Annotated in this window: 47 protein-coding genes and 1 tRNA gene; 29 read left to right on the top strand and 19 right to left on the bottom strand. The window is 72.8% G+C overall.

What is annotated here, in order from left to right:
• Positions 1 to 194 precede the first annotated feature (194 nt).
• The gene (locus tag ABLM29_RS14440; RefSeq protein ID WP_349714819.1) at positions 195 to 1,211 is read right to left on the bottom strand and encodes a LacI family DNA-binding transcriptional regulator; all 1,017 of its coding nucleotides are present in this window, start codon (positions 1,209 to 1,211) and stop codon (positions 195 to 197) included.
• A gap of 204 nt (positions 1,212 to 1,415) precedes the next feature.
• Between ABLM29_RS14440 and ABLM29_RS14435 the strand changes: the two genes are divergently transcribed.
• From ABLM29_RS14435 to ABLM29_RS14380, 12 genes are all read left to right on the top strand, one after another.
• Positions 1,416 to 2,990, top strand: a complete 1,575-nt coding sequence (locus ABLM29_RS14435; RefSeq protein ID WP_349714818.1) for a sugar ABC transporter ATP-binding protein — start codon at positions 1,416 to 1,418, stop codon at positions 2,988 to 2,990.
• Positions 2,987 to 4,081, top strand: a complete 1,095-nt coding sequence (locus ABLM29_RS14430; protein ID WP_349714817.1) for an ABC transporter permease — start codon at positions 2,987 to 2,989, stop codon at positions 4,079 to 4,081. Before ABLM29_RS14435 ends, ABLM29_RS14430 begins: the two co-directional genes overlap by 4 nt.
• Complete coding sequence (locus ABLM29_RS14425; RefSeq protein ID WP_349714816.1) at positions 4,078 to 5,199, top strand: ABC transporter permease; 1,122 nt, start codon at positions 4,078 to 4,080, stop codon at positions 5,197 to 5,199. Before ABLM29_RS14430 ends, ABLM29_RS14425 begins: the two co-directional genes overlap by 4 nt.
• On the top strand, positions 5,196 to 6,224 hold the full coding sequence (gene rhaS / locus ABLM29_RS14420; protein WP_349714815.1) for a rhamnose ABC transporter substrate-binding protein: 1,029 nt from the start codon (positions 5,196 to 5,198) through the stop codon (positions 6,222 to 6,224). Before ABLM29_RS14425 ends, rhaS begins: the two co-directional genes overlap by 4 nt.
• A 118-nt stretch (positions 6,225 to 6,342) precedes the next feature.
• A complete protein-coding gene (locus ABLM29_RS14415) occupies positions 6,343 to 6,711 on the top strand; it encodes an L-rhamnose mutarotase (protein ID WP_349714814.1) in 369 nt (122 codons plus the stop codon).
• Entirely contained in the window at positions 6,708 to 7,871 is a 1,164-nt protein-coding gene (rhaI, locus tag ABLM29_RS14410) for an L-rhamnose isomerase (RefSeq protein WP_349714813.1), read from the top strand. The genes ABLM29_RS14415 and rhaI overlap by 4 nt, the downstream gene beginning before the upstream one ends.
• A 148-nt stretch (positions 7,872 to 8,019) precedes the next feature.
• Entirely contained in the window at positions 8,020 to 10,056 is a 2,037-nt protein-coding gene (locus tag ABLM29_RS14405; protein ID WP_349714812.1) for a bifunctional aldolase/short-chain dehydrogenase, read from the top strand.
• Between the two features lie 25 nt (positions 10,057 to 10,081).
• Positions 10,082 to 11,599, top strand: a complete 1,518-nt coding sequence (locus tag ABLM29_RS14400; protein ID WP_349714811.1) for a rhamnulokinase — start codon at positions 10,082 to 10,084, stop codon at positions 11,597 to 11,599.
• 5 nt (positions 11,600 to 11,604) lie between these two features.
• Positions 11,605 to 12,378: a (Fe-S)-binding protein gene (locus ABLM29_RS14395; protein WP_349714810.1), complete on the top strand. Its 774-nt coding sequence runs from the start codon at positions 11,605 to 11,607 to the stop codon at positions 12,376 to 12,378.
• On the top strand, positions 12,375 to 13,844 hold the full coding sequence (locus ABLM29_RS14390; protein ID WP_349714809.1) for a lactate utilization protein B: 1,470 nt from the start codon (positions 12,375 to 12,377) through the stop codon (positions 13,842 to 13,844). The genes ABLM29_RS14395 and ABLM29_RS14390 overlap by 4 nt, the downstream gene beginning before the upstream one ends.
• A gap of 78 nt (positions 13,845 to 13,922) precedes the next feature.
• Positions 13,923 to 14,558, top strand: a complete 636-nt coding sequence (locus ABLM29_RS14385; protein ID WP_349714808.1) for a LutC/YkgG family protein — start codon at positions 13,923 to 13,925, stop codon at positions 14,556 to 14,558.
• A complete protein-coding gene (locus tag ABLM29_RS14380; protein WP_349714807.1) occupies positions 14,555 to 14,788 on the top strand; it encodes a LuxR C-terminal-related transcriptional regulator in 234 nt (77 codons plus the stop codon). Before ABLM29_RS14385 ends, ABLM29_RS14380 begins: the two co-directional genes overlap by 4 nt.
• A 38-nt stretch (positions 14,789 to 14,826) precedes the next feature.
• Here ABLM29_RS14380 and ABLM29_RS14375 read toward each other — a convergent pair whose 3' ends face one another.
• The 5 genes from ABLM29_RS14375 to ABLM29_RS14355 all read right to left on the bottom strand — a co-directional run bounded on the left by ABLM29_RS14375 (position 14,827) and on the right by ABLM29_RS14355 (position 19,812).
• Positions 14,827 to 15,042: a DUF8691 family protein gene (locus ABLM29_RS14375; protein WP_349714806.1), complete on the bottom strand. Its 216-nt coding sequence runs from the start codon at positions 15,040 to 15,042 to the stop codon at positions 14,827 to 14,829.
• The gene (locus ABLM29_RS14370) at positions 15,039 to 15,707 is read right to left on the bottom strand and encodes a DUF2306 domain-containing protein (RefSeq protein ID WP_349714805.1); all 669 of its coding nucleotides are present in this window, start codon (positions 15,705 to 15,707) and stop codon (positions 15,039 to 15,041) included. The genes ABLM29_RS14375 and ABLM29_RS14370 overlap by 4 nt, the downstream gene beginning before the upstream one ends.
• Complete coding sequence (locus tag ABLM29_RS14365) at positions 15,704 to 16,378, bottom strand: hypothetical protein (RefSeq protein ID WP_349714804.1); 675 nt, start codon at positions 16,376 to 16,378, stop codon at positions 15,704 to 15,706. Before ABLM29_RS14365 ends, ABLM29_RS14370 begins: the two co-directional genes overlap by 4 nt.
• A gap of 124 nt (positions 16,379 to 16,502) precedes the next feature.
• On the bottom strand, positions 16,503 to 19,208 hold the full coding sequence (locus ABLM29_RS14360; RefSeq protein ID WP_349714803.1) for a winged helix-turn-helix domain-containing protein: 2,706 nt from the start codon (positions 19,206 to 19,208) through the stop codon (positions 16,503 to 16,505).
• A gap of 4 nt (positions 19,209 to 19,212) precedes the next feature.
• Positions 19,213 to 19,812: a helix-turn-helix domain-containing protein gene (locus ABLM29_RS14355; RefSeq protein WP_349714802.1), complete on the bottom strand. Its 600-nt coding sequence runs from the start codon at positions 19,810 to 19,812 to the stop codon at positions 19,213 to 19,215.
• A gap of 77 nt (positions 19,813 to 19,889) precedes the next feature.
• Between ABLM29_RS14355 and ABLM29_RS14350 the strand changes: the two genes are divergently transcribed.
• The 4 genes from ABLM29_RS14350 (at position 19,890) to thpR (ending at position 25,094) form a co-directional block, all read left to right on the top strand.
• Positions 19,890 to 20,876, top strand: coding sequence for an NAD(P)/FAD-dependent oxidoreductase (locus ABLM29_RS14350; RefSeq protein ID WP_349714801.1), 987 nt, complete (start codon positions 19,890 to 19,892; stop codon positions 20,874 to 20,876).
• A 2-nt stretch (positions 20,877 to 20,878) separates the two neighbouring features.
• Positions 20,879 to 21,112 carry a putative antibiotic biosynthesis monooxygenase gene (locus ABLM29_RS14345; RefSeq protein ID WP_349714800.1) on the top strand — a complete coding sequence of 78 codons (234 nt, stop codon included), beginning with the start codon at positions 20,879 to 20,881 and terminating at the stop codon, positions 21,110 to 21,112.
• A gap of 128 nt (positions 21,113 to 21,240) precedes the next feature.
• On the top strand, positions 21,241 to 24,453 hold the full coding sequence (locus tag ABLM29_RS14340; protein WP_349714799.1) for a family 78 glycoside hydrolase catalytic domain: 3,213 nt from the start codon (positions 21,241 to 21,243) through the stop codon (positions 24,451 to 24,453).
• Between the two features lie 65 nt (positions 24,454 to 24,518).
• Positions 24,519 to 25,094, top strand: coding sequence for an RNA 2',3'-cyclic phosphodiesterase (gene thpR, locus ABLM29_RS14335; RefSeq protein WP_349714798.1), 576 nt, complete (start codon positions 24,519 to 24,521; stop codon positions 25,092 to 25,094).
• Between the two features lie 167 nt (positions 25,095 to 25,261).
• Here thpR and pntB read toward each other — a convergent pair whose 3' ends face one another.
• The 3 genes from pntB to upp all read right to left on the bottom strand — a co-directional run bounded on the left by pntB (position 25,262) and on the right by upp (position 29,095).
• A complete protein-coding gene (gene pntB, locus ABLM29_RS14330) occupies positions 25,262 to 26,692 on the bottom strand; it encodes a Re/Si-specific NAD(P)(+) transhydrogenase subunit beta (RefSeq protein WP_349714797.1) in 1,431 nt (476 codons plus the stop codon).
• Positions 26,693 to 26,697: 5 nt separating this feature from the next.
• Positions 26,698 to 28,230, bottom strand: coding sequence for a Re/Si-specific NAD(P)(+) transhydrogenase subunit alpha (locus tag ABLM29_RS14325; RefSeq protein ID WP_349714796.1), 1,533 nt, complete (start codon positions 28,228 to 28,230; stop codon positions 26,698 to 26,700).
• A 220-nt stretch (positions 28,231 to 28,450) separates the two neighbouring features.
• Complete coding sequence (gene upp, locus ABLM29_RS14320; RefSeq protein WP_349714795.1) at positions 28,451 to 29,095, bottom strand: uracil phosphoribosyltransferase; 645 nt, start codon at positions 29,093 to 29,095, stop codon at positions 28,451 to 28,453.
• Between the two features lie 117 nt (positions 29,096 to 29,212).
• Between upp and ABLM29_RS14315 the strand changes: the two genes are divergently transcribed.
• The 5 genes from ABLM29_RS14315 (at position 29,213) to ABLM29_RS14295 (ending at position 32,466) form a co-directional block, all read left to right on the top strand.
• The gene (locus ABLM29_RS14315; RefSeq protein WP_349714794.1) at positions 29,213 to 29,710 is read left to right on the top strand and encodes a tRNA adenosine deaminase-associated protein; all 498 of its coding nucleotides are present in this window, start codon (positions 29,213 to 29,215) and stop codon (positions 29,708 to 29,710) included.
• A gap of 23 nt (positions 29,711 to 29,733) precedes the next feature.
• A complete protein-coding gene (locus ABLM29_RS14310) occupies positions 29,734 to 30,168 on the top strand; it encodes a nucleoside deaminase (RefSeq protein WP_349714821.1) in 435 nt (144 codons plus the stop codon).
• A gap of 193 nt (positions 30,169 to 30,361) precedes the next feature.
• Positions 30,362 to 30,913 carry a hypothetical protein gene (locus tag ABLM29_RS14305; RefSeq protein WP_349714793.1) on the top strand — a complete coding sequence of 184 codons (552 nt, stop codon included), beginning with the start codon at positions 30,362 to 30,364 and terminating at the stop codon, positions 30,911 to 30,913.
• A gap of 243 nt (positions 30,914 to 31,156) precedes the next feature.
• Positions 31,157 to 31,696: a hypothetical protein gene (locus tag ABLM29_RS14300; protein ID WP_349714792.1), complete on the top strand. Its 540-nt coding sequence runs from the start codon at positions 31,157 to 31,159 to the stop codon at positions 31,694 to 31,696.
• A 179-nt stretch (positions 31,697 to 31,875) separates the two neighbouring features.
• Positions 31,876 to 32,466 carry a hypothetical protein gene (locus ABLM29_RS14295; protein ID WP_349714791.1) on the top strand — a complete coding sequence of 197 codons (591 nt, stop codon included), beginning with the start codon at positions 31,876 to 31,878 and terminating at the stop codon, positions 32,464 to 32,466.
• A gap of 9 nt (positions 32,467 to 32,475) precedes the next feature.
• Here the strand turns inward: ABLM29_RS14295 and eda are convergent, their stop codons facing one another.
• Genes eda through zwf form a run of 3 tightly spaced genes read right to left on the bottom strand, consistent with a single transcriptional unit; the run spans position 32,476 to position 36,480 of the window.
• Positions 32,476 to 33,108: a bifunctional 4-hydroxy-2-oxoglutarate aldolase/2-dehydro-3-deoxy-phosphogluconate aldolase gene (gene eda, locus ABLM29_RS14290; RefSeq protein ID WP_349714790.1), complete on the bottom strand. Its 633-nt coding sequence runs from the start codon at positions 33,106 to 33,108 to the stop codon at positions 32,476 to 32,478.
• Positions 33,095 to 35,014 carry a phosphogluconate dehydratase gene (gene edd, locus ABLM29_RS14285; RefSeq protein ID WP_502889241.1) on the bottom strand — a complete coding sequence of 640 codons (1,920 nt, stop codon included), beginning with the start codon at positions 35,012 to 35,014 and terminating at the stop codon, positions 33,095 to 33,097. Before edd ends, eda begins: the two co-directional genes overlap by 14 nt.
• Positions 35,011 to 36,480: a glucose-6-phosphate dehydrogenase gene (gene zwf, locus ABLM29_RS14280; protein WP_349714789.1), complete on the bottom strand. Its 1,470-nt coding sequence runs from the start codon at positions 36,478 to 36,480 to the stop codon at positions 35,011 to 35,013. The genes edd and zwf overlap by 4 nt, the downstream gene beginning before the upstream one ends.
• A gap of 87 nt (positions 36,481 to 36,567) precedes the next feature.
• Here zwf and ABLM29_RS14275 point away from each other — a divergent pair, with 87 nt between their 5' ends.
• The 3 genes from ABLM29_RS14275 (at position 36,568) to ABLM29_RS14265 (ending at position 39,045) form a co-directional block, all read left to right on the top strand.
• Complete coding sequence (locus ABLM29_RS14275) at positions 36,568 to 37,857, top strand: ROK family protein (protein ID WP_349714788.1); 1,290 nt, start codon at positions 36,568 to 36,570, stop codon at positions 37,855 to 37,857.
• Between the two features lie 23 nt (positions 37,858 to 37,880).
• Positions 37,881 to 38,882 carry an aldo/keto reductase gene (locus tag ABLM29_RS14270; RefSeq protein ID WP_349714787.1) on the top strand — a complete coding sequence of 334 codons (1,002 nt, stop codon included), beginning with the start codon at positions 37,881 to 37,883 and terminating at the stop codon, positions 38,880 to 38,882.
• 73 nt (positions 38,883 to 38,955) lie between these two features.
• Positions 38,956 to 39,045 (top strand) — tRNA-Ser (locus ABLM29_RS14265).
• Between the two features lie 116 nt (positions 39,046 to 39,161).
• On the opposite strand, the gene ABLM29_RS14260 is transcribed toward ABLM29_RS14265, so the two are convergent.
• Positions 39,162 to 40,055 carry a DUF4437 domain-containing protein gene (locus ABLM29_RS14260; protein WP_349714786.1) on the bottom strand — a complete coding sequence of 298 codons (894 nt, stop codon included), beginning with the start codon at positions 40,053 to 40,055 and terminating at the stop codon, positions 39,162 to 39,164.
• A 97-nt stretch (positions 40,056 to 40,152) separates the two neighbouring features.
• Here ABLM29_RS14260 and ABLM29_RS14255 point away from each other — a divergent pair, with 97 nt between their 5' ends.
• Positions 40,153 to 40,713, top strand: a complete 561-nt coding sequence (locus tag ABLM29_RS14255) for a TetR/AcrR family transcriptional regulator (RefSeq protein ID WP_349714785.1) — start codon at positions 40,153 to 40,155, stop codon at positions 40,711 to 40,713.
• A 144-nt stretch (positions 40,714 to 40,857) separates the two neighbouring features.
• Here ABLM29_RS14255 and ABLM29_RS14250 read toward each other — a convergent pair whose 3' ends face one another.
• Both ABLM29_RS14250 and ABLM29_RS14245 read right to left on the bottom strand, forming a co-directional pair.
• Positions 40,858 to 41,412, bottom strand: coding sequence for a hypothetical protein (locus ABLM29_RS14250; RefSeq protein WP_349714784.1), 555 nt, complete (start codon positions 41,410 to 41,412; stop codon positions 40,858 to 40,860).
• 47 nt (positions 41,413 to 41,459) lie between these two features.
• Positions 41,460 to 41,819: a hypothetical protein gene (locus ABLM29_RS14245; RefSeq protein WP_349714783.1), complete on the bottom strand. Its 360-nt coding sequence runs from the start codon at positions 41,817 to 41,819 to the stop codon at positions 41,460 to 41,462.
• Between the two features lie 192 nt (positions 41,820 to 42,011).
• Between ABLM29_RS14245 and ABLM29_RS14240 the strand changes: the two genes are divergently transcribed.
• The gene (locus ABLM29_RS14240) at positions 42,012 to 43,610 is read left to right on the top strand and encodes a DHA2 family efflux MFS transporter permease subunit (protein WP_349714782.1); all 1,599 of its coding nucleotides are present in this window, start codon (positions 42,012 to 42,014) and stop codon (positions 43,608 to 43,610) included.
• A gap of 30 nt (positions 43,611 to 43,640) precedes the next feature.
• Here ABLM29_RS14240 and ABLM29_RS14235 read toward each other — a convergent pair whose 3' ends face one another.
• Both ABLM29_RS14235 and ABLM29_RS14230 read right to left on the bottom strand, forming a co-directional pair.
• Complete coding sequence (locus tag ABLM29_RS14235) at positions 43,641 to 44,252, bottom strand: RDD family protein (RefSeq protein WP_349714781.1); 612 nt, start codon at positions 44,250 to 44,252, stop codon at positions 43,641 to 43,643.
• A 58-nt stretch (positions 44,253 to 44,310) separates the two neighbouring features.
• Positions 44,311 to 44,694: a hypothetical protein gene (locus ABLM29_RS14230; RefSeq protein ID WP_349714780.1), complete on the bottom strand. Its 384-nt coding sequence runs from the start codon at positions 44,692 to 44,694 to the stop codon at positions 44,311 to 44,313.
• Between the two features lie 128 nt (positions 44,695 to 44,822).
• On the opposite strand from ABLM29_RS14230, the gene ABLM29_RS14225 reads away from it, so the two are divergent.
• Together ABLM29_RS14225 and ABLM29_RS14220 are read left to right on the top strand one after the other, a co-directional pair.
• The gene (locus tag ABLM29_RS14225) at positions 44,823 to 45,713 is read left to right on the top strand and encodes an AAA family ATPase (protein WP_349714779.1); all 891 of its coding nucleotides are present in this window, start codon (positions 44,823 to 44,825) and stop codon (positions 45,711 to 45,713) included.
• A gap of 2 nt (positions 45,714 to 45,715) precedes the next feature.
• Complete coding sequence (locus ABLM29_RS14220) at positions 45,716 to 47,155, top strand: vWA domain-containing protein (RefSeq protein ID WP_349714778.1); 1,440 nt, start codon at positions 45,716 to 45,718, stop codon at positions 47,153 to 47,155.
• An 88-nt stretch (positions 47,156 to 47,243) separates the two neighbouring features.
• On the opposite strand, the gene ABLM29_RS14215 is transcribed toward ABLM29_RS14220, so the two are convergent.
• Entirely contained in the window at positions 47,244 to 48,419 is a 1,176-nt protein-coding gene (locus ABLM29_RS14215) for a pyridoxal phosphate-dependent aminotransferase (protein WP_349714777.1), read from the bottom strand.
• A 138-nt stretch (positions 48,420 to 48,557) separates the two neighbouring features.
• The gene (locus ABLM29_RS14210; protein WP_349714776.1) at positions 48,558 to 50,042 is read right to left on the bottom strand and encodes an FAD-binding protein; all 1,485 of its coding nucleotides are present in this window, start codon (positions 50,040 to 50,042) and stop codon (positions 48,558 to 48,560) included.
• 105 nt (positions 50,043 to 50,147) lie between these two features.
• On the opposite strand from ABLM29_RS14210, the gene ABLM29_RS14205 reads away from it, so the two are divergent.
• Complete coding sequence (locus ABLM29_RS14205) at positions 50,148 to 51,641, top strand: potassium/proton antiporter (protein WP_349714775.1); 1,494 nt, start codon at positions 50,148 to 50,150, stop codon at positions 51,639 to 51,641.
• Positions 51,642 to 51,841 lie beyond the last annotated feature (200 nt).

Below are 51,841 nucleotides of genomic sequence, written 5' to 3'. Positions count from 1 at the left end.
GAGGGTGTGTGGGGCACACGACTCGGTTCACGCCGGCTGGTGCCCGTGTCTCGCCGGGGTCGTGTGCCTGAGGCCCCGCTATGCCGATGCCTGGGGCACACGACCCGCCTCCCGCCCGCCTCGTGTGCCTGACGCCCCGCCATGCCGATGCCTGGGGCACACGACCCGCCTCACGCCCCCCCCCAGCGCCGACCTCAGCCCCCCGTCGACCGCCGCACCACGAGCGTCGGCTCCAGCACCACCTCGGTGACCGGGCCGTGGGGGTCCTCGATCCGCGCCAGCAGCAGCTCGGCGGCGACGGCGCCGAGCTGCTCGCGCGGCTGCCGCACGGAGCTGAGCGGGATCGCGGCGGAGGCGGCGAAGTCGATGTCGTCGTACCCGATGATCGCGACGTCCTCGGGCACCCGGAGGCCGGCCAGCGTCAACGCCTGCAGCACGCCGAGCGCGACCAGGTCGTTGGCGGCGAAGATGGCGTCGGGCCGCTCCTCGGCGGGCAGCGCGAGCAGCTCCTCCGCACCCCGCCGCCCGGCCCCGGCGTCCATGGTGTCGGTCTCGACGAACCGCAGGGTGGCGCCGTCGACCGCGTCGACCTCCTCGCGGGCGCCGCGCAGCCGCAGCTCGACCTGGGTGATCTCGGCCGGGCCGCCGACGAAGGCGAGGCGCCGGTGGCCGCGGTCGAGCAGGTGCTGCGCCGCGAGCCGGCCGCCGCGGAGGTCGTCGACCGCGACGAAGGAGAACTCCTGGCCCTCCACGCGCCGGTCGACCACGACCACAGCGGTGCCGCGGTCGCGCAGCCGGCGCAGCCGGGGCAGCACCGAGCCGACGGGTGAGACCAGCAGCCCGCTGACGCGCTGCTCCTCGAAGAGGTCGAGGTAGGTCCGCTCGCGGTCGGGGTCCTGGCCGGAGTTGCCGAGGATCAGCGGTCGCCCGACCTCGGCGAGGCTCTCCTCGACGCCGCGGGCGACGTCGGTGAAGAAGGGGTTGGCGACGTCGAGCACGACCATGCCGACCGCGCGGTTGCTCCCCGCGCGCAGCTGCCGGGCGGCGTCGTTGCGGATGAAGCCGAGGCGGTCGATCACCGCCGTGACGTGGGCCAATGTCGTCGGCGAGACCTTCTCGGGCCGGTTGAGCACGTTGGAGACGGTGCCGACCGAGACGCCGGCCGCAGCCGCGACGTCCTTGACCGACACGCTCCGAGACGCGGATGCCACGGGTCCTCCTCGATGTGATGGCCGCCACCCGGCCCTACCCCGCGGCACAGGCTACGGGCTGATCAGCGGTGAACGGCGTGGTATTGATTCGTTTCAACAAAGTTTCGACCCGGGGTTGACTCATGTGAGTGGCGTCACCTAGCGTCAGTCCCTATCGGTGATTGAAACCTTTCAATCAAGAAATGACAAGGGACGAGGAGAGGCATGTCTGACCTCCCGGCACAGAGCGCAGCGGCGCCGACCCTGGTGTTGAGGGACGTCGCGAAGTCGTTCGGAGCGGTCGCCGCACTGAAGTCGGGCACCCTCGAGGTCGCCCCGGGCTCCATCCACGCACTGGTGGGGGAGAACGGCGCGGGCAAGTCGACGCTGGTCAAGATCGTCGCCGGCGTGCACCGCCGCGACGCCGGCGTCTTCGAGCTGCTCGGCGAGCCCGTCGACTTCCACACGACGGCGGAGTCCAAGGGTGCCGGTGTCGCCGTCATCTACCAGGAGCCCACGCTCTTCCCCGACCTCTCGGTCGCCGAGAACATCTTCATGGGCCGCCAGCCCCTGGGGCGCGGTCGTGCCATCGACCGGGCCGCGATGTACGCCGAGTCCGAGGCGCTCTTCACCCGGCTCGGCGTCGTCATCGACCCCCGCCGCCCGGCCCGCGGCCTGTCGATCGCGGACCAGCAGATCATCGAGATCGCCAAGGCGATCTCGCTCGACGCGGCGCTGCTGGTGATGGACGAGCCGACCGCCGCGCTCAGCGGCGTCGAGGTCGACCGCCTCTTCGCGGTCGCCCGCAGCCTGCGCGACGAGGGTCGCGCCCTGGTCTTCATCTCCCACCGGTTCGAGGAGGTCTTCGACCTCTGCGACACGGTCACGGTGATGCGCGACGGCGAGTACGTCTCCACCGAGGCGATCGCCGACACCACCGTCGACGAGATCGTCGCCCGGATGGTCGGGCGCGAGGTCGCCGACCTGTTCCCGAAGGTCCCCGCCGAGCTCGGCGACGTCGTGCTGGAGGTCGAGGGGCTCAACCGCCGCGGCACCTTCCACGACGTCAGCTTCTCGGTGCGCGCCGGCGAGATCGTGGCCCTCGCGGGCCTGGTCGGCGCCGGGCGCAGCGAGATCGCCCGCGCCATCTACGGCGTCGACGCGTACGACGCGGGCTCGGTCCGCATCGCCGGCCGGCCGCTGCCGAAGCACAACCCGAAGGCGGCGATCAAGGCGGGCATCGCCTTCGTCCCCGAGGACCGCCGGCAGCAGGGCCTGGTCATCGACGGGTCGATCGCCCGCAACATCGCCTCGGTGATCCGCGGCAAGCTGGCCACGGCCGGCCTGCTCACCAACGCCGCCGAGAACCGCGCCGCGGCGCCGTGGGCCGCCCGGCTCGAGGTCAAGACCAACGCGCTGGACATGCACGCCGCGACGATGTCGGGCGGCAACCAGCAGAAGGTCGTGCTGGCCAAGTGGCTCTCCACCGAGCCCACGATCCTCTTCATCGACGAGCCCACCCGCGGCATCGACGTCGGCACCAAGTCCGAGGTCCACCGGCTCCTGTCGGACCTGGCCGGCGAGGGCCTCGCGATCGTGATGATCTCCTCCGAGCTGCCCGAGGTCCTCGGCATGGCCGACCGCGTCCTCGTGGTCCACGAGGGCCGGATCTCCGCCGAGCTCGACCGCGCGGACGCCACCCCGGAGTCGGTGATGCGTGCCGCGACCGGCAACGCGGACGTCGACCACGGCAACGCCTCCGAGCTCACCGCCACCTCCGACCGGGAAGTGACCGCATGACCACCCTGACGCCGGCCCAGCCTGGGGCCAAGTCCGGCCCCAACCCCGTGCAGCGCGCGCTCGGCGCGGCCCTGCGGTCGCGCGAGGTCGCGGTCGCGGCGGTGCTGCTGCTGGTGATCCTGGCCGCGACCGCGAAGAGCCAGAACTTCCTGTTCGACTCCGACGGCTGGCGCTCGCTGCTGGTCAACCCCAGCATCCTGATCCTCCTCGCCGTCGGCCAGACCGCGGTGATCATCACCCGCAGCGTCGACCTCTCCGTGGGCTCGACGATGGGACTGACCGCCTACCTGACCGGCCGCCTCTTCATCGACACCGGCCTCCCGGCCCCCGTCGTGGTGCTGCTCGCGGTCCTCGCCGGCGCGGCGCTGGGCGCCGTCAACGGCGTCCTGGTCGCCTTCGGCAAGGTGCCGGCGCTGGTGATCACGCTGGGCACGCTCTACATCTACCGCGGCATCTTCCTGACCTGGGCCGGCAGCGACCGGATCAACGCCAGCGACATCCCGCGCGGCTTCCAGGACCTCGGCACCGCCCAGGTGCTGACGATCCCGGTGCTGACGATCGTCGCCCTGATCGTGCTCGGCCTGGTCGGCTACCACCTGCACGCCCACCGCGCCGGCCGGGAGCTGTACGCGATCGGCTCCGACCCGGACGCCGCGGTCCTCTACGGCCTCCCGGTGACCCGCCGGGTCATCTCGGCCTTCGTCCTCTCGGGCGCGCTCGCCGGCCTCGCCGGCACCTTCTACGTCGCCCGCTACGGCACGGTCAGCTCCGGTGCCGGGCTCAACATGGAGCTCCAGGCGGTGGCGGCCGCGGTGATCGGCGGCGTCGCGATCTTCGGTGGTAGCGGCACTGTGTGGGGCGCCGCCATCGGCGCGGCGCTGCTGGTCACCATCAACAGCGCGCTGCCCGTGATCGGCATCCAGGACTTCTGGCAGCGCGCCGTCGTCGGCGCCCTGATCCTGGCCGCGGTGGTCCTCGACCGCGTGCTGGCCAACCGGCAGGAGCGCAAGCTCGCCGATGCCCGAGATCTCGAACCATCGGTGACCGAGATCGAACCGCACGCCACGACCAGCACCGGGGGGACCCGATGACCAGCACCGACACCCTGCTGCAGGCCGGCGCCGAGACCCGCACCTACAAGCCCTACGCCCGCCCGCTGCTGCTGCGCTGGCTGCTGACCCGCGAGGCGGCCGTGATCGGCCTGCTGGTCGTGGTCTACGCCTACGCGATGCTCAACGTGCAGGGCTTCGACGGCCCGCTCACGCTCTACTACCTGTTCCTCGACATGGCGCCGATCCTGCTGATCGCGCTGCCGATGACCCTGGTGATCGTCACCGGCGAGATCGACCTGTCGGTGGCCAGCGTCGTCGGCCTGAGCAGCGTGCTGACCGGCATCTTCTTCGCCGACATGGGCCTGCCGATGGCGGTCGCGGCGGTGCTGGCGATCGCCTGCGGCGCACTCGCCGGGGCGCTCAACGGCTACCTCGTCGCCTACCTGGGCCTGCCCTCGCTGGCGGTCACGATCGGCACGCTGGCGCTCTACCGCGGTGTCGCCGTCGGCCTGCTCGGCACGAAGGCGATCACCGACTTCCCCGACAAGTGGCGCGACCTGTTCACCGAGAGGATCGTCGAGGGCGGCTCCTACCCGATGGTGCTGGTCCCGATCGCGGTCCTGGCCGTGGTCTTCGCCCTGCTGCTCCACTTCACCTCGTTCGGCCGCGGTGTCTTCGAGATCGGCCTGAACGACGAGGCCGCCCGGTTCACCGGCGTCAACGTGGAGCGCACCAAGTTCCTGCTCTTCGTCCTCACCGGCGCCGTCTCGGCGTTCGCCGGCATCTACTACACGCTGCGGTTCGGCAACGCCCGCGGCGACAACGCCACCGGCATGGAGCTGCAGGTGATCGGCGCCGTCCTGCTCGGCGGCGTCTCCATCTTCGGCGGCCGCGGCGCCCTGCACGGCGTCATCGCCGGCGTGCTGTTGATCGGCGTCATCTCCAGCGCCATGCGCCTGGAGGGGCAGACGGTCAACATGATCAACATCGTCATCGGAGTGCTCCTCGTGCTCTCCGTGATGTCCACCAGCTTCCTCAACTGGGCCTCGGGAATCCGCTCGTCGAGGAGAAAGTCGCGGCCGTCCGGCACGCGACGGGACGGGGCCGACCAGCGCCCGCAGTCCGGTTCATCTACAACGAATGGGAGTGAACGATGAAGTTCCAGACTCGGCGGGTCGTCGCAATGGCGGCCGCATCGCTGGTCGCGACGGTGGGACTCACCGCCTGTGGTTCCGACGACAGCGGTAGCGGCAGCGACGGTGGCGGCGACCTCGCCATCACCTTCCTGCCCAAGAACCTCGGCAACCCCTACTTCGACACCAGCAACGCCGGTGGCGAGAAGGCGATCGAGGAGTTCGGCGGCACCTACGAGGAGGTCGGTCCCGACTCCGGTGACGACCCGGCCGGCCAGGTGCCGTTCATCAACACCGCTGCCCAGCAGGGCGTCAACGGCCTGGTGGTCTCCGCGAACGACCCCGAGGCCATCTGCGACGCGCTCAACGAGGCCCGCGACGCCGGCGTCAAGGTCGTGACCTTCGACTCCGACACCAACCCCGACTGCCGCGACCTGTTCATCAACCAGGCCACGGCCGAGGGCATCGCGAAGGCCCAGGTCGACCTGATCGCCGAGCAGATCGGCGACAAGGGTGAGGTCGCGGTCCTGTCGGCCGCCGCCAACGCCACGAACCAGAACGCCTGGATCGAGCTGATGGAGGCCGAGCTCGAGGCCAACCACCCCGACATCGAGCTCGTCGACGTGGTCTACGGCAACGACGACGACCAGACGTCCTTCGACAAGACCGCCGCGCTGCTGCAGTCCCACCCGGACCTCGCCGGCATCATCTCGCCGACCACCGTCGGCATCTCGGCCGCCGCGCGCTACCTCTCCACCTCGAAGGCCAAGGGCAAGGTCGCGCTGACCGGTCTCGGCACCCCGAACCAGATGCGCGAGTACGTCAAGGACGGCACCGTCACCGCGTTCGCGCTGTGGAACCCGGCCGACCTCGGCTACCTGGCCGCCTACGCCACCAAGGCCCTGATCGAGGGTGACATCACCGGCGAGGCCGGCGACACCTTCGAGGCCGGCGACCTGGGCGAGTACACCGTCGAGGAGGGCGGCTCCGTCCTGCTGGGCGACCCGTTCGTCTTCAACGCCGACAACATCGACGACTTCGACTTCTGATCGGTGACCGGCCGGTCGGCGTACCCCGTCGACCGGCCGGGACCGATCGGGTCGAGGCCCGTCACCAGCACCACCCAGCCACGTCCCACCCGCAGGCAACAGGGAGGAAGCGCCACCCATGCCCCGCTACTGCTTCAGTCTCCAGATCCGTCCCGACCGGATGGACGAGTACGTCGAGCGTCACCAGGCCGTCTGGCCGGACATGCTCCACGCGCTGGACGAGACCGGCTGGCGGAACTACTCCCTGTTCCTGCGGGAGGACGACGGGCTGCTCATCGGCTACGTCGAGGCCGATGATCTCCAGGCAGCCCAGGCCGCCATGGACGCCACCGAGGTGAACGCCCGGTGGCAGGCCCAGATGGCCGAGTTCTTCACCGGCATCGACGGCCGGGCACCCGACCAGAACTTCGTGCTGCTCCGCGAGGTGTTCAACCTCGACGACCAGCTCGCCCGCACCACCGACGCACAAGGAAGCATCTCGTCATGACTGACTTCGCCGCGATCGCGGCTCAGCTGGAGGGCCAGGCCATCGAGCTGCCCTCGTGGGCGTTCGGCAACTCCGGAACCCGCTTCAAGGTCTTCGGCACCGCGGGCACCCCCCGTTCGGTCGAGGAGAAGATCGCCGACGCCGCGACCGTCCACCGGTTCACCGGCCTGGCGCCGTCCGTGGCCCTGCACATCCCGTGGGACCACGTCGACGACTACGAGAAGCTCCGCGCCCACGCCGCCGACCACGGGGTCGCGCTGGGCACGATCAACTCCAACACGTTCCAGGACGACGACTACAAGTTCGGCGCCCTGACCCACGTCGACCCGAAGATCCGCCAGAAGGCGATCGACCACCACTTCGCGTGCATCGACGTGATGGACGCGACCGGGTCCCGCGACCTGAAGATCTGGCTCGCCGACGGCAGCAACTACGCGGGCCAGGCCGATCTCCGCGGCCGCCAGGACCGGCTGGCCGAGTCGCTGGCCACGATCTACGAGCGGATCGGCGACGACCAGCGCCTGGTCCTGGAGTACAAGTTCTTCGAGCCGGCGTTCTACCACACCGACGTCCCGGACTGGGGCACGTCGTACGCCCAGGTGGCCGCCCTCGGCGACCGGGCCGTCGTCTGCCTCGACACCGGCCACCACGCGCCCGGCACGAACATCGAGTTCATCGTCATGCAGCTGCTGCGACTGGGGAAGCTCGGCTCGTTCGACTTCAACAGCCGCTACTACGCCGACGACGACCTGATCGTCGGCTCGGCGGACCCGTTCCAGCTCTTCCGGATCATGTTCGAGGTGATCCGGGGCGGCGGCTACGGCCCCGACAGCGACGTGGCGTTCATGCTCGACCAGTGCCACAACGTCGAGGAGAAGATCCCCGGCCAGATCCGCTCCGTGCTCAACGTGCAGGAGATGACCGCCCGCGCGCTGCTGGTGGACCGGGACGCGCTCGCCGCGGCCCAGGAGGCCGGCGACGTGCTCGGCGCCCACCAGGTGCTCATGGACGCCTTCTACACCGATGTCCGCGCCGACCTCGCCGCCTGGCGGGAGGAGCGCGGTCTGCCGGCCGACCCGATGCGCGCCTACGCCGAGTCCGGCTACCAGGAGCAGATCGAGGCCGAGCGCGTCGGCGGCACCCAGATGTCCTGGACCTGACCCACGCACGGGGGCTCGGCCCTGTGGATCCCCGACCCCCCCGGGGCACCAACTGCATATGACCGCCTCGGTTCCGAGGCTCGCTCCGCTCCCACCTCACCACCGGAGCAACCCAGCACCCACCGTCGATTACCTCGAGAAGGGCATCATGACGAACCCCGCAGCAGCCGCGCTGATCGCGCGCTCCAACCGCCTCGGCGCCGACCCGAAGAACACCAACTACGCGGGCGGCAACACCTCTGCCAAGGGCACCGAGACCGACCCGGTCACCGGTCAGCCCGTGGAGCTGGTCTGGGTCAAGGGCTCCGGCGGCGACCTCGGCACCCTCAAGGAGTCCGGCCTGGCGGTGCTCCGCCTGGACCGGATGCGCGCGCTCGTCGACGTCTACCCGGGCGTCGAGCGCGAGGACGAGATGGTCGCGGCCTTCGACTACTGCCTGCACGGCAAGGGCGGCGCGGCGCCGTCGATCGACACCGCCATGCACGGCCTGGTCGACGCCCCGCACGTGGACCACCTGCACCCCGACTCCGGCATCGCGATCGCGACCGCCGTCGACGGCGAGGCGCTGACCCACAAGATCTTCGGCGACAAGGTCGTCTGGGTCCCGTGGCGTCGCCCCGGCTTCCAGCTCGGCCTCGACATCGCCGCGATCAAGGAGAAGAACCCGCAGGCGGTGGGCTGCATCCTCGGCGGCCACGGCATCACCGCGTGGGGCGACACCAGCGAGGAGTCGGAGAAGAACTCCCTCTGGATCATCGACACCGCCGCGGCCTACATCGCCGAGCACTCCAAGACGGAGCCGTTCGGTCCCGCGCTCGACGGCTACGGCGCGCTGCCCGAGGCCGAGCGCCGCGCGAAGGCGGCCGCGCTGGCCCCGACCATCCGCGGCATCGCGTCCGCTGACCGCCCGATGGTCGGCCACTTCACCGACGCCGACGTGGTGCTGGAGTTCCTGGCCGCCGCGGAGCACCCGCGCCTGGCCGCGCTGGGCACCTCCTGCCCCGACCACTTCCTGCGTACCAAGGTGAAGCCGCTGGTCCTGGACCTGCCGGCCGACGCCTCGGTCGAGGACTCCATCGCCCGCCTCAAGGAGCTCGCGGTGGCCTACCGCGAGGACTACCAGGGCTACTACGACCGCAACGCGGACGCCGACTCCCCGGCGATCCGCGGCAAGGACCCGCTGATCGTGCTGGTGCCCGGCGTCGGCATGTTCAGCTTCGGCAAGGACAAGCAGACCGCCCGCGTCGCCGGCGAGTTCTACGTCAACGCCATCAACGTGATGCGCGGCGCCGAGGGCCTGTCCACCTACGCCCCGATCGACGAGTCCGAGAAGTTCCGGATCGAGTACTGGGCGCTGGAGGAGGCCAAGCTCCAGCGGATGCCGAAGCCGAAGCCGCTGGCCACCCGCGTCGCGTTCGTGACCGGCGCCGCCTCCGGCATCGGCAAGGCGACCGCGGTCAAGCTGGCCGCCGAGGGCGCGTGCGTCGTCATCGCCGACCTGTCGCTGGAGAACGCGCAGGCCGCGGCCGCCGAGATCGGCGGCCCGGACGTGGCCGTCGGCGTCCAGGTCGACGTCAGCAGCGAGGCCGCCGTCGCGGCCGCCGTCGACGCCGCGGCGCTGGCCTTCGGCGGCATCGACCTCGTGGTCAACAACGCCGGCCTGTCGCTGTCGCGCTCGCTCCTGGAGACCACCGAGAAGGACTGGGACCTCCAGCACGACGTGATGGCCAAGGGCTCGTTCCTGGTCGCCAAGGCCGCCGCGAAGGTGATGATCGAGCAGGAGATGGGCGGCGACATCGTCTACATCTCCTCGAAGAACTCGATCTTCGCCGGCCCCAACAACGTCGCGTACGGCGCCGCCAAGGCCGACCAGGCGCACCAGGTGCGCCTGCTGGCCGCCGAGCTCGGCGAGCACGGCATCAAGGTCAACGGCGTCAACCCCGACGGCGTGGTCGCCGGTTCGGGCATCTTCGCCTCCGGCTGGGGCGCGAACCGCGCCGCGGTCTACGGCGTCGAGGAGAAGGACCTGGGCAAGTTCTACGCCCAGCGCACCATCCTCAAGCGCGAGGTGCTGCCGGAGAACATCGCCAACGCGGTCTTCGTCCTCTGCACCGACGAGCTGAGCCACACCACCGGCCTGCACATCCCGGTCGACGCCGGCGTCGCGGCCGCGTTCCTGCGCTGAGCGCGGGCCGAACGGAGGAATGAACGTGCCTGTCCAGGCCGCCCCCCAGGGCGCCGCGAAGCAGTCGGTCCGCGTGGCCGCCGTCGACCTCGGCGCCACCAGCGGACGCGTGATGTCCGGGCGGATCAGCCCGTCGGGCATCGAGCTCAACGAGCTGCACCGCTTCCCCAACGGGGCGGTCCGGGCGGGACGTTCGTTCTTCTGGGACATCCTCGGCATCCACCGCGAGATGCTGGTCGGCATCCGCGAGGTCGCCCGCACCGGCCCCCTGGACGGCATCGGCATCGACTCCTGGGCGGTCGACTACGGCCTGCTGGACCGAGACGGCCAGCTGCTCGGCAACCCGTTCAGCCACCGCGACCCGCGCACCGACGGGATCGCCGCGCAGGTGCTGGACAAGGTGGGCGCCGCCCGCCTGTACGGCACCACCGGCATCCAGCAGCTGGCGTTCAACACGATCTACCAGCTCGTCGCCGCCCGCGGCACCGCGGCGCTGGAGTCCGCCGACGCGCTGCTGCTCCTGCCGGACCTGCTCGGCTACTGGCTGACCGGCGAGATGGGGGCGGAGCGCACCAACGCCTCCACCACCCAGCTGTACGACGTCAACGACGGCACCTGGGCGATCGACCTGTGCCGCGAGCTCGGCATCCCGTGGTCGATCCTCCCGCCGCTGCGCGACGCCGGCTCGGTGGTCGGCCCGCTGCTGCCCGACGTGGCCCGCGAGGTCGGGGTCGGCGCCGGCGTACCGGTGGTGGCCGTGGGCTCCCACGACACCGCCTCGGCGGTCGTCGGCGTGCCCGCCAGCACCGATCGGTTCGCCTACATCTCCTCGGGCACCTGGTCGCTGGTCGGCCTGGAGCTGGAGAAGCCCGTGGTCACCGAGGCGGCCCGCCAGGCCGACTTCACCAACGAGGGCGGCGTCGACGGCACCATCCGCTTCCTCAAGAACGTGATGGGCCTGTGGGTGCTCTCGGAGTCGATGCGCGCCTGGGACGGCCGTCGCCTCGGCCTGACGCTGCAGGGCCTGCTCGCCGCGACCGCGGAGTTCGAGCCGCTGCGCACCGTGATCGACATCAACGACCCGCGCCTGCTGGCGCCGGGCACCGCGAGCGACCCGATGCCCGAGCGCGTCGTCGCGCTGGCCAAGGAGGCCGGCCAGCCCGAGCCCGCCTCCCCGGTGGCGATCGCCCGCTGCATCCTCGACAGCCTCGTCGTCGCCTACCGCCGCAACGTGCGCACGGCCGCCGAGCTCGCCGGGGTCGACCTCGAGGTCGTCCACATCGTCGGCGGCGGCTCCCAGAACGCGCTGCTCTGCCAGCTCACCGCGGACGCCTGCGGCCTGCCCGTGATCGCCGGCCCGACCGAGGCCGCCGCGCTCGGCAACGTCCTCGTGCAGGGCCGCACGCTCGGCGCCGACCTCCCGGACCTGGCCTCGATGCGCGCGCTGATCCGCCGCTCCTACGACGTCCGGCAGTACCAGCCGCGCCCCGGCCTCGACTGGGACGCCGCCGAGGCCCGGGTCTTCGGCAGTCAGGCAGGATGACCACCATGCGCGTAGCGCTCATGGTCACCTGCGTGAACGACGCGATGTTCCCCGGCACGGGGGCCGCCGTCGTACGGCTGCTCCGCCGTCTCGGGGTGGAGGTCGACTTCCCGCAGGCCCAGACCTGCTGCGGTCAGCCGATGGTCAACACCGGCTACCTGGACGAGGCGGTGCCCGCGGTCCGCTCGTTCGTCGACGCCTTCTCCGGGTACGACGCCGTGGTGACGCCGTCCGGCTCCTGCGCCGGCTCCGCGCGGCACCAGCACGGGCTGGTCGCCAAGCGCGCCGCCGACAACGGCAGCGACCCCGGCCTCGCGCGCGCCGTGGCGGAGGCGCCGCCAACGTACGAGCTGACCGAGTTCCTCGTCGACGTCCTCGGCGTGACCGACGTGGGCGCGTACTTCCCGCACAAGGTGACCTACCACCCGACCTGCCACTCCCTGCGGATGCTCGGGGTCGGCGACCGGCCCCGGCGGCTGCTGGAGTCCGTGCGCGGGCTGCGCCTGGTCGAGCTGCCCGGCGCGGACCAGTGCTGCGGCTTCGGCGGCACGTTCGCGCTGAAGAACGCCGACACGTCGGTCGCGATGGGCAGCGACAAGGTCCGCCACGTGCGCGAGACCGGTGCCGAGGTGCTGGTGGCCGGCGACAACTCGTGCCTGATGCACATCGGCGGCCTGCTCGACCGGCAGCGCAGCGGCGTCCGGGTGATGCACCTGGCCGAGATCCTGGCCGCCACCGAGGACGAGCCGGCGCCGGCGTCGAGGGGGGCGGCCCGATGAGCGGCACCTTCGTCGGCATGCCGAAGTTCCCGACTGCGGCGCGGGAGGCCCTGGCCGACACCCAGCTGCGGCACAACCTGGCCCACGCCACCGGCACCATCCGCGCCAAGCGCGCGGCGGTCGTCGGGGAGGTGGAGAACTGGGAGGACGTCCGGCTCGCCGGCGCGGCGGTCAAGGACCGCGCCCTGCGCTCGCTGGAGGAGAACCTGGTCCGCCTCGAGGAGTCGCTGACCGCCCGCGGCGCGATCGTGCACTGGGCCCGCGACGCCGCCGAGGCCAACGCCATCGTCACCGCGGTCGCGCAGCGGCACGCGGTCGACGAGGTGGTCAAGGTCAAGTCGATGGTCACCCAGGAGATCGGCCTCAACGAGGCGCTCGCCGAAGCCGGCATCGCGGCCTGGGAGACCGACCTCGCCGAGCTGATCGTCCAGCTCGGCGGCGACCTGCCCAGCCACATCCTGGTGCCCGCGATCCACCGCAACCGCGCCGAGGTCCGCGAGATCTTCCTCCGCGAGATGGCAGGAGTGGGCCGGCCGGCGCCGGACGACCTGACGGACGAGCCGGCGGTGCTGGCCGGCGCCGCCCGCGAGCACCTGCGCGAGAAGTTCCTGCGCGCCAAGGTGGCGGTCTCCGGTGCCAACTTCGCGGTCGCCGACACCGGCACGCTGGTGGTCGTCGAGTCCGAGGGCAACGGCCGGATGTGCCTGACCCTGCCCGAGGTGCTGGTCTCCGTGGTCGGCATCGAGAAGGTCGTCCCCACCTGGGACGAGCTCGACCCGCTGCTGCGCCTCCTGCCGCGCTCCTCGACCGGCGAGCGGATGAACCCCTACACCTCCACCTGGTCCGGCGTGACGCCCGGCGACGGCCCGCAGGAGGTGCACGTGGTGCTGCTCGACAACGGCCGCACCCGGGCGCTCGCCGACGAGGTCGGCCGCCAGGCGCTGCGCTGCATCCGCTGCTCGGCCTGCCTCAACGTCTGCCCGGTCTACGAGCGCACCGGCGGCCACTCCTACGGCTCGGTCTACCCCGGCCCGATCGGCGCGATCCTCAACCCGCTGCTCAAGGGCACGGGTGACCCGCAGACCGACTCGCTGCCCTACGCCTCGACGCTGTGCGGCGCCTGCTTCGAGGCGTGCCCGGTGCGGATCGACATCCCCGAGGTGCTGGTGCACCTGCGCTCGAAGGTGGTCGACGGCCACCGCGACGACCGGCTGCCCAAGCCCGAGGCCGCGGCGTTCCGCGGAGCGGCGTGGGCGTTCGGCGACGGCGGCCGCCTCGGCCGGCTCGAGAGGCTCTCCGGCCTGGCCGGCAAGGTGCTCGGCCGGCGTCGTACGACGCTGGGCCGGCTGCCCGGGCCGGGCGCGGCCTGGACGGACGCGCGCGACATGCCCGTGCCTCCGGCGGAGTCCTTCCGCGCCTGGTGGGAGCGGACGGATGGCGGCCGGAAGGAGACCCCCCGTGGTTGAGGTGCGAGCGCTGCCGGTGGTTGAGGTGCGAGCGGAGCGAGCCTCGAAACCACCCATCACCGAGCCCAGGAGCAGCCGATGAGCGCCCGCGAGGAGATCCTGGGCCGGGTCCGCGCGGCCCTGGCCGACGTCGAGCCCACCGCCGCCGAGCAGTCGCCCGTGGTGGCGCCGCCGGGCGCCGTGGCGGCCTCGCCGGAGCAGGTGCTCGACCTGTTCGCCGAGCGGGTCGAGGACTACCGCGCGGTCGTCGTGCGCTGCGGCCCCGAGGGGGTCGCAGCGGCGGTCGCCGACGCGGTGCCGGCCGGTTCCCGGGTGGTCGTCCCCGACGCGCTGCCCCGCGAGGTGGTGGCCGGGATCGACGGCGAGGTGCTCCCCGACGACGGCCTGAGCGCCGCCGCGCTGGACGCGGTCGACGCCGTGGTCACGGCCTGCCGGGTCGGCATCGCCGAGACCGGGACGATCGTGCTGGACCACCAGGCCGACCAGGGCCGCCGTGCGATCACGCTGGTCCCGGACCGCCACGTCTGCGTGGTCCACGCCGACCAGGTCGTGCCGGACGTGCCGGACGCGGTGGCGCTGCTCGACCCGCAGCGGCCGCTCACCTGGATCAGCGGCCCCAGCGCGACCAGCGACATCGAGCTCTCCCGCGTGGAGGGCGTGCACGGACCGCGCCACCTGACCGTGATCGTGGTCGGCGGCGCCGGAGCCCCGTGAGCGCTCGGATCGACGCTCCGGCGGACTCGGGCTTCTCCTGGGAGGCGGGGTCGGAGGACGTCGCCGTGCTGGAGCTGGTCGCGACCGGGCGCACCATCGGCTCCATCGCCCGCCAGCTCGACGTCTCCGACCGCACCGTGCGGCGGCGCCTGCGCGCGGCCGCCGACGACCTGGGCGTGGGGTCGACGATCGAGGTCGTGGTGCACGCGGTGCGCCGCGGCCTGATCTGACCCGCTCGCTCCGAGAGGGCGCCGGGCTGCCACTGCCGTCAGCGCCGTTCTACGACGCGCAGCTCGAGCAGCGACGCACCGAGATCGCTCAGCGAGCCGAGGACGCCCTGGAGCTGGGCGTCGTCGGTGACGGCGACGACGAGCGAGGTGGTCCCGCGCTCCTCCCGCCGGAGGTCGGCGCAGCCGAGCCGGTCGGCCCAGTGGTCCTCGAGGTGGCCCGCCACCCGGATGGCGTACGTCGCGCGCGCGGTCATTGCTGCACCACCAGCGCGGAACGTGCCGGCCCCGGTGCGGCAGGCCGTCGGCCGGGCCTCCGGATGAGCGCCTCCGCGACGGCGAGGTTGAGGAGCCACCCGGCGGCCTTGTAGAGATCGCCGCGCAGCTCCCCGGTGCCGAGCAGGGCGCCGCCGATGCCCTCGGTGAAGGCCTGGGTGCCCGCCCCCAGCGCGAGCGCGTAGGCACGGATCATCCAGGCGCGGTGCGCGGGGACGTCGTGGCGGCGTGCGGCCGCGATCCCCAGCAGGAGGAAGCCCGCCACGGACGACCCGACGAGCAGGCGCAGGGCGAGGAGCAGGGGCCCGGTCCCGGGATGGGCCGCGTAGAACAGGGTGAGCCACAGCCCCGACCCGGCCACGACCAGCCCGGCCGCGACCAGCACCCGGCCGGTCCGGCGGTGCCGGTCCAGGTGCCGGCGGCGGAGGCGGGGCACGAGCTGGACGATGCCCACCAGGGCGAACGTCGCCGACCCGATGATGTGCGCGACGAGCGCGAGCGGGAAGCCGGAGAAGCGCGGGTCGGCGGGCAGCGGGGTCGCCCCGCCGGAGAGCTGGACCAGTCGCAGCAGGCCGGCGGCCACCGGGATCGCGCTGAGGGCCGCCAGCCCGACCGGTACCGGCCAGCCCCGCTCGCGGGTGCTCATCGGACCGGCGCGAGGTCGTCGGCGGTGGCGGGCTCGCGCGACGTCTCCCGCTGGCTCAGCCAGAGCGAGACGCCGAGGCCGATCATCGCGATGCCGTTGGGGAAGGCCAGCAGCCGGTAGAACGCGTCGGGCATCACCGACAGGGCGACGGTGACCACGCCGCCGACCGCGAGCAGGGCGCTCGCCCACCGCGCGAGGACGCGGGCGCGGAGCAGCGCGATCCCGAGCAGCAGGCCACCGGCGAGGTACGCCGCTCCCTGGAGCTGGATGACGGTCGCGAAGGCGCCGACGTCCCCCACGGGTGACTCGCCGGTCACCACGGCGATCGCATCGTCGACGTACTCGGGATCGGAGGCGGCGATGGTCGGCAGCACGAAGGCGGCGGCGAAGGTCATGCCCACCATCAGGAGGTAGCCGAGGCTGAGGACGAGCCACCCGATCAGCCCGAGGACGCCGTTGCGGCGGACCTGGCTGAGGTAGAGCCCGGCGATGCCCGCGAGCGAGAGCACGCACATGACCACCTTCAGGGTGTCGCGCACCTTCACCTCGGTGGTCTGGATGGACTGGGCGTCGAAGTGGGGGTGCCCCAGCTGGACGCCGATGAAGAGGACGCCGGCGATCACGGCGGCGACGGCGGAGGCCTGTGTCAGGCCGCGGGCGGTGACGGTCATGTCGGTCCCTGTCGGTCGAGCCGGACGGGGTGTCCGGCGATGCCCGTGACGCTAGGAACCGGCCTGGTGAGCGCGCATCACCACGTGATGTGACCGGCGGGGTGAGTCGCGGGGCGGGACCCGGTCACAGCAGCCCGAGCTCGCCGCCGCGACGGACGGCGGCGCGCCGGTTGTTGACGTCGAGCTTGGTGAAGATGTGCTTGGTGTGGGTGCGCAGCGTGTTCACCGAGACGAAGAGCCGGCCGGCGATCTCCGGACCGCTGAGCTCCGTCGCCAGCAGCCGCAGCACCTCGAGCTCCCGGTCGCTGAGACCCTCGGGACCGCCGCGCGCCGCGGTCGCGCGGGCGGCGGGGCCGGGTCGGGCGTCCAGCAGGAGCGGGGCGTGAGGGTCGCCCGCGGCCGCGAGGCGCTCCAGCAGGCGGATCATCGACCCGCCCTCGTCGAGGATGAGGCGTCGGTAGCCGACGGGGACCCCGGTCGCCAGGGCCGCAGCGAGGTCGTCGAGGGCGGGGCCGGCGCTCCCGGCGGCGTCGTGGGCGAGGGCCCGCACGGTGTACGCCTCGACGACGCTCCCGCCCCGGCCGGCGGCCTCCGCGGCGCCGACCACCCGGTCCAGGAGCGGCAGCGCGTCCCGTGCACGGGAGCCGGCGACGAGCAGCCGCGCCAGCGTGAGCTGGTCGTGCTCGGCGAGGAACTCCGGCGGGTCGTCGGCGGTGACACCGCGGGCGCGCGCCCACCCCTCGGCCTCCTCGTGCCGCCCCAGCAGGAGCCACAACTGCGCCCGGGTCGCCGCGATCGGCCGGACATCGGGGTAGAAGCCGGGGCGGAAGAGCGGCTCCGCCTCGTCGAGCATCCGGACCGCCGCGTCGAGGTCGCCGCGGGTGCGCAGCAGGCCGGCCATCGCGGTGAACCACCGGTGCCGGTGCTCCGGCAGCAAAGCGGCGTCGCCCAGCGACCTGGCCACCTCGAGGTGGTGCGCCGCCTCGTCGAGGTGACCCTGCTCGCGGAGCACGTCGGCCAGCCCCACGTGGAGGTCGCCGGTCGTGCTCAGCACCGGGCCGGGGTGGCTGTCGGCCCGGGTGACCGCCCGCTCGTAGAGGCGCCGCGCCTCGTCGGGCCGGCCGAGCCCGAGCCACAGGCTGGCGAGCATCACCGTCGTGCCGAGCTCGTCGGCCACCATGCCCGCCGCGGCCAGGCCGGTGGCAGTCTCGGTGAACGCCTCCACGCCCGCCTCCAGGTCGCCCTCGGCCCAGGCGGCCATGCCGACGAACGCCGCCCCGGCCGCGCGCGGGAAGTGGTCGTCGGGTCCCGCCAGGTCGATCGCCTCGCGTCCCCGGGCGATCGTGTCCTCGACGTCGCCGGCGGCCTGGGCGACGGAGGCGCGGTACATCGCGACGACCGCGGGCAGCGAGCCGAGCTCCGCCTCCCGGTCCCGCGCCGCGTCGGCCAGCGCGGCGGGCGCGGCGAGCGGCGCGGGCGCCCCGCGGAGGCCCGACTGGACCGCATCGAGCCAACCCGGGACCCCCGCTACGTCCCCCGCGGACAGGTGCAGCCACGCCATCTGGACGGCGAGCAGCGGCCGGCGGCGCACGACCTCCTCGGGCAGGGCGACCAGCCACTCCTCCAGCGCGCGGACGTCGCGGGCGCGTCGCAGGCGCGGGACGTCCAGCTCGAACAGGTCGGCGGTGCGCTCGTGGTCACCGCCCGCGAGGGCGTGCCGCATGGCGTCCGGGACCATCCCCTCGCCGGCGTACCACCGGCTCGCGGCGGCGTGCAGCCCGCCGACCCGCTCGGGCTGCTGGGTGGAGAGCCGCGCGCGGAGGACCTCGGCGAAGAGGTGGTGGTAGCGGTACCAGCGCCGTTCCTCCTCCAGCGGCACCAGGAAGACGTTGGCGCGCTCGAGCGCGTGCAGCTGGTCGGCCCCGTCGGCACCGCCGGTGACGGCGTCGCACAGGTCCCCGCACAGCTGGTCGAGCACGGAGGTGGCGAGAAGGAACTGCCGGACGGAAGGAGGCTGCCGGTCGAGCACCTCCTCGACCAGGTAGTCGAGCACGAAGCGGTGGCTGCCGGAGAACGCCTCGACGAAGGCGGCGACGTCGCCGTCGGCCCGGGCGGCCGCCGAGAGCGCGGCGAGCTGGAGCCCGGCGGCCCAGCCCTCGGTCCTGCTCTCCAGGGCGTCCACGAGCGCGGGTGGCAGGCTCAGATCCATCACACCGTTGAGGAAGCGGTCGGCCTCCTCCGGCGTGAAGCGGAGGTCCCCGGCGCGGATCTCCACCATCTCGCCCCGCGCGCGCAGCCGGGGCAGCGCCAGCGGGGGATCCGCGCGGGTCGTCATCGCCAGGGTGACCTGGGGCGGCAGGTGGTCGAGCAGGAACCCCACGACGTCGTGGACGCTGCGGTCGTCGAGGACGTGGTAATCGTCGAGGGCCAGCACCGTCCGCCCGGACAGCAGGTCGAGGTCGTTGACCAGGCTGGACACGACGGTCCGGGGGTCGGGGGTGGCGGTGCCCTCCAGCAGCGCGGCCGCCTCGACGCCGGCCTCGGGTGCTGCGGTCCGGACGGCCGCGATCACGAGGGTCAGGAACCGCCGTACGTCGGCGTCGACCGGGTCCAGCGCCAGCCAGGCCACCCGGCGGTCGGCCTCGCCCGCCTCGCCCACCCAGCGCTCCAGCCACTGGGTGAGGAGCGTGGTCTTCCCGAAGCCGGCGGGCGCGGCGACCAGGACCAGGCGCGGGGGCGTGTCGGCGTCGAGGCGGTCGACCAGCCGACCGCGCGGCACCAGCCGCCGCCGGGGCACCGGGAGGTGCAGCTTGGTGCGGAGGACCGGCATCGGATCAGTCCTCGCCCTGCGACGTCGCGCGCACGTGCATCCGCTCGCCGGGACGCCCGAAGATGCTCAGCAGCTCCGCCGGCCCCTCGCCGGTGCTGCCGAACCAGTGCGGCACCCGGGTGTCGAAGTCGGCGGCCTCGCCGGGGCCGAGGACGTGGTCCCGGTCGCCGAGCACGAGCCGCATCCGCCCCGTCAGGACGTAGAGCCACTCGTAGCCGTCGTGGCTGCGGGGCTGCGGTACCGACTGCCGAGCCGGAACCACGATCTTCCACGCCTGGACCTCACCCGGATGGCGGGTCAGCGGCACGACCAGCCGGCCGTTGACCCGCCGCGGCCTGAGCCGGATCCGGGGGTCGCCGACCTCGGGCGCGCCGACCAGGTCGTCGAGCGGCACCTGGTAGGCCTGGGCGAGCGGGAGCAGGAGCTCGAGGCTGGGCTTGCGCTGGCCGTTCTCGAGTCGCGACAGGGTGCTCTTGGAGATGCCGGTACGGCCCGCGACGTCGGTCAGGGTGATCCCGCGCGACTCGCGGACGCTGCGCAGCCGGGGACCGACCAGCTCGAGGGCCGCGCTCAGGGCACCGGGGTCGCCGGCGGGGTGGGTCACGGGACCATTGCAGCGCCCGATTCCCAGGAATGGCAACACTCGTTGTCGCCGGGGATCGCGGCGGCGACGCTCGTGGCATGACTGAGACCTTCACCTCCACACCGTCCCGGTACGACGTGGTCGTCGTCGGCGGCGGGGCCGCCGGACTCTCGGCCGCCCTCGTCCTCGCCCGCGCCGGTCGACGCACGGTCGTGGTCGATGCCGGCGCGCCCCGCAACGCCTCCGCCGGGAGGATGAACGGCTTCCTCTCCCGCGACGGGCTCCCGCCGTCCGAGCTGCTGGCGACGGGACGATCCGAGATCGCCTCCTACGGCGGCGAGCTGGTCGCCGGCCGGGTCACCGCGGTCCGGCGGGCCGGGGCCGGCGGTTTCGCCGTCGCGCTCGCCGGCGGCGACCTCCTGCTCGCCCGCCGGGTGCTGGTGACGACCGGCCTGCGCGACGTGCTGCCGGACCTCCCCGGGGTGCGCGAGAGGTGGGGCCGCGACCTGCTGCACTGCCCGTACTGCCACGGCCACGAGGTCCGCGATCGGCGCCTCGGCGTCCTCGGCGGCGCCGGGGCGGTGGCCCACGCGCTGATCGTCCGCCAGTGGTCTGGCGACGTCACCTTCTTCGAGGGCGGCGTGCCGCTGGGCGACTCCGAGAGCGAGATGCTGCGCGCCCGGGGGATCGAGGTCGTCGAGGGGGCGGTCGCGCGCCTGGCGGTCGAGGACGACCGGCTGGCCGGCGTCGAGCTGGCCGACGGACGCCGCGTCGAACGCGACGCCGTCTTCGTCCGGCCGGCGTTCGTGCCGCACGGCGACCTGCTCGTCGGTCTCGGCTGCGCCACCGACGACGCCGGCTGGGTGGTCGCCGACCCGACGGGTCGCACCAGCCAGCCCGGGGTCTGGGTGGCCGGCAACGTGGTCGATCCGCGTGCCCAGGTCATCACGGCCGCCGGCGAGGGGTCCGCCGCCGCCATCGCGATCAACAACGACCTCGTTGACGAGGACGTGCACCTCGCCGTCCACGCCCTGCGCCTCGGGTCGGTCGACCCGGGCGGATCACTCACCCCCGAAGGAGCCTGACCATGATTCCCGTGCCGCCCCCGACCAAGCATCAGCTCGCCCTGATGATCTGGGTCGCCGTCTTCCCCACCCTCACCCTGCTGAACCTGGCGCTGGGCGGCCTGCTGGCCGACCTCCCGCCCGTGCTGCGGACGTTCGTGCTCTCCACCGTCGCCGTGCCGATCGTGATCTACGGCCTGATGCCCCGGCTGCACCGGGTACGGGCCCGGATCCTGCTGCGCGGCGCGCCGCGATGACCGGCCGCCGCGTCCCCGAGTGGCGCGGCGGCGCAGGGTGGCCGCATCCGGCCACGCCCCTTGTGACGGCCGTCACCAAGCCCCTAGCGTGCGTCTGAATCGTTTCAGGCTCACCGAGGGAGACAACGTTGTCAGGTCGCCGCCCATCCATCCTGGTGCTCGCCGTCGGGGCGCTGCTCGTGGCGCTGCTGAGCGCCGTGCTCGCGCCGGCACAGGCAGACCCGTCGCCCTCGGGCAGCCCGCAGCCCACCGGCCTGACCGTCGGCCAGCGCACGGCGCCGGCTGACGTCGACGACGTCACCGGCCCCCTCCTCGGGTGGCAGGTGCCGTCGGCCGGCCAGACGGCGTACCAGGTCCAGGTCGCCACCAGCCGCTCGCGCCTCGCCGCCGGCCGGTTCGTCTGGGACTCCGGCCGCGTCGACTCCGGCGCCAGCACCAACGTCCCGTACGCCGGCCCGGAGCTCGCCCGCGGCGCCTCCTACGCCTGGCAGGTCCGCACCTGGGACGGCGGCGGCAAGCGGTCGCCGTGGTCGCGCCCCGCGCGGTTCGGCACGGCCCTCGGCGGCGACTGGGACGCCAGCACCCCGATCTGGCTGGGTGACCCCGCGCCGCTCGGGTGGCACGACTACACCCTCGAGGCGACGTTCTCGATCACCACGCAGAACGCGACGATCGTCTTCAACGCCCAGGACGCCAACAACTACCTGATGTGGCAGCTGCGCGGCGACGGCGTCAACACCCTCGCCCCGCACCAGCGGGTCAACGGCGGCTACGCCCAGCTCTCCTCGACGCCGCTCGGCGTGAACCTCGAGCGCGGCGTGGACCACCGGCTCCGGCTCGAGGTCGCCGGCTCGACCGTCCGCACCTACCTCGACGACCGCCTGATCGACACCACCACCGACGTGCGCTTCTCCTCCGGCACGATCGGCTTCCGCACCGGCGGCTTCGAGCGCAGCTCGTGGGACGACCTCTCCGTGACGGCCGCCGACGGCCGGGTCCTGTACGCCAACGACTTCTCCGCCCCCAGCAGCGACTTCTCCTGCGCCTCCGTCGACGGCGGCCGGCTGAACGTCGGCACCGGCCAGAACTGCGTCTACGGCCTGAGCGGCGCGGACTGGGCGTTCCTGCGCGACGAGGTCACCCCGGCCGACAAGGAGATCGAGTGGGCGACCGTCTTCGCCACCGGCTCCTCGCCCGAGCCCGGCCGCCAGTACGTCTACAAGCTCTGGCTCAACGGCGAGTTCGTGGGCCTCGGCCCGGTGCGCTCGATCGCTGGCGAGACCCGCTACGACGGCTTCGACGTCACCGACCTGGTTCGCCAGGGCGAGGCCAACGCCCTCGGGGCGCTGGCCTGGTCGACCCGCGACCGCGGCTTCCAGGCGCAGCTCGTCGTCGGCTACCGGGACGGCTCCACCGAGTCCTTCGGCACCGGCTCGGACTGGTCGGCGATGCCCGGTGAGACCGTCTTCCCGGCGGCCGGCTCGATCGGCACCGGCTACTTCACCGCGCCGAAGGAGAACATCCGGTCGGCGGCGTACCCGGTCGGCTTCGACAGCCCGGGCTTCGACGACGCGGCCTGGGTGCCGGCGCGCGAGCTGGCGGCGTACGACGACCTCGTCGCCACCCCGACCGACAAGGTCGCGCAGCGGCTCGAGCTGCCCGTCGAGGTCGTCGAGAAGGAGCCGGGCCGCTACTTCGTCGACTACGGCCGCACCTGGATCGGCGGCCTCAGCACCGACCTGGTCGGCACCGCCGGCCAGCAGGTCGAGCTCCGGTTCGGCGAGGAGCTGTGGGGTCCGCAGGAGGTGCGCTCCAACATGCGCACCGGCAACCAGTACAAGGACGTCTGGACCCTGGCCGAGGGCGAGCAGCACCTGGAGACCTGGGGCATGCGCGTCTTCCGCTACCTGGAGGTGCTCGGCGCGCCGACCGGCCTCGGCATCGAGGACTTCCCGGCGCTGGCGCAGGTCTACCCGTTCGACACCGAGGGCGCCGTCTTCGACTCCTCCGACGACGCCCTCAACCAGGTCTGGCGGCTCTCGCGCAACACGGTGGAGGCGACCAACCACAACCTGTACGTCGACTCCTGGACCCGCGAGCGCGAGCCCTACGAGGCCGACAGCTACCTGCAGATGATGGCGAACTTCTTCACCTCGTCCGACCCGACGCTGGGCAACTACTCGATCGACTACCTGCTGACGCGGCGCACCTGGCCGACCGAGTGGCCGCTCTACACGATCCTCGCGATGCACGACAGCTACCAGCAGACCGGGGACCTGGCGCAGCTCGAGCGCAGCTACGACCAGCTGGTCGCCAAGCTGCCGACCCAGTGGGTCGAGGAGTCGACCGGCCTGATCCGCAAGGACAGCCGCTCCAACGGCTGCAGCAGCCAGACCGACTGCGACATCGTCGACTGGCCCTCCTCCGAGCGCGACGGCTACGTGTTCCGGCCCTACAACACGGTGATCAACGCGATCAGCTACCGCGCGTTCATGGACATGTCCGCGATCGCCACCGCCGTGGGTGAGGACGCCGACGCCGGCGACTTCGCCGCCACCGGCGCCCGGCTGCGGGACGCGATGAACGAGTACCTGTGGGACGACGCCGCCGGCGCCTACCGCGACGGCCTCAACGCGGACCGCACCCCGGTCGACCACCGCGCCGTGCACGCCAGCGTCTTCGCCAGCGCGTTCGGGGTCCCGGACGCCGACCGGGCGGCCCGCGCGGCCGAGTACGTCGGCGGCCAGGGCATGCGGTGCAGCGTCTACTGCGCGGCGTTCGTGATCGAGTCGCTCTACAACGGCGACCGGGGCGACCTGGCCCTCGACCTGCTCACCGACGACGGCACCCGGAGCTGGATCAACATGATCCGCAACGGCGCCGGCGCCACCGCGGAGGCCTGGGACGCGTCGCTGAAGTCGAACATGACCTACTCGCACCCGTGGGCCGCCTCGCCGGCGTACAACGTGCCGCAGGGACTGTTCGGCATCCGCCCGACCACGCCGGGCTACGCCACCTACACGGTGCGCCCGCAGGCGGGCGAGCTGGAGTGGGGCCACGTTACCCTGCCGACGCTCAAGGGCCGGATCGGTGCCGCGTTCCACCAGCACGACGGGCGCACCGACGTGGGCGTCGCGGTGCCCGGCAACACGGTCGCCACCGTCCACGTCCCGGCCGCCGGGGCCGACGGGGACGTGCTGTACGTCGACGGCCGGGCCGTCCCCGCGGAGCGGGAGCGCGGCTATCTGTACGCCGAGGTGCCGGCCGGCTGCCACGTGCTCAGCGTGGCCGCCGGTGACGCGGTGCGGGAGGACGAGCGGCTGACCGCGGTCTGCCGCTGACGCCGCCGGGCCCGGCGCGCGATATCGGGGCGCGCCGGGCACCGGCCGGGCGGGATGATGGACCGATGGGCACCCGTCTGTTCGCCGCCGTCATCCCGTCGGAGGAGGCCGTGGAGCACCTCGAGGCGTTCCTCGAGCCGCGCCGCGCCGCCGCCGACTTCCGCTGGTCGATCCCCGCGCAGTTCCACATCACCCTGGCGTTCCTCCCCGACGTCGACGACCAACTGATCGACGACTACGTCGACCGGCTGGCCGAGGGCCTGGAGCGGACGCCGATCCCCGACCTGCGGCTGAAGGGCCCGGTGGTCTTCCCGGACGCCGCCACCACCCGCGTGCTGGCGGTCGGGATCGACCCGGTCAGCGAGGCCGCCGACGTCGTGCTGGAGCGGATGGCCGGTCGGGCCCGCAACGCCGCGGTCAACGTCGGCACGAAGGTGGACGGCCAGCGGTACCGCCCGCACCTGACCCTCGCCCGGCTGCGCCAGCCGGCCGACACCACCAACTGGGTGCGGCTGCTGGAGACCTACGAGGGCCCCGGTTGGCCCGTCTACGAGGTGGCCGTGATCGCCTCGCACCTCGGCGAGGGGCCGGGCGGGCGGCCGCGGTACCAGACGGTGGCGGAGATCCCGATCGGCGGCTGAGCGGCGGTCGGAATCACCGGTCGACCGGTGGTTCCGACGCTTGACAGGCGTTGCAATGCCTGTCAAGCGCATGAATCACCTGTCGACCGGTGATTCATGGGGCTGATGTGACGAAGGGCCGGACCCGCCCATGGCGGATCCGGCCCTTCGCCGTACGACGCGATGCGTCAGGTCAGCACGCGCAGCGACTCCAGGATGTCGTCCACCCGCTCCTTGGCGTCGCCGAAGAGCATCTGGCTGTTCTCCCGGAAGAACAGCGGGTTCTGCACGCCGGCGTACCCGGTGGCCATGGAGCGCTTGAAGACGATCACGTCCTTGGCGTTCCAGACCTCCAGGACCGGCATCCCCGCGATCGGCGAGGACGGGTCCTCGGCGGCGGCCGGGTTGACGGTGTCGTTGGCGCCGATGACCAGGACGACGTCGGTCTCCGGGAAGTCGTCGTTGATCTCGTCCATCTCGAGCACGATGTCGTAGGGCACCTTGGCCTCGGCCAGCAGCACGTTCATGTGGCCGGGCAGGCGGCCGGCGACCGGGTGGATGCCGAACCGTACGTCGACGCCCTTGGCGCGCAGCTTGGCGGTCAGCTCCGCCACCGGGTACTGCGCCTGCGCCACCGCCATGCCGTAGCCCGGCGTGATCACGACGGACGAGGCGTTGGCGAGCAGCTCGGCGGCGGCGTCGGCCTGGATCTCCCGGTGCTCGCCGTAGTCCTTGTCCTCGGCCGGGCCGGCCTCGATGCCGAAGCCGCCCGCGATGACGGAGATGAACGACCGGTTCATCGCGTTGCACATGATGTAGGAGAGGTAGGCACCGGAGGAGCCGACCAGCGCGCCGACGATGATCAGCAGGTTGTTGTTGAGCAGGAAGCCCGAGGCGGCCGCGGCCCAGCCGGAGTAGCTGTTGAGCATCGAGACCACGACCGGCATGTCGCCGCCGCCGATCGAGGCGACCAGGTGCCAGCCGAGCGCCAGGGCGATCGCGGTGACCACGATCAGCAGCCACAGCTGCGGGTCGATCACGAACCAGACGGTCAGCGCCGCGAAGAGCGCGAGCGCGCCGAGGTTGAGGGCGTTCTTGCCCGGCAGCACCAGGGGAGCGGACTTCATCTTCGCCGACAGCTTCAGGTTGGCCACGATCGAGCCGGTGAAGGTGACGCCGCCGATGAAGACGCCGATGAAGACCTCGGCGCTGTGGATGCCGAGCAGCCCGAGCGCTTCCAGTTCCAGGGCGTCGAACCCGTGCGGGTGGTTCTCGATGTGCAGGTAGCCGTTCCAGCCGACCAGCACCGCGGCGAGGCCGACGAAGCTGTGCAGGAGCGCGATCAGCTCGGGCATGCCGGTCATCTCGACCGTGCGGGCCAGGTTGAGCCCGATCGCCGCGCCCAGGCCGACGGCGACGATCAGCAGCACCGTGCCGAGGGTGTCGATGTCGGTGTCGATGGCCAGGGCGACCGTGGCGACCAGCGCCACCGCCATGCCGAGGATGCCGAAGGTGTTGCCGAGCCTGGCCGACTCGTGGCGGGACAGGCCCGCCAGCGCGAGGACGAAGAGCAGTGCGGCGACGAGGTACGCCGCGACCGACGCAGAGGTGAGGTCCATGTCAGTCAGCTCCTGGAGAACATGGCGAGCATGCGGCGGGTCACCGCGAAGCCACCGAAGATGTTGATGCTGGCGAGCAGGATCGCCACGAACGAGATGATCGTGATCGCGGTGTCGCCCTTGCCGATCTGGAGCAGGGCGCCGACCACGATGATCCCGGAGATCGCGTTGGTCACCGACATCAGCGGGGTGTGCAGCGCGTGGTGCACGTGCCCGATGACGTAGTAGCCGATCACGATCGCCAGCGCGAAGACCGTCAGGTTCAGCTGGAGCTGCGCGGGCGAGAACCCGACCAGCAGGAACAGCGCGGCGGCCGCCACGCCGACGATGCCGAGCTTGCGCTCCTGCGTCATCGGCGCCTTCGGCGGCGCCGCCTCGACCGGCTCGGGGGCGGCCGGGGCCGGGGCGCCGGCCGAGACCTGGACCGGCGGCGGGGGCCACATCGACTCCCCGCCCAGCACCGTGGTGATGCCGCGCTGCACGACGTCGTCCATGTCGAGGGTCAGCTCACCGTCCTTCTCGGGGGTGAGCAGCTTGAGCAGGTTGACGATGTTGGTGCCGTAGAGCTGCGAGGTCTGCGCCGCGAGCCGGCCGGCGAGGTCGGTGTAGCCGAGGATCGTCACGCCGTTCTCGGTCACCACGCGCTCGTCGGTCACCGTCAGCGCCGCGTTGCCGCCGTTGGCGGCGGCCATGTCGACGATCACCGAGCCGCCGCGCATCGCGGCGATGGTCTCGGCGGTGACGAGCTGCGGCGCCGGGCGGCCCGGGATCAGCGCGGTGGTGATGACGATGTCGGCGGCGCGGGCCTCCTCGTCGTACATCGCCGCGGTCGCGGCGACCTGGGCCTCGGACATCTCCTTGGCGTAGCCGTCGGAGGAGACCTCCTGCTCCATCTCGACGGTGACGAACTCCGCGCCCATCGACTCGACCTGCTCGGCCACCTCGGGCCGTACGTCGAAGGCCCGGACGATCGCGCCCATCGCCGAGGCGGCGCCGATCGCCGCGAGGCCGGCGACGCCGGCGCCGACCACGAAGACGCGGGCCGGCGGGATCTTGCCGGCCGCGGTCACCTGGCCGGTGAACATCCGGCCGAACTCGTGCGCGGACTCGACGACGGCGCGGTAGCCGGCGACGTTGGCCATCGACGAGAGCACGTCCATGGACTGGGCGCGCGAGATCCGCGGCACCGCGTCCATGGCCAACGCGGTGACGCCGGCGGCCTGCAGCTTCTCCAGCAGCTCGGGGCTGCGGGCCGGGGCCATCATCGAGATGACGGTCGTGCCGGGGCGCAGGCGGGCGATCTCCTCGTCGCTGGGGGCGTTGACCTTGATCACGACGTCGGCGCCCCACACCTCCTCGGCACCGCCGACGCGGATGTCGGCCGCGGCGAACGCGGTGTCGGGTTGGTCGGCGGCGTCTCCGGCTCCGGACTCGACGATGACGTCGTAGCCGAGCTGGCGCAGCTGGGTGGCGGTTTTCGCGGTCGCGGCGACGAGTGTCTCGCCTGCCTTCGACTCGCGCGGGATGCCGATGAGCACCTGTTCCTCCCAATGTCTCCAGGGCGCAAGTGGTCGCGAACGTACACAGGCGACCGCGCCGGTGGTAGACGTCTCATCGCCGGGAGCCTGTGACCTCCGCCTCATCGGAGGCGACCCTCGGTGGTTGAGGTGCGAGCGAAGCGAGCCTCGAAACCACCTACGCAGCGGCGGTTTCGAGGCTCGGCGCCGGGGCGCCTCGCACCTCAACCACCGGCGCGGATCAGCCGCCGGCGACGCCGTACAGACGGTCGCCCGCGTCGCCCAGGCCCGGGACGATGTAGCCCTTCTCGTTGAGCCGCTCGTCCATCGCCGCGGTGACCACGGTGATCGGCACGTCGAGGTCGGCGATCTCCTTCTCGAGGTTCGCGCAGCCCTCGGGCGCGGCGAGCAGGCAGACCGCGGTGATGTGGTCGGCGCCGCGGTCGACGAGGAAGCGGATCGCGGCCGCGAGGGTGCCGCCGGTGGCCAGCATCGGGTCGAGGACGTAGCACTGGCGGCCGGACAGGTCGTCGGGCAGCCGTTCGGCGTACGTCGACGCCTGGAGCGTCTCCTCGTTGCGGATCATGCCCAGGAAGCCGACCTCCGCGGTCGGCAGCAGCCGCATCATCCCGTCGAGCATGCCGAGCCCGGCGCGCAGGATCGGCACGACCAGCGGCCGCGGGGTGGCGAGCCGGACGCCGGTCGTCGGCGCGACCGGGGTGCGGATCTCGTGCGGCTCGACCCGGACCTCGCGCGTGGCCTCGTAGGCCAGCAGCGTGACCAGCTCGTCGGCCAGGTGCCGGAAGGTCGGTGAGTCGGTGTTCTCGTCGCGGAGGTGGGTCAGCTTGTGGGCGACGAGGGGGTGGTCGACGACCTGGGTACGCATGCTCGCACCCTAGTCGTTGGGTGACCGCGCGGACACCGCCGCCAACTCCCTGGCGATGCGGCCACCCGCGTGTCACGCTTGTCCCACTGGGCCCCACGCCCCGGGGAGGAGCGCGCGATGAACGAGCTGGACGAGGCCGAGGCCGACGCCGACCTCGCGGTCGCCGCGTACCTGGAGGACGGCGAGTGGGTGGTCGACGAGCTCGTGCCCGACCACGCCCACGACGTCGAGGACCTGATCGGAGCGTTGCGCCGGTTCGCGGGCGAGGGCGGCGCCATCGGGATGATCGCGGTCGACGAGGACTTCTTCCTGCTGGTCCGCGTCGAGCCGCACCGGGCGCGGCTGCTGCTCTCCGACATCACCGCCGCCACCGAGTGGGAGCTCGCCGCGACGGCGGTGGAGTTCCTGGGGCTGCCGCTGCCGGAGGACGACGAGGACGAGCCGTCGCCGGCGGGCGACCTGGACCTGCTCCACGACCTGGGCATGCCGGCGCTGGACCTGGCGGTGCTGCTGGACGACGAGGAGCTCTACCCCGACGAGATGCTCTCCGAGGTCGCGCGCAGCATCGGCTTCGGCGAGCAGTTCGACGACGCGGTCGGGCTCACCTCGGCGTGAGCGACCGGCGGTGGCGCGGCCCGATGGAGGCCGCGCTGGAGGAGGCGCGCGCCGCGCTGGCGACGGGTGACGTCCCGATCGGCGCGGTGGTCGTCGACGAGGCGGGCGCGGTGGTCGGCACGGGACGCAACGTGCGCGAGGCGGAGGCGGACCCGACCGGCCACGCCGAGGTGGTGGCGCTGCGGGCCGCGGCCCGCGCCCGCGGCGAATGGCGACTGTCGGGCTGCACGCTCGTGGTGACGCTCGAGCCGTGCACGATGTGCGCGGGCGCGGCCGTGCTGAGCCGCGTCGATCGCGTCGTCTTCGGTGCGTACGACGACAAGGCCGGCGCCGTCGGCAGCCTCTGGGACGTCGTCCGGGACCGGCGCCTCAACCACCGCCCCGAGGTGGTCGCCGGGGTGCTGGCCGGGGAGTCGGCGGCCCTGCTGGAGGCCTTCTTCGCCGCCCACCGGGCCTGAGCCCCGGGCCAGCCGACTGGTCTAGACCAGTTTCCGAGGGAACGGTTGCCCGTCCGCGAAGCGGCGGCCTAGCGTCGAAGGTTCCCCGGGTGCGGCAGCTCGGTCCGCGCCCTCCTCCTATCGGGAGATTCTCGTGGACAACTCTGTTCTCACCTCGGTGCGCAGGCATGTCACGAGTGGGCGGGTCGGGCTCGTGCTCGGTCTGTTCGCCCTGGTCCTCGCACTCGGCCTGCCCACGCAGGCCTCCACCCAGGCCTCGAGCGAGGCCGCGCAGGCGTCTGCAGCGGCCGCAGGGCCCAAGACGATCAAGGTCTTCGGTGCCGTCAAGTCCAACACGATCAACGACTTCACCGAACCCGCCTTCGTGCCGCTCGTCACCAAGCGGTTCCGGACCGCCAAGGGCTACCTCGCGATCACCGGCACGGTCGGCACCGAGGACGACGCCAGCCTCGCCGGGGCCGGCAAGCTCCGCTACCAGCTCAAGGTCGACGGCAAGTTCGTGCTGAGCAACGGCGCCGGCTACGAGATCACCCACACCGACGCCGGGTCCGCCAGCGCGTGGGCCGGCGCCATCACCGCCGTGGTGCCGGTCAAGGCGCGGTTCCACAAGGTGCAGCTGATGGCCCGCGAGCAGGGCACCGGCACCTTCATCTATACCCGCGAGCTGTCGATCGTCTACACGCCCCAGGGATCGGGCAAGGCGATCCCGGCGCGGACGGTCGCGCCCCGCGGCGTCAACCGGTGAGCGGTGGCGCGCCGCACGTCGGCGCGCGCTGACCACGCCCCCCGACGCCCCCGACGGTCCGCCGCCGGGGGCGTCGCATGTCGTCTAGACCGCCGTTGCCCGACCGTCGCGGCCGCCCCTAGCGTCGCAGGCTCCCCGGACCCGGCTGCCCGGCCGCGTCCACCACCCCCCCCAGGGAGTTCTCTCGTGAACGCTTCTCTAGCTTCGGTGCGCCGGCACGTCACGAGTGGGCGGATCGGGCTCGTGCTCGGTCTGTTCGCCCTCGTCCTCGCGCTCGGCCTGCCCAGCCAGGCGTCCACCGAATCCGCACCGGCCGCGCGGGCGGCCTCCTCGCCCAAGGCGATCAAGGTCTTCGGCGCGGTCAACACCAACGAGCTCGACGACTTCACCGAACCCGACTACACGCCGATCCTGAAGAAGCGGTTCCGGACCGGGAAGGGCTACCTCGCGATCACCGGCACGGTCGGCACCCAGGACGACTCCAGCCTCGCCGGGGCCGGCCACCTCTTCTACCAGCTGAAGGTCGACGGGAAGCTGATCCTGGACAACGGTTCCGGCTACGAGATCACCCACGACGACACCGGGTTCGAGAGCGGCTGGGCCGGCGCGATCACCGCAGTGGTCCCGGTCAAGGCGCGGTTCCACAACGTGCAGCTGGTGGCCCGCGAGGGCGGCACCGGCACGTTCATCTACGCCCGCGAGCTGTCGATCGTCTACACGCCCCAGGGCTCGGGCAAGGCGATCCCGGCGAGGACGGTCGCACCCCGCGGCCTCAACCGGTGAGCGGTGGCGCGGCGCACGTCGGCGCGCGCTGATCACGTCCCGACGCCCCCGGCGGTCCGCCGCCGGGGGCGTCGTACGTCGTCTAGACACCCGTTGCTGCGCCGCAGCGGCCGCCCCTAGCCTCGCAGGCTTCCCGGGCCCGGCGTCCGGCCGCGTCCACGACTCCCCAGGAGTTCCCCGTGAACGCTCCCCTCACCGCGCTCCGCCGGCACGTCACCAGCGGGCGGGTCGGGCTCGTGCTCGGCCTGTTCGCCCTCGTCGTCGCCCTCGGCCTGCCCAGCCAGGCCTCCACCGACGCCGCCCCGGCCGCCAGGGCCGCCGCCTCGCCGAAGGCGATCAAGGTCTTCGGCGCGGCCAGGACCAACAACATCGACGACTTCACCGAGCCCACCTTCACGCCGATCGTCGCCAAGAAGTTCCGAACGGCGAAGGGCTACCTGGCGATCACCGCGACGGTCGCCGTCCAGGACGACGCCAGTTTCAGCCCGCGCGGACAGCTGAACATCAACCTGCGCGTCGACGGCAAGAAGGTGATCAAGGACCCGTTCGGCGTCGAGGTCACCAACCTCGACGACGGCACCGGCAGCATCGGCACGATCACCGCGGCGGTGCCGGTCGAGGCGCGGCGCCACACGGTGCAGCTGGTCGCCCGCGAGACGGGCGGCGGGAGCCACATCCACGCGCGGCAGCTGTCGATCGTCTACACGCCCCAGGGCTCGGCCAAGAACATCCCCGTGCGGCCGGTCGCGGAGCGCGACCTCACCCGGTGAGCGGGTCGCTCAGCCCAGTGCCGCGGCCTCCGCGGCGAGCTTGCTGATCCGCTCCCAGTCACCCCCGGCGACCGCGTCGCCGGGGGTGATCCAGCTGCCGCCGACGCAGCCGACGTTGGCCAGGCCGAGGTAGGTCGGCGCGCTGGCGGGGGTGATCCCGCCGGTCGGGCAGAACCGGGCCTGCGGCAGCGGCCCGCCGACCGACTTCAGGTACGGCGCCCCGCCGGCCGCCTCGGCCGGGAAGAACTTCATCTCGGTCAGCCCCGCCTCCAGCACCGCCATCACCTCGGAGACCGTGGAGGTCCCGGGCAGGAACGGCACCCCGGTGGCCTGCATCCCGGCCAGCAGCGTCGGCGTGCAGCCGGGCGAGACCAGGAACCGGGCACCGGCGGCGACCGAGGCCTCGGCCTCGGCGGGCGTGGTGACGGTGCCGGCGCCGAGCAGGATCTCGGGCACCTCGGCCGCGATCGCGGCCATCGCCTCGAGCGCGACCGGCGTGCGCAGGGTCAGCTCGATCGCGGGCAGGCCGCCGGCGACCAGCGCCCGCGCCAGCGGTACGGCGTCGGCGACGCGGTCCACGACGACGACCGGCAGCACCGGCACGGCGTCGAGCACGGATCCGGGGAGCTCAGGAGCGGACAACGGAGACCTCCCGGTCGGCGGTGGGGGCGTCGGCGGTGGGCGGGACGGCCGGCAGCCCGAAGACGGAGGCGCCCTGGTCGGCCGGGCCGATGGTGGCGCGGAACGCGGCGAACAGCTCGCGGCCGGTGCCGGCCCACTCGGCCTCGGTCGGCGGGTGGCCGGTCGGCTCGCGCTCGGCGAGGACCACGTCCTCGCCGATGGTCAGCGTGCCGGCGTCCGAGTCCAGCGTGATCAGGTCGCCGTCGCGGAGCAGGGAGAGCGGCCCGCCGAGGCCGGCCTCGGGGGTCACGTGGATCGCCGCCGGGACCTTGCCCGAGGCGCCGGACATCCGGCCGTCGGTGACCAGGGCGACCTTCTGGCCGCGGTCCTGGAGGACGCCGAGCGCGGGGGTGAGCTTGTGCAGCTCGGGCATGCCGTTGGCGGCCGGGCCCTGGTAGCGGATCACGGCGACCAGGTCGATGCCGTCCAGCTCGCCGTCCTTGAACGCGTCCAGGAAGTCCTGCTGGTCGTCGAAGATCCGGGCCGGGGCCGAGACGAAGCGGTGCTCGGGCGCGACCGCGGAGGTCTTGACGACGCCGGTGCCGAGCGGCCCGTGCAGGACCTGGAGGCCGCCGTGGGTGGAGAACGGGTCGGCGACCGGCCGGAGCACGTCGAGGTCCAGGCTGCGGTCGGGGCCGGGGCGCCAGCTCAGCTCCCCGTCGATGACGACCGGCTCCTCGGTGTAGCGCCGCAGGCCGGGACCCACGATCGTCTCGACGTCCTCGTGCAGCAGCCCGGCGTCGAGCAGCGTCCGGACCAGGAAGGCGATCCCGCCGGCGGCGTGGAAGTGGTTCACGTCGGCCGGTCCGTTGGGGTACATCCGGGCCAGCAGCGGCACCACGTCCGAGAGCTCGGAGAGGTCGTTCCAGGTGAGCTGGATGCCCGCGGCGCGGGCGATCGCGACCAGGTGCATCGTGTGGTTGGTCGACCCGCCGCTGGCCAGCAGCGCCACGCAGGCGTTGACGATCGCCTTCTCGTCGACCATCTCGCCCAGCGCCGGGGCGTCCTCGTACTGCGCGGTGCGGGCGACCGCCCGCTCGGCGGCCGCCAGCGTGAGCGCGTCGCGCAGCGGCGTACCGGGGTTGACGAAGGAGGAGCCCGGCAGGTGCAGTCCGAGCACCTCCATCAGCAGCTGGTTGGAGTTGGCGGTGCCGTAGAACGTGCACGTCCCGCGGGAGTGGTACGACGCCGCCTCGGCCTCGAGCAGCTCCTCGCGTCCCGCCTTGCCCTCGGCGAAGCGCTGGCGCACCCGCGCCTTCTCCTTGTTGGGCAGGCCCGAGGTCATCGGCCCGGCCGGCACCCAGACCGCGGGCAGGTGGCCGAAGGAGAGGGCGCCGATCAGCAGGCCGGGGACGATCTTGTCGCAGACGCCGAGCAGCAGCGCGCCGTCGAACATGTCGTGGGAGAGCGCGACCGCGGTCGCCATCGCGATCACGTCGCGGCTGTAGAGCGAGAGCTGCATGCCGGCGCGGCCCTGGGTGACGCCGTCGCACATCGCCGGCACGCCGCCGGCGACCTGGGCGATGCCGCCCGCGCGCATCACCTCGTGCTTGAGCACGGGCGGGTAGTCGACGTACGGCTGGTGCGCGGAGAGCATGTCGTTGTAGCTGGTCACGATCGCCAAATTCGGCTTGCCGCCGCGGCGCAGCTCCTCCTTCTCGCCGGGTGCGGCGGCGGCGAAGCCGTGGGCGAGGTTGCCGCAGGCCAGCCGGCCGCGGGCGGGCCCGCGCAGGCGGGCCGCCTCGATCTTGGCCAGGTAGGCGGCGCGGGTCTCGCTGCTGCGCTCGACCAGCCGCGCGGTGACCTCGGCGAGGACCGGGTGCAGCCCCGAGGAGTGCTGCGCGGGCGGGTTCGTGGAGTGGCTCATGCTGGGTTCTCCTGCCAGGTGCGGCCGTCCCGAGACAACAGCGTGGACGCTTCGGCGGGTCCGTGGGTGCCATCGGCGTAACGGATGGGTTCGGTGGAGGTGTCGTGCCACCGGGTGAGGATGGGCGTGACCCACGCCCAGGCGGCCTCGACCTCGTCGCGGCGCATGAAGAGCGTGGGGATGCCGCGGATGACGTCCATCAGCAGTCGCTCGTAGGGGTCGGGGCACCGCTCGTCGAAGGCGGTGTCGTAGCTGAGGTCCAGCGAGGCCGGGTGCAGGCGGATCCCCCCGGGGCCGGGCACCTTGGCGGTGACGTGCAGCTGCATGCCCTCGTCGGGCTTCATCCGGATGGTCAGCCGGTTCGGGGTGGTCACGCCCTCGCTCTGCGGGAACATCGCGTGCGGCGGCTCCTTGAGCACCACCTCGATGGTGGACTCGTCGCGAGCCATCCGCTTGCCGGTGCGCAGGTAGAACGGCACGCCGGCCCAGCGCCAGTTCTGCACCTCGGTGCGCAGCGCCACGAAGGTCTCGGTGTTCGTCGGCACCCCGATGTCGTCCGGGTACGACGCGTACTGGCCGCGCACCGTGTTGCGGTCCACGTCCTCCCCGACGAGCGGGGCCAGCGCCTGGAGGACCTTGAGCTTCTCGTCGCGGACCGTCTCCGGGCCGACGTACGTGGGCGGCTCCATGGCCACCAGGCAGAGCAGCTGGAGCAGGTGGTTCTGGACCATGTCGCGCAGCGCGCCCGCGGCCTCGTAGTAGTCGGTGCGGTGGCGCACGCCCGGCCGCTCGGCGACGGTGATCTGCACGTGGTCGACCCACCGGGAGTTCCACAGCGGCTCGAGGAAGGTGTTGGCGAAGCGCGTGACCAGCAGGTTCTGCACGCTCTCCTTGCCGAGGTAGTGGTCGATCCGGAAGATCTGACGCTCCTCGAAGACCTCGCCGACGGCGTCGTTGATCTGGCGCGAGGACTCCAGCCCGTCGCCGATGGGCTTCTCGAGGACGACCCGGCACTCGCGGGTGACCAGGTCGAACTCGGCCAGGCGGTGGCAGATGGGACCGTAGAGGTCCGGCGCCACGGCGAGGTAGAAGATCCGGATCGACCCGGACTCGCCGTCGCCGGCCGGCCGGTCCTTGAGCAGGCCGTGCAGGTCGTGCCAGCGCTCGGGCATCCCGGCGTCGATGCTGATGTGGTGCAGCCGGCGCAGGAGCCGGTGCAGGGCGCCCGCCTCGAGGTTGTCCTCGGGGATGTGGTCGAAGAGCGTGTGGCTGACGAGGTCGCGGTAGCCGGCGTCGTCCAGGGGGCTCCGGGAGACGCCGATGATCCGGGTCCCCTCGGGGAGCTGGCCCTCGAGCTCGCGGTGGTAGAGGCCCGGCAGCAGCTTGTGGAGGGCGAGGTCGCCGGTGGCGCCGAAGACGGTGAAGTCGCAGGCGGGGAGGACGAGGTCGGGCGTCGGCGCGGTCATCAGATCCAGAGTAGACCTGCACAAGGTCCTCGAGGAACCCACCTTTGGTCCTTTCGGGACAAAAGACCGTGCTCTAGGGTGTCGTCCATGACCGAAGCCGTCCCCCCAGCGCGCGATCCCGGGCGCGACCTCGCCTCCGCGGGGGAGCTCCTGGATCTCGTCCGCTCCGGGCGTGCGACGACGCGGTCGGACCTGCGCCGCCTCACCGGCCTCTCGCGTACCGCCGTCGTGGCCCGCGTCCACGCCCTCACCGAGGCCGGCCTGCTGCTGCTCGGCGCGGAGCTGGCCTCCACCGGCGGCCGCCCTCCCGGGAGCCTGGTCTTCAACACCGACGCCGGGGTGGTCCTGGCCGCCGCGATCGGGCGCTCCCGGGCCCAGGTCGGCGTCTTCGACCTCGCCGGCGAGGAGCGCGCCTCGGCCGAGTTCGACCTCGAGCTCGGGGCCGGCCCCGACGAGGTGATGCCCGCCGTCGCCGAGAAGCTGGGCGGCCTGCTCACCGACCTCTCCGCCGCCGAGCCGGCCGACGCCGCGGACCCGTCGGTGTCCCCGCTGCCGCCGGTGCTCGGCGTCGGCGTCAGCCTGCCCGGGGTGGTGGACTCCCGCCGCGGGGTCAGCGTCGACACCCCGGTGCTGCCCGGGTGGAACGACGTCCCGCTGGCGCCGTACCTGGGCGAGGTGACCGACGCGCCGCTCTTCCTGGCCAACGACGCCAACGCGCTGGCCCGCTCGGAGTACCTCGGCCACGCCGCCGGGGCCGGCGGGATGAGCGACCTGCTGGTGGTGAAGGCGTCGACCGGCATCGGCCTGGGCGTGCTCGTGAAGCGCACCATCGTCACCGGCTCCCGCGGCGGCGCCGGCGACATCGGCCACGCGAAGGTGCCCGACGCCGCCGGCCGGCCCTGCCGCTGCGGCGACACCGGCTGCCTGGAGACCGTGGCCGCCGGCTGGTCGCTGGTCGCCCGGATGCAGGAGGAGGGGCGGCAGGTCCACCACGTGCGCGACCTGGTCGGCCTCGCCCTCAACGGCGACCCCGAGGCCAAGCTGCTGCTCCGCGAGAGCGGCCGCCAGCTCGGCGAGCTGCTCGCCGTCGCCATCAACCTGCTCAACCCCGAGGCGGTCGTGCTCGGCGGCGACATGGCCGCGGCGTACGACGTCTACGCCGCCGGCGTGCGCGAGTCGGTCTACGCCCGGGCCTCCGCGCTGGCCACCCGCGAGCTGCAGATCCTGCCGTCGACGTACGGTGACCGTGCCGGACTCGTCGGCTGCGCGGCGCTCGCCCTCAAGCGGGTGCTCAGCCCCGCCGCCGTCGACGCCCGGCTGGCACGCGGCCGCCTGGTCGAGGAGGCACGGGTCCGACCGGCCCCCGCCGGCGTGTGACCGGCACCCGAGGAGAGGGAGAGATGGAGCAGCGCAGCTTCGAACGGATGGGACGGAGGGTGTCGGCCGTCGGGCTCGGCACCTGGCAGCTGGGGGCCGACTGGGGCGAGGTGAGCGAGGAGGACGCCCGGGCGGTGCTCGAGGCCTCGGCCGAGTCCGGGGTCACCTTCTACGACACCGCCGACGTCTACGGCGACGGCCGCAGCGAGCAGATCGTCGGCCGGTTCCTGGCCGACCACGGCGGCGCCGACTCCGGCTTCACCGTCGTGACCAAGATGGGCCGGCGGATGGACCAGGTCCCCGCCAACTACGTGATGGACAACTTCCGGGCGTGGCTGGACCGCTCCCGCCGCAACCTGGGCGTCGACACCATCGACCTCGTCCAGCTGCACTGCCCGCCGAGCGCGGTGATCACCGACGACGCGACCTACGACGCCCTGGACACCCTCGTCGAGGAGGGCGTGATCGGCGCCTACGGCGTCAGCGTGGAGACCTGCCGCCAGGCGCTCGACGCGATCGCCCGGCCGGGCGTCGCCTCCGTGCAGATCATCCTCAACGCCTTCCGGCTCAAGCCGCTGGACGAGGTGCTGCCGGCGGCCGCCGAGGCAGGCGTGGGGATCATCGCCCGGGTGCCGCTGGCCTCCGGCCTGCTCACGGGCAAGTACGACGCCAGCACCACGTTCGCGGCCGACGACCACCGCAACTTCAACCGGGGCGGCGAGGCCTTCGACGTCGGCGAGACGTTCTCCGGCGTCGACTACGACACGGGCCTGCAGGCGGCCGCGGTCTTCGCGGCGCTCGTCCGGGAGACCCTCGGCGCGGACGTCACCGCCGCCCAGGCGGCGATCGCCTGGTGCTGGCAGCAGCCCGGCGTCACGACCGTGATCCCCGGTGCGTCGCGGCCCTCCCAGGCCGTCGCCAACGCCGCGGCCGGCGAGATCGGACCGCTGCCGGCGGCCTTCCTCGACGGTGTTCGCGAGCTCTACGACACCCGTCTGCGGGAGGCCATCCACCCGCGCTGGTGAGGACGCTCACGCCGGCGCCGGGAGGGGCCTCCCCGATTTCGGGGCGCGGAGGCGCTCCGGTAATGTCTCCCGCGGTGGCGTGTCCGAGCGGCCTAAGGAGAACGCCTCGAAAGCGTTTGTGGGTGCAAGCCCACCGAGGGTTCAAATCCCTCCGCCACCGCCATCGGAAGCTGGTGCAGATCAGCCCCGAAAACCGAAGCCCCGCCCGGGATCCTGGGCGGGGCTTCGTCGCGTCCGGGCCCCGGGGACTGGGGACTGTGGGGCCCGGACGCGGTCGGATCACTGGTAGGTCGGGTCCGCCCAGCGTCCGAGACTGCGGGAGCGGACCGGCTGCACCGGCACCGGCGCCGCGCTGAGCGGATAGCCCTCGCCCCAGTTGGTCGGTGTTCCGTGCATCTCGATGTGCGCGTCCTCGGTGTACCAGTCGACCAGGTCGCTGTCGGAGCGCAGGATCCAGGTGCAGCCGAGCTCGTGGTGCGCGGTGAAGTCGCCGTGCCGCACCAGCGGCGGCCGCCAGAAGTAGGTGCCCGGCCACATCGTGCCGAAGCTGTACTCGAAACCGCCCTCGAGGCAGTACGCCTCCTCGCTGCAGGGGTGGTGGGCCAGCGGGTGCTCGACCCAACCCGGCTTCGCCTTGATCAGCCGGGTGTAGAACCCGGTCTTCTCGTCGCGGTGCAGGAGCTTGATGTAGAGGCCGGGCACCGGCGTGCCGCCGAGGTCGAACCGCATCGGGCTGCCGTCCTCGACGTCGATCCAGGGCATCTCGCTGGTCTGCAGCACGATCAGCCGCTGGTCCTCGCGGACGCCGAGCGCGTCGCCGTCCTGCGGGGTGAACGTCCAGTCGCCGTACTCCCGCCACAGCAGCACCTCCGTCCCGGCCGTCACCTCCAGCGGAGGCGTCCACACGCCCGTCGCGGCGTGCCAGTAGCCCTCGGGGCCGAGCACGGTGTCACCGATGCGGACCTCCCCGGAGAGGACGTACCACTCGGTCTCGGCGGCGTGGACGCCGGCGGGCCGTGACCAGGCGCTGGTGAACTCCAGCTTCAGCGAGGCCGACCCGTCCTCCTCGTCGTAGCAGAGGTTGCGCTGCCGGGCCGATCCGGTCGCGTGCTCGAACTCCGCGACGTGCCAGATCAGGTCGCGCTCGTCGATCGTCTCGACGTGGGGGCGCATGGCTCCTCCTTCGGATCGGGCCGCGGGCGGGGTGCGGATTAACGATGCAAGTTGTATCGGAAAACAGAAGGCGGTGCAACATGTATCGTCAATCCGCATGACGGACTCCGCCAGCAAGCCGGGCCGCCCCGCCGGGCCCGCGACCGAGACGCGGGACGTCGTCCTCAACGCCGCGCTCGACCTGCTGCTGCGCGAGGGTGGCGCCGCGCTCACCGCGCAGCGGCTGCACCAGGCCACCGGGGTCTCCCGGTCGACGATCTACCGCCACTGGCCGAGCCCGGTCGACGTGCTCGCGGCCCTGATCGAGGTGGCCCCGAGCCCGGAGCGCGCGAGCCTCGGGGACCCGCGCGCGGACCTGCATGCCGAGGTCGACGCGCTCGGCGCCCGGCTGCGGGACAGGCCCGTCGCCGCGTTCCTGCGCGCGCTCGCCGCGACCACCTCGCCGGGCGAGGACGCCGTGGTCCTGCGTCACCGGTACGTCGACGACCTGGTCGCCCCGTTCCGCAGGGTGCTGGCGAACGCCGGCCTGGCGCAGGAGGACACCGAGGACGTCGTGGCCGCCGTGGTGGCCCCCCTCCTCGTCGACGCCCTGCTGATGGACCGTCCCGCCGGCCTCGCCCGCGCGCACCGCACGGTGGACCGCCTGCTGCCGGGGTAGGTCACCGCCCCTTCGCGGGCCCCAGGCAGACGGCCAGCAGGTCGCCGGGCTCCTCGCCGAGGTGCACCGCCCACCCCGAGGCGAAGGGCACCAACGCGACGGGAACGGGTGGGGGTGCCCCCACCGCCATCGCGGGGTCGGCCCTCACACCCAGAAGCCGGAGAGGGCGGCGATCACAGCCACCACGCACCCGGCGGTCGCCGTGGTGACGAGCGTCAGCAGGCGTCGCCCGGCCGGGCTCCCCGTGTTCCCGAGGCCATAGGCGGCCATCAGGACCAGCGGGCCGAGGACGAGGGCGGGCGACCCGACGAAGAGGGCCCACGCCGGGCCGGCGAAGCAGAGCCCGTCCTGGTAGCCGCACGAGGTCCCCAGGGCCGTGAGCGCGAGCCCGGCCGAGACCAGCGTCGTCGGGATGAGGACGACCAGTGCCGCGATGGCGCCGTTCCGCCGGAGGCGGGGGCGGGCCGCGACGTAGGGCCAGGTCAGTGCGAACCAGGCGGCTGCGGCCCCCGCGACGAAGGCGAGATGGATGACGTCCTCTGCCCATCGGGACCGGAGGGAGTCGACGTGCCACAACGCCCGGTCGCACATCTTCGCGACCACGACGACGACCAGGCCGACTCCGATCGTCAGCCGGCGGCGTCGCCCCCAGGCGTCGGGGCGATCGGCGTCGGTGCTGGGCGCGGGTCGGGTTTCCATGGCACCCCTTCAACGACGATCGCGTGCCGAGGTCCCGCGGCAGACGGTCACCGCCCCTTCGCGGGCCCCAGACAGACGGCCAGCAGGTCGCCGGGCTCCTCGCCGAGGTGCACCGCCCGCCCCGAGGCGAAGGGCACCAACGCGACGGCGCCCGACTCGCGACGGATCAGCGCCCGCGCCGGGATGACCTCGTCGAAGCCGGTCGCCGAGCAGCGGTTGCGCTGGAACAGCCGCTCCACCTTCGACGTGCCGGCCGGCACCACCCCTCGCTCCGCGGTCGACCAGGTCGTCCGCGTCATGCCCAGCCCGGCGTACCCGAGGGCGAGGGTCAGCGCCGCCGAGGTGATCCCGGCCAGGGCGGTGCGCAGGCGGCGTGTCGCCCGGTGGCGGGGGCGGTCGCGGGACACGGCACGTCTCGATTCGGGTGTCGCCGGAGGAGCGGGACGGGGCGGGGCACCTCACCGCCGTGCAGGTCGGCCCGCGCTGGCCACCCGGTGCCTCCACCCTCCGTGCTACGCGTGGGTAGGACAACGTGGGTCCGCTCACAGCCCGTTTCGGGGGGATCCCACGGGCCACCGGCCCGCGTAGAGTCCTGAGCCATGACGACTCGGGAAACGTCAGAGCAGCCCCCCGCGGGCGACGGTCCCGGCGGCGACGCCGACGACAAGCTCGACCGGAGCGTGCTGCTGGTCGCCGGGGTGGTGGTCCTCGGCGCGATCATGTCGATCCTCGACATCACCGTGGTCTCGGTGGCGCTGGAGACGTTCCAGCAGGAGTTCGACGCCACCTCCGCCGAGGTCGCGTGGACGATGACCGGCTACACGCTGGCGCTGGCGACGGTGATCCCGCTGACCGGCTGGGCGGCGGACCGGTTCGGCACGAAGCGGCTGTTCCTGCTGGCCGTGCTGCTCTTCACCATCGGCTCGGTGCTGTGCGCGACCGCGGTGAGCCTGCCCATGCTGGTCGGCTTCCGGGTGCTCCAGGGCCTGGGCGGCGGCATGCTGATGCCGCTCGGCATGACGATCCTGACCCACGCCGCCGGCCCGCACCGGATCGGCCGCGTCATGGCGATCATGGGCATCCCGATCCTGCTGGGCCCGATCTTCGGGCCGATCCTCGGCGGCTGGCTGATCGAGACCGCGAGCTGGCACTGGATCTTCCTGATCAACCTGCCGATCGGCGTGCTCGCCATCGTCTACGCGTCGCTGGTGCTGCCCAAGGACCACGTCGAGCCGACCGAGACGTTCGACTTCCTGGGCGTCCTGCTGCTCTCGCCCGGACTCGCCCTCTTCCTGTACGGCGTCTCCTCGATCCCCGAGGCCGGCACCGTCTGGGACGCCAAGGTGCTCGGCACGGCGATCGCGGGCGCCGTGCTGATCGCGCTGTTCGTGCCGTGGGCGTTCAGCGCCCGCAACATCCACCCGCTGCTGGAGCTGCGGCTCTTCGCCAACCGGAACATGACGATCGCCGTGATCGCGATGGCACTGTTCGCCACCGCCTTCTTCGGCGCCAGCCTGCTCTTCCCGCTCTACTTCCAGCAGGTGCGCGACCAGTCCGCGCTCGGCGCCGGCGCGCTGCTCGCCCCGCAGGGCATCGGCGCGATGATCACGATGCCGATCGCCGGCATGATCGCCGACCGCAGGGGACCGGGCAAGGTCGTCATGGTCGGCGTCAGCCTGGTGACGGTCAGCATGGCCGCGTTCACCCAGCTCGACGAGGGCACCTCGTACGCCTACATCCTGGGTGCGCTGTTCGTGATGGGGCTGGGCATGGGCTGCACGATGATGCCGATCATGAGCGCGGCGCTGGCCACCCTCACCCACCACACCACCGCGCGCGGCTCGACGCTGCTCAATATCACCCAGCAGGTCGCCGCCTCGATCGGCACCGCCGTCTTTTCCGTGCTGCTGACCAACGCCATCAACGGCAAGGACCAGGCGGCGATCATCGCCGCGGGCGCGGTGCGGGAGGCCGACGGCGACGCCCAGGTCCTCGGCGGCCTCGCCGCGAAGCTGGGCGTCACCGTCGACCAGCTGAACGCGCTGGCCCAGCAGGGGCTCGTGGAGTTGGCGGACTCGTTCGCGTCGGTCTTCGTCGTGGGTGCGGTGCTCGTCGCGTGCTGCCTGATCCCGGCGTTCTTCCTGCCGCGCAGGCCCGCCGACGAGCCGGTCGAGCCCGGCGCCATGATGGGGCACTGAGCGGGTCGGGAGAGACGACCCCCCGTCCGGTCAGCGGACGTGGATCACCACGGTGCCCGCCGCCCGGTCGTGCCAGCCCCGGTTGCGCGGCTCCGAGCGCATCGTGAACGCGCAGATGATCGCGGGGATGTCGCAGGGCAGGATCATCAGGTACAGCAGCGCCTGGCGGCCGAACGCCTTGCCCCAGCCCGGGACCCGGCCGTCCTCGCCGACCACGCGGAGCCCCACGCAGAGCTTGCCCAGGGTGACGCCGCGCAGGGCCGTGGGGACCACGAAGTACAGGACGAACAGCACGCCGTCCAGGCCCAGTGAGACGGCATCGAGCAGAGCGGCGACCCCGAGGTTGCTCTCCGCCTCGGAGGCGAGGGACAGCGGGAGCGAGTAGGTCGCGCTGATGAGTCCGTAGAACAGCATGTCCAGGACGAAGCCGCCGATCCGGCGTCCGATCGTCGCGATCGGGGGGTACCCGGCCGGCGGGCGGAACTCGGCCGGCGGCGCGGCGGGGTGAGCGTGGTCCGGGCGGGGCGCGTACTGCGGCGGGTAGGCGTACTGCGGGGCCGGGTACGCCGGCGCCGGGTACGGGGGCGTCGGGTACTGCGGCGGCTGCGGGTGCGACTCGTTCTCGGACACGTTCTCTTCCATCGACGGGACGGTGCGGCCCGACACCCGAGGAGGGAGTCGGGGGCCGCCGGGCGGCGGGTCAGGTGGCGGGGCGTGCCGGTCCCAGGCAGACGGCGACCAGCCGCCCGGGCCGGTCGCCGGTGAGGACCTGCCAGCCCTCGGCGTAGCTGACCAGCGCGATCCGGCCGGTCGACCGGCGCACCATCGCCTTCGACGGCACGACGTGGTCGGCGAACCCGGTCACCGAGCACCGGTTCTCCAGGAACAGCCGGTCCACCTGGCTGCTGGACGGGTCGAGCCCCTCCCGGGTCTCGTCCGGGGTGGGTGACGCGCCGAGGACACCCAGCGCGGCGGCGCCGACGAGCGCGGTGAGCGCGCACGAGGTGAGCCCCGACTGGAGGATGCGCGCCCGGCGTACCAGGGGGCGCGCCGCCCATCCTGGGGCGGCCGGCGGCGGGATCACGATGGACCCAACGAGCCCGGCGGCCGGCGGTCACGCGCTCCCGCGAGCGGACGGTCGGCGGGGGCGCGTCTCACCGATTGACCCCGGGCCCGGTACGCCGCCGCGGCCGGCGCGGCAGGATAGGGGCCATGACCTGGTTCGACTCGCCGGCCGACGCGGCCGCCCGCCTGAACGCCACCGGCTACCTCACCGACCACGCGACGGCGACCACCGCGTTCCTGGCCGGTGCCCTGGAGAAGCCGCTGCTGCTCGAGGGCCCCGCCGGCGTCGGCAAGACCGAGCTGGCCAAGGCGGTCAGCCGCGCCACCGGCGCCGACCTGGTCCGTCTCCAGTGCTACGAGGGCCTGGACGAGGCCCGCGCCCTCTACGAGTGGAACTACAAGAAGCAGCTGCTGCGCATCCAGGCCGAGCCGAAGGGCGCCGACGCCCCCGACTGGGGCCGCACCCACGACGACATCTTCGCCGAGGAGTTCCTGCTCACCCGGCCGCTGCTCACCGCGATCCGGCGCGAGGAGCCGACGGTCCTGCTCATCGACGAGGTCGACAAGACCGACATCGAGGTGGAGGGCCTGCTGCTCGAGGTGCTCAGCGACTTCCAGGTCACCATCCCCGAGCTCGGCACGGTCGCGGCGACCCGCCGGCCCTTCGTCGTACTGACCTCCAACGCCAGCCGCGAGCTCTCCGAGGCGGTCAAGCGGCGCTGCCTCTACCTGCACCTCGACTACCCCGACGCCGCCCGCGAGCGGGAGATCCTGCACAGCCAGGTGCCGGGCATCGACGACCGGGTCGCCGAGCAGCTCGTCGCCACCGTCGGCCGGCTGCGCGACATGGACCTGAAGAAGGCGCCGTCCATCGCCGAGTCCGTCGACTGGGCGCGCACCCTGATCGCGCTGGAGATCCGTGACCTCGACGAGAAGGCGATCACCGACACCCTCGGCGTCGTCCTCAAGCACGCCTCCGACCACGAGCGGGCGATCCGCGAGTTGAAGATCGGCCGCAGCATCCCCGGGTCCCGCTGACCATGCCCGACGGCCCCGCCCCCGCGGACGAGTACCGCTCCGGCCTCCTCGACCGGCACCTCGCCTTCATCGAGGCGCTGCGCGGCGCCGGCCTGTCGGTCTCGCTGGCCGAGGACATCGACAGCGTCGCCGCGCTCTCGGTGCTGCCGTGGGGGGAGCGGGCCACTGTCCGCGACGCCTTCGCGGCGACCCTGCTCAAGAAGCAGTCGCACCGGACCACGTTCGACGCCCTGTTCGACGTCTACTTCCCCCCGATGGTCGGCGACGGCGTCGGCCGCGACGGCGGTGAGGAGTCGGGCGAGGACGGTGCCGCCGGCCAGGTCCGCGACAACGCAGCCGCGCTGCAGGACTTCCGCGACCGGCTCGCCGAGGCGATGGAGGCGGGGGAGTACGACGAGCAGCAGATGCGCCAGATGGCCGCCGAGATGATGGCCCGGTTCGGCGCCATGCCCGGCCGCGGCCCCGGGCTCTCCTCCTGGTCGGCCTACACCGCCCTGCAGCGGGTCGCGCCGCACGAGCTCACCGACCGGATCATCGAGGCGCTGCTGGCCGGCGGCATGGACGAGGGCGAGGCGAACCGCGCCGCGGCCCGCCGGGTCGGCGGCCTCACCCGGATGGTCGAGGACGACGCCCGCCGCCGGATCGCCGAGGAGAAGGGGCCCGACCACGTCGCCGACGTCACCGTCCGGCCCAGCATCGACAAGATCGCCTTCACCTCCGCGCGCCGCGCCGACCTGGAGGAGATGCGCCGCCAGATCTTCCCGCTCGCCCGGCGGCTGGCCACCCGGCTCGCCAAGGAGCAGCACGCCCGGCGCCGCGGACCGCTGGACTTCCGTCGTACCGTCCGGGCGTCGATGGCCACCGGCGGCGTCCCGCTGACCACCCACCACCGGCCGAAGCGGCCGCACCGCACCGACCTCGTGGTGCTCTGCGACGTCTCCGGCTCGGTCGCGAACTTCGCCCAGTTCACGCTGCTCTTCGTCTTCGCGCTGCGCGAGGTCTTCCAGTCGATGCGCGCGTTCACGTTCATCGACCACGTGCACGAGGTGACGCCGTACTTCCGCCCCGGCGCCGACCCCGCCGACGTGCTGACCGACCTCGCCGCGTCGACGAGCCACGCCGCGCTGTGGGGGCGGACGAACTACGGCCGGGCGTTCACCAAGTTCGACGAGGAGTACGCCGACGCGCTCGGTCCGAAGACGACGCTGCTGATCCTCGGCGACGGCCGCAGCAACTACTCCGACCTGCACACCGACGTGCTGCGCCGGATGGCCGGCTCGGTGCGGCACTCCTGGTGGCTCAACCCCGAGCACGAGCGGAACTGGGGCACGGGCGACTCCGCGGCCCCGACCTACGGCCAGATCGTCGACATGATCGAGTGCCGCAACCTCGAGCAGCTCGAGGACTTCGTGCACCGGATCATCGGGCCGCCGACCCGCTGAACCCGCTGAACCCGCTGTCAGCCCGCGGGGCGGGGTCGTGTGCCTGAGGACCCGCTATGCCGGGGTGTAGGGCACACGACCCGACACCTCAGAGCGCGCCGTCGAGCCGGTCCAGCGCCCGCACGATCTCCTCGCCCGAGCCGGCGAAGCTGAACCGCAGGTAGCTGCCGCCGTCGACGGTGTCGAAGTCGACGCCGCTGGTCAGTGCGACCCCGGTGCGGGCCAGCAGGTCCTTGGCGTAGGTCATCGAGTCGGTGGTCAGGTGGCGCACGTCGGCGTAGGCGTAGAACGCGCCGTCCGCCGGGGCCAGGCCGGTGATCCCGATCCGGCGCAGCCCGTCCAGCAGCAGCCCCCGGTTCTCGGCGTACCGGCGCACGTGGCCGTCCAGCTCGGCGTAGGACTCCGGCGTGAACGCCGCCAGCGCGGCGCGCTGCGAGAGCACCGGCGGGCAGATGCTGAAGTTGCCGGTCAGCACGTCGACCGGCCGGCGCAGCCGCTCCGGCGCCAGCATCCAGCCGAGCCGCCACCCGGTCATCGAGAAGTACTTGGAGAACGAGCCGAAGACGACCGCCTCCCGCGAGGTCTCCCACGCGCAGCTGGCGGCGCGCTCGCCGGTGCCGTACTCGATGCCGTGGTAGATCTCGTCGGAGATCAGCTGGACGTCGTTCTCCTCGCACCAACGGGCCAGGTCAGTCAGCTCCTCGCGCGCCAGCATGGTGCCGGTCGGGTTGCCGGGGCTGGCCACGATCAGGCCGCGGATCGGCTCGGTCGCGTGCGCCCGGGCGACGTCCTCGACCGTCGGCTGGAACCGGGTCGCGGGACCGGTCGGGAGCTCGACGACCTCGCAACCCAGCGCCGCCAGCACGTTGCGGTAGCAGGGGTAGCCGGGCCGCGCGATCGCCACCCGGTCGCCGACCTCGAAGGCGGCCAGGAACGCCAGCAGGAACCCGCCGCTGGAGCCGGTGGTGACCACCACGTCGTCGGCCGTGGCGTCGATGCCGTAGTGGGCCCGGTGGTGGCCGGCGATCGCCTCGCGGAGCTCGGGGATGCCGACCGCCGGGGTGTAGCCCAGCGGGTCCCCGCTCTGCAGCAGGCGGACCGCCTCGGCGTTGACCGGCGCCGGGGCGCCCGTGCTCGGCTGCCCCGCGGCCAGGTTGATCACGTCGCCGTGCGTGCGCTGCCGCTCGGCCGCCGCGGCGAGCACGTCCATGACGTAGAACGGCGGGACGTTGGCGCGCTGGGCGGCGGCGAGGCGGCTGATCACGGTCTCATCCTCGCAGGCCGCCGCCGCTGGTTGAGGTGCGAGCGAAGCGAGCCTCGAAACCGCGGTGGCCCCACCTGTTCCACCGGACAGGCAGTTCGGTCGCTCGACGGGCGTTGCACTGCCCGTCAAGCGACCGAATCACCGGTCGACCGGTGATTCTGCCGCCGCGCCGGCAGCGTGCCGCCCGGCCCGCCGTCCGAAGAACGACCCCTCCCCGAGCTGGGTGCCCGAGCAGTAGCCGGCGCCGTCCTGGGCGATGTTCGAGGCACACGCGCCGGCGGCGTACAGGCCCTCGATCACGGAGCCGTCCTCGCGCCGCACCTGCCCGTCGACGGTGGTGGCCATCCCGCCGAGGGTGAAGCCGGCGTACATCGCGACGCCGAGGGTGAGGTCGTAGACGCCCCACGGGCCCTCGGTCTGGGGCGCCAGCCAGTCGGGGTGCTTGTGGAAGTCGGGGTCCTCGCCCCGGGCGGCGTACTCGTTGTAGCGCGCCATCGTCGCCACCAGAGAGCCCTCGGGGAGCCCGAGCCCGGCCTCCATCTCCTCGATCGTCTCGTAGCCGTCCTTGAGCGGGACCAGCGGCATCCGCTGCTCCTCCATGTGCTCGCTGTCGGCGATCAGGTACGCCGTCGCGTCGGGCTGGCGCAGCACCTCGTACGACGTCCGCGCGTGGTAGCTGTCCTCGGCGACGAACCGCTTGCCCTCCTTGTTCACGATCAGGCCCTTGACCAGGGAGGACGGCGGGTAGAACGGCGCAGTGATGAACGGCTCGTCCATGTGCTCCAGCGCGGCGCCCACGGACTCGCCGAGGCGGATGCCGAGGCCGTCGTCGTAGGTGGACCCGAGCGTGAACAGCTTCGAGCCGAGAGCCGGCGTGTACCGGGCGACCATGTCGGGGTTCATCACGAAGCCGCCGGCCGCGATCACCACGGCGTCGGCGCGGACCACGCCGGTCCTCTCGAACGACTTCCAGGCCAGCCCGACCACGCGGCCGTCATCGACCACCAGGTTGGTCGCGCCGGTCTCGAAGCGGACCTCGACGCCGGCCTCCTCGACCCGCTCGCGGAGCAGGTCCATCACGATCCGGGTGCCCTCGGTGTCGCCCGGGACCGGGACCTTGTGGCCGCGCGGGGCGGGCGGGATGTCGTCGCGGAAGGGCCACACCTTCTCGTTGCCGGTGAACATCAGCCCCTCGGTGCCGGGCTGGATCACCGCCTTGCCGGGGAAGTAGCTGCGCTCGAACTCGAAGCCGAGCGACTCCAGCCAGCCGAAGTGCTCGACCGACCCCTCGCAGTAGGCGCGGATCTTCTCCTTGTCGGGGTCCTTCGTGCTGGCCTCGAGGTAGGCGATCATCGCGTCGACCGAGTCCTCCTGGCCGGTCGCCTCCTGCACGGCCGTCCCGCCGCCCAGGTAGAAGTGGCCGCCGGACATCGACGAGGTGCCGCCGTGCACGGCGGCCCGCTCCAGCAGGAGCACCCGGGCGCCGGCCCGGGCGGCCTCCAGGGCCGCGCAGCCGCCGGAGATTCCGAAGCCGACCACGACCACGTCGTAGGACTCGGCGTCGTCGAGGGCGGAGGCCGGCAGCGCGGCCGGGAGGGCGAGGCCCGAGGGCGTGGCTGTCATGGCGCAAATCTAGAACAGGTTCTAAAAACCGGCCACCCCTGCCTCCGCGGCCGTGTGGCCGACCGTCGATAGACTTCGGTGACGCCGCCCCGATCACGAGGTGACATGGACTTCGATCTCCACCAGCTCGACAGCTTCGTGCTGGTGGGTGCGAGCGTCACGCTGCTGGCGGTGCTCGCGGTGCGGCTCTCCTCCCGGGTCGGCCTGCCCAGCCTGCTGTTCTACCTGCTGATGGGCGTCATCCTCGGCGAGTCCGTGGTCGGGATCGGCTTCGAGAACGCCGAGGTCGCGCACGCGCTCGGCTTCGGCGCGCTGGCGATCATCCTCGCCGAGGGCGGCCTGACCACCAGCTGGCGCGAGACCCGGCCGTCGATGCGGATCGGCTTCGCGCTGGCCACGGTCGGGGTCGCTGTCTCGGTCACCATCGTGGCGCTCGGCGGCCACTACGTGCTCGGGCTGCCCTGGGAGCTCGCGGTGCTGCTCGGCGCCGTCTGCTCGCCCACGGACGCCGCCGCCGTCTTCTCCGTGCTCCGGGTGGTGCCGCTGCCGCGCCGCCTGACCGGCGCGCTGGAGGCCGAGTCCGGGCTCAACGACGCGCCCACCGTCGTACTGGTCAGCCTGGTCTCCACCGGTGCCGCGCTGGAGCACGGCATCCTCGGCCTGGCGGGGATCATCGTCTTCGAGCTCGCCGCCGGCGTCGCGGTGGGCGTGGCCGTCGGCTTCGGCGGCGCCTGGGTGATGCGCCGCGCGGCCCTGCCGGCCTCCGGTCTCTACCCGATCGCCGTGCTCTGCCTGGCGATGATCGGGTACGGCGGCGCGTCGATGATGCACGCCAGCGGCTTCGCTGCGGTGTACGTCGCCGCGCTGATCCTCGGCAACGCCGACCTGCCGCACCGGCTGGCCACCCGCTCGTTCGTCGAGGGGCTGGCCTGGATCGCGCAGATCGGGCTGTTCGTGATGCTCGGGCTGCTGCTGTCCCCGGACCGGATCACCTGGTCCATCGTCGGCCTGGCGGTCGCCGCCGGGCTGATCCTGACGTTCGTCGCGCGGCCGGTCTCGGTCGCGATCAGCTCGATCGTGCAGCCGATGGCGCCGCGCCAGCTCGCGTTCATGTCCTGGGCCGGTCTGCGCGGCGCCGTGCCGATCGTGCTCACCACGATCCCGCTGGCCGAGGGGGTGAAGGACGCCGACCACCTCTTCGACCTGGTCTTCGTGATGGTCGTGCTGTTCACGCTGCTGACCGGGCCGACGCTGCCGTGGGCGGCGCGGGTGCTCCGGGTCGCGCGCGTCTCGGAGCCGCGGGACCTCGACCTGGAGGCGGCGCCGCTGGAGCGGGTGGCCGCGGACCTGCTGCAGGTGACGGTCAGCCAGGTCTCCCGGCTGCACGGGGTCGAGGTCGGCGAGCTGCGGCTGCCGTCGGGGGCGAACGTGTCGATGGTGGTCCGCGACGGCAAGGCGATGGTCCCGGAGCGGCGCACCGTGCTGCGCCGCGGCGACGACCTGCTGGTGGTCACGCCGCGGAAGCAGCGGGACGCGACGGAGCGGCGGCTGCGCCAGGTCAGCGCCGGCGGCCGGCTCGCCCAGTGGCTCGGCGACTAACCCGCCGAACAGGCAGTTGGGGCAGGCCGAACAGGGGCTCGCGCCGCGCCGAACCGGCAGTTGCGCCGCGCCGAACCGGCAGTTGGGCGGCGCCGAACCGGCAGTTGGGCCGCGCCGAACCGGCAGTTGGGCCGCGCCGAACCGGCAGTTGGGCCGCGCCGAACCGGCAGTTGGGCCGCGCCGAACCGGCAGTTGGGCCG

It is taken from the genome of Nocardioides sp. YIM 152588, assembly GCF_040191335.1.
Taxonomy (GTDB): domain Bacteria; phylum Actinomycetota; class Actinomycetes; order Propionibacteriales; family Nocardioidaceae; genus Nocardioides.
This window is presented reverse-complemented; position numbering and strand designations above follow the sequence as displayed.

What these genes read in the sequence shown, in the direction of transcription:
- thpR (WP_349714798.1), top strand. Translation starts at nt 24,519, where the DNA reads ATGGGCACCCGTCTGTTCGCCGCCGTCATCCCGTCGGAGGAGGCCGTG.
- ABLM29_RS14395 (WP_349714810.1), top strand. Translation starts at nt 11,605, where the DNA reads ATGCGCGTAGCGCTCATGGTCACCTGCGTGAACGACGCGATGTTCCCC.
- ABLM29_RS14415 (WP_349714814.1), top strand. Translation starts at nt 6,343, where the DNA reads ATGCCCCGCTACTGCTTCAGTCTCCAGATCCGTCCCGACCGGATGGAC.
- ABLM29_RS14240 (WP_349714782.1), top strand. Translation starts at nt 42,012, where the DNA reads ATGACGACTCGGGAAACGTCAGAGCAGCCCCCCGCGGGCGACGGTCCC.
- ABLM29_RS14310 (WP_349714821.1), top strand. Translation starts at nt 29,734, where the DNA reads ATGGAGGCCGCGCTGGAGGAGGCGCGCGCCGCGCTGGCGACGGGTGAC.
- ABLM29_RS14225 (WP_349714779.1), top strand. Translation starts at nt 44,823, where the DNA reads ATGACCTGGTTCGACTCGCCGGCCGACGCGGCCGCCCGCCTGAACGCC.
- zwf (WP_349714789.1), bottom strand. Translation starts at nt 36,480, where the DNA reads ATGACCGCGCCGACGCCCGACCTCGTCCTCCCCGCCTGCGACTTCACC.
- ABLM29_RS14235 (WP_349714781.1), bottom strand. Translation starts at nt 44,252, where the DNA reads ATGGAAGAGAACGTGTCCGAGAACGAGTCGCACCCGCAGCCGCCGCAG.
- ABLM29_RS14365 (WP_349714804.1), bottom strand. Translation starts at nt 16,378, where the DNA reads ATGACCGTCACCGCCCGCGGCCTGACACAGGCCTCCGCCGTCGCCGCC.
- ABLM29_RS14275 (WP_349714788.1), top strand. Translation starts at nt 36,568, where the DNA reads ATGACCGAAGCCGTCCCCCCAGCGCGCGATCCCGGGCGCGACCTCGCC.
- ABLM29_RS14360 (WP_349714803.1), bottom strand. Translation starts at nt 19,208, where the DNA reads ATGCCGGTCCTCCGCACCAAGCTGCACCTCCCGGTGCCCCGGCGGCGG.
- ABLM29_RS14430 (WP_349714817.1), top strand. Translation starts at nt 2,987, where the DNA reads ATGACCACCCTGACGCCGGCCCAGCCTGGGGCCAAGTCCGGCCCCAAC.
- rhaI (WP_349714813.1), top strand. Translation starts at nt 6,708, where the DNA reads ATGACTGACTTCGCCGCGATCGCGGCTCAGCTGGAGGGCCAGGCCATC.
- edd (WP_502889241.1), bottom strand. Translation starts at nt 35,014, where the DNA reads ATGAGCCACTCCACGAACCCGCCCGCGCAGCACTCCTCGGGGCTGCAC.
- rhaS (WP_349714815.1), top strand. Translation starts at nt 5,196, where the DNA reads ATGAAGTTCCAGACTCGGCGGGTCGTCGCAATGGCGGCCGCATCGCTG.
- ABLM29_RS14390 (WP_349714809.1), top strand. Translation starts at nt 12,375, where the DNA reads ATGAGCGGCACCTTCGTCGGCATGCCGAAGTTCCCGACTGCGGCGCGG.
- ABLM29_RS14385 (WP_349714808.1), top strand. Translation starts at nt 13,923, where the DNA reads ATGAGCGCCCGCGAGGAGATCCTGGGCCGGGTCCGCGCGGCCCTGGCC.
- ABLM29_RS14270 (WP_349714787.1), top strand. Translation starts at nt 37,881, where the DNA reads ATGGAGCAGCGCAGCTTCGAACGGATGGGACGGAGGGTGTCGGCCGTC.
- ABLM29_RS14425 (WP_349714816.1), top strand. Translation starts at nt 4,078, where the DNA reads ATGACCAGCACCGACACCCTGCTGCAGGCCGGCGCCGAGACCCGCACC.
- upp (WP_349714795.1), bottom strand. Translation starts at nt 29,095, where the DNA reads ATGCGTACCCAGGTCGTCGACCACCCCCTCGTCGCCCACAAGCTGACC.
- ABLM29_RS14405 (WP_349714812.1), top strand. Translation starts at nt 8,020, where the DNA reads ATGACGAACCCCGCAGCAGCCGCGCTGATCGCGCGCTCCAACCGCCTC.
- ABLM29_RS14350 (WP_349714801.1), top strand. Translation starts at nt 19,890, where the DNA reads ATGACTGAGACCTTCACCTCCACACCGTCCCGGTACGACGTGGTCGTC.
- pntB (WP_349714797.1), bottom strand. Translation starts at nt 26,692, where the DNA reads ATGGACCTCACCTCTGCGTCGGTCGCGGCGTACCTCGTCGCCGCACTG.
- ABLM29_RS14345 (WP_349714800.1), top strand. Translation starts at nt 20,879, where the DNA reads ATGATTCCCGTGCCGCCCCCGACCAAGCATCAGCTCGCCCTGATGATC.
- ABLM29_RS14220 (WP_349714778.1), top strand. Translation starts at nt 45,716, where the DNA reads ATGCCCGACGGCCCCGCCCCCGCGGACGAGTACCGCTCCGGCCTCCTC.
- ABLM29_RS14315 (WP_349714794.1), top strand. Translation starts at nt 29,213, where the DNA reads ATGAACGAGCTGGACGAGGCCGAGGCCGACGCCGACCTCGCGGTCGCC.
- ABLM29_RS14210 (WP_349714776.1), bottom strand. Translation starts at nt 50,042, where the DNA reads ATGACAGCCACGCCCTCGGGCCTCGCCCTCCCGGCCGCGCTGCCGGCC.
- ABLM29_RS14255 (WP_349714785.1), top strand. Translation starts at nt 40,153, where the DNA reads ATGACGGACTCCGCCAGCAAGCCGGGCCGCCCCGCCGGGCCCGCGACC.
- ABLM29_RS14435 (WP_349714818.1), top strand. Translation starts at nt 1,416, where the DNA reads ATGTCTGACCTCCCGGCACAGAGCGCAGCGGCGCCGACCCTGGTGTTG.
- ABLM29_RS14205 (WP_349714775.1), top strand. Translation starts at nt 50,148, where the DNA reads ATGGACTTCGATCTCCACCAGCTCGACAGCTTCGTGCTGGTGGGTGCG.
- ABLM29_RS14370 (WP_349714805.1), bottom strand. Translation starts at nt 15,707, where the DNA reads ATGAGCACCCGCGAGCGGGGCTGGCCGGTACCGGTCGGGCTGGCGGCC.
- ABLM29_RS14260 (WP_349714786.1), bottom strand. Translation starts at nt 40,055, where the DNA reads ATGCGCCCCCACGTCGAGACGATCGACGAGCGCGACCTGATCTGGCAC.
- ABLM29_RS14250 (WP_349714784.1), bottom strand. Translation starts at nt 41,412, where the DNA reads ATGGAAACCCGACCCGCGCCCAGCACCGACGCCGATCGCCCCGACGCC.
- ABLM29_RS14375 (WP_349714806.1), bottom strand. Translation starts at nt 15,042, where the DNA reads ATGACCGCGCGCGCGACGTACGCCATCCGGGTGGCGGGCCACCTCGAG.